Annotated in this window: 70 protein-coding genes, 1 rRNA gene and 1 other annotated feature (1 of these 72 only partly in view); of the genes, 70 read left to right on the forward strand and 1 reads right to left on the reverse strand. The window is 47.0% G+C overall.

Going from position 1 to position 56250, the window contains the following annotated elements; genetic code table 11:
• The first annotated feature begins 31 nt into the window (after positions 1–31).
• The 9 genes from rrf to pssA all read left to right on the forward strand — a co-directional run bounded on the left by rrf (position 32) and on the right by pssA (position 9329).
• Positions 32–148: ribosomal RNA gene (gene rrf, locus AB4Y93_RS27365) — 5S ribosomal RNA — on the forward strand.
• A gap of 616 nt (positions 149–764) precedes the next feature.
• A complete protein-coding gene (locus AB4Y93_RS27370) occupies positions 765–1226 on the forward strand; it encodes a CtsR family transcriptional regulator (RefSeq protein WP_441896826.1) in 462 nt (153 codons plus the stop codon).
• Positions 1227–1264: 38 nt separating this feature from the next.
• Positions 1265–1789 carry a UvrB/UvrC motif-containing protein gene (locus AB4Y93_RS27375; protein WP_167282799.1) on the forward strand — a complete coding sequence of 175 codons (525 nt, stop codon included), beginning with the start codon at positions 1265–1267 and terminating at the stop codon, positions 1787–1789.
• Positions 1790–1811: 22 nt separating this feature from the next.
• On the forward strand, positions 1812–2891 hold the full coding sequence (locus AB4Y93_RS27380; RefSeq protein ID WP_441896828.1) for a protein arginine kinase: 1080 nt from the start codon (positions 1812–1814) through the stop codon (positions 2889–2891).
• 3 nt (positions 2892–2894) lie between these two features.
• On the forward strand, positions 2895–5348 hold the full coding sequence (gene clpC, locus AB4Y93_RS27385; protein ID WP_441896830.1) for an ATP-dependent protease ATP-binding subunit ClpC: 2454 nt from the start codon (positions 2895–2897) through the stop codon (positions 5346–5348).
• Positions 5349–5521: 173 nt separating this feature from the next.
• Entirely contained in the window at positions 5522–5866 is a 345-nt protein-coding gene (locus AB4Y93_RS27390; RefSeq protein ID WP_441896832.1) for an antibiotic biosynthesis monooxygenase, read from the forward strand.
• 177 nt (positions 5867–6043) lie between these two features.
• Complete coding sequence (gene radA / locus AB4Y93_RS27395) at positions 6044–7411, forward strand: DNA repair protein RadA (RefSeq protein ID WP_441896834.1); 1368 nt, start codon at positions 6044–6046, stop codon at positions 7409–7411.
• Between the two features lie 10 nt (positions 7412–7421).
• Positions 7422–8498, forward strand: a complete 1077-nt coding sequence (disA, locus tag AB4Y93_RS27400) for a DNA integrity scanning diadenylate cyclase DisA (protein WP_167282917.1) — start codon at positions 7422–7424, stop codon at positions 8496–8498.
• Positions 8499–8585: 87 nt separating this feature from the next.
• On the forward strand, positions 8586–9329 hold the full coding sequence (gene pssA, locus AB4Y93_RS27405) for a CDP-diacylglycerol--serine O-phosphatidyltransferase (protein WP_167282808.1): 744 nt from the start codon (positions 8586–8588) through the stop codon (positions 9327–9329).
• 94 nt (positions 9330–9423) lie between these two features.
• On the opposite strand, the gene AB4Y93_RS27410 is transcribed toward pssA, so the two are convergent.
• On the reverse strand, positions 9424–9819 hold the full coding sequence (locus AB4Y93_RS27410; RefSeq protein WP_167282919.1) for a DUF1573 domain-containing protein: 396 nt from the start codon (positions 9817–9819) through the stop codon (positions 9424–9426).
• Between the two features lie 149 nt (positions 9820–9968).
• On the opposite strand from AB4Y93_RS27410, the gene AB4Y93_RS27415 reads away from it, so the two are divergent.
• From AB4Y93_RS27415 to rplM, 61 genes are all read left to right on the forward strand, one after another.
• On the forward strand, positions 9969–11060 hold the full coding sequence (locus tag AB4Y93_RS27415) for a PIN/TRAM domain-containing protein (RefSeq protein WP_441896836.1): 1092 nt from the start codon (positions 9969–9971) through the stop codon (positions 11058–11060).
• Between the two features lie 44 nt (positions 11061–11104).
• Positions 11105–11812 (forward strand): 2-C-methyl-D-erythritol 4-phosphate cytidylyltransferase, encoded by a 708-nt coding sequence (gene ispD, locus AB4Y93_RS27420; protein WP_441896838.1) that lies wholly within the window; start codon positions 11105–11107, stop codon positions 11810–11812.
• Positions 11812–12300 carry a 2-C-methyl-D-erythritol 2,4-cyclodiphosphate synthase gene (gene ispF / locus AB4Y93_RS27425; RefSeq protein ID WP_441896840.1) on the forward strand — a complete coding sequence of 163 codons (489 nt, stop codon included), beginning with the start codon at positions 11812–11814 and terminating at the stop codon, positions 12298–12300. The genes ispD and ispF overlap by 1 nt, the downstream gene beginning before the upstream one ends.
• Positions 12301–12333: 33 nt before the next feature.
• Entirely contained in the window at positions 12334–13797 is a 1464-nt protein-coding gene (gene gltX / locus AB4Y93_RS27430) for a glutamate--tRNA ligase (protein WP_441896842.1), read from the forward strand.
• Positions 13798–14218: 421 nt separating this feature from the next.
• Positions 14219–14923 (forward strand): serine O-acetyltransferase, encoded by a 705-nt coding sequence (gene cysE / locus AB4Y93_RS27435; RefSeq protein WP_441896843.1) that lies wholly within the window; start codon positions 14219–14221, stop codon positions 14921–14923.
• The gene (gene cysS / locus AB4Y93_RS27440; RefSeq protein WP_441896845.1) at positions 14920–16338 is read left to right on the forward strand and encodes a cysteine--tRNA ligase; all 1419 of its coding nucleotides are present in this window, start codon (positions 14920–14922) and stop codon (positions 16336–16338) included. Before cysE ends, cysS begins: the two co-directional genes overlap by 4 nt.
• A 70-nt stretch (positions 16339–16408) precedes the next feature.
• Positions 16409–16879 carry a Mini-ribonuclease 3 gene (locus tag AB4Y93_RS27445; RefSeq protein ID WP_441896894.1) on the forward strand — a complete coding sequence of 157 codons (471 nt, stop codon included), beginning with the start codon at positions 16409–16411 and terminating at the stop codon, positions 16877–16879.
• Between the two features lie 23 nt (positions 16880–16902).
• Positions 16903–17631: a 23S rRNA (guanosine(2251)-2'-O)-methyltransferase RlmB gene (gene rlmB / locus AB4Y93_RS27450; RefSeq protein WP_441896895.1), complete on the forward strand. Its 729-nt coding sequence runs from the start codon at positions 16903–16905 to the stop codon at positions 17629–17631.
• Positions 17632–17634: 3 nt separating this feature from the next.
• A complete protein-coding gene (locus tag AB4Y93_RS27455) occupies positions 17635–18165 on the forward strand; it encodes an NYN domain-containing protein (protein ID WP_441896846.1) in 531 nt (176 codons plus the stop codon).
• Between the two features lie 241 nt (positions 18166–18406).
• Complete coding sequence (gene sigH / locus AB4Y93_RS27460; protein ID WP_441896848.1) at positions 18407–19057, forward strand: RNA polymerase sporulation sigma factor SigH; 651 nt, start codon at positions 18407–18409, stop codon at positions 19055–19057.
• A gap of 389 nt (positions 19058–19446) precedes the next feature.
• Positions 19447–19596: a 50S ribosomal protein L33 gene (rpmG, locus tag AB4Y93_RS27465; RefSeq protein ID WP_015847242.1), complete on the forward strand. Its 150-nt coding sequence runs from the start codon at positions 19447–19449 to the stop codon at positions 19594–19596.
• 17 nt (positions 19597–19613) lie between these two features.
• Complete coding sequence (gene secE / locus AB4Y93_RS27470) at positions 19614–19823, forward strand: preprotein translocase subunit SecE (protein WP_091190672.1); 210 nt, start codon at positions 19614–19616, stop codon at positions 19821–19823.
• Positions 19824–19846: 23 nt separating this feature from the next.
• Complete coding sequence (gene nusG, locus AB4Y93_RS27475) at positions 19847–20380, forward strand: transcription termination/antitermination protein NusG (protein ID WP_091190675.1); 534 nt, start codon at positions 19847–19849, stop codon at positions 20378–20380.
• A 49-nt stretch (positions 20381–20429) separates the two neighbouring features.
• Positions 20430–20855 (forward strand): 50S ribosomal protein L11, encoded by a 426-nt coding sequence (gene rplK / locus AB4Y93_RS27480; RefSeq protein ID WP_091190677.1) that lies wholly within the window; start codon positions 20430–20432, stop codon positions 20853–20855.
• 134 nt (positions 20856–20989) lie between these two features.
• Entirely contained in the window at positions 20990–21682 is a 693-nt protein-coding gene (gene rplA / locus AB4Y93_RS27485) for a 50S ribosomal protein L1 (protein ID WP_167282824.1), read from the forward strand.
• A gap of 18 nt (positions 21683–21700) precedes the next feature.
• Positions 21701–21853, forward strand: a sequence feature (ribosomal protein L10 leader region).
• Between the two features lie 57 nt (positions 21854–21910).
• Positions 21911–22411 carry a 50S ribosomal protein L10 gene (rplJ, locus tag AB4Y93_RS27490; protein ID WP_167282826.1) on the forward strand — a complete coding sequence of 167 codons (501 nt, stop codon included), beginning with the start codon at positions 21911–21913 and terminating at the stop codon, positions 22409–22411.
• Between the two features lie 94 nt (positions 22412–22505).
• Positions 22506–22865 (forward strand): 50S ribosomal protein L7/L12, encoded by a 360-nt coding sequence (rplL, locus tag AB4Y93_RS27495; RefSeq protein ID WP_167282828.1) that lies wholly within the window; start codon positions 22506–22508, stop codon positions 22863–22865.
• A 101-nt stretch (positions 22866–22966) separates the two neighbouring features.
• Positions 22967–23569: a class I SAM-dependent methyltransferase gene (locus AB4Y93_RS27500; RefSeq protein WP_441896852.1), complete on the forward strand. Its 603-nt coding sequence runs from the start codon at positions 22967–22969 to the stop codon at positions 23567–23569.
• Between the two features lie 295 nt (positions 23570–23864).
• Positions 23865–27428 carry a DNA-directed RNA polymerase subunit beta gene (gene rpoB / locus AB4Y93_RS27505; protein WP_441896853.1) on the forward strand — a complete coding sequence of 1188 codons (3564 nt, stop codon included), beginning with the start codon at positions 23865–23867 and terminating at the stop codon, positions 27426–27428.
• Positions 27429–27550: 122 nt separating this feature from the next.
• Positions 27551–31150, forward strand: a complete 3600-nt coding sequence (rpoC, locus tag AB4Y93_RS27510; protein ID WP_441896897.1) for a DNA-directed RNA polymerase subunit beta' — start codon at positions 27551–27553, stop codon at positions 31148–31150.
• A 242-nt stretch (positions 31151–31392) separates the two neighbouring features.
• Positions 31393–31623 carry a ribosomal L7Ae/L30e/S12e/Gadd45 family protein gene (locus AB4Y93_RS27515; RefSeq protein WP_441896855.1) on the forward strand — a complete coding sequence of 77 codons (231 nt, stop codon included), beginning with the start codon at positions 31393–31395 and terminating at the stop codon, positions 31621–31623.
• Between the two features lie 155 nt (positions 31624–31778).
• A complete protein-coding gene (gene rpsL / locus AB4Y93_RS27520) occupies positions 31779–32198 on the forward strand; it encodes a 30S ribosomal protein S12 (protein WP_015847231.1) in 420 nt (139 codons plus the stop codon).
• Between the two features lie 63 nt (positions 32199–32261).
• A complete protein-coding gene (gene rpsG / locus AB4Y93_RS27525) occupies positions 32262–32732 on the forward strand; it encodes a 30S ribosomal protein S7 (RefSeq protein WP_091190695.1) in 471 nt (156 codons plus the stop codon).
• 53 nt (positions 32733–32785) lie between these two features.
• Complete coding sequence (fusA, locus tag AB4Y93_RS27530; RefSeq protein WP_441896857.1) at positions 32786–34861, forward strand: elongation factor G; 2076 nt, start codon at positions 32786–32788, stop codon at positions 34859–34861.
• Positions 34862–34976: 115 nt separating this feature from the next.
• Positions 34977–36167, forward strand: a complete 1191-nt coding sequence (tuf, locus tag AB4Y93_RS27535) for an elongation factor Tu (RefSeq protein WP_441896859.1) — start codon at positions 34977–34979, stop codon at positions 36165–36167.
• A gap of 187 nt (positions 36168–36354) precedes the next feature.
• Positions 36355–37401, forward strand: coding sequence for an ABC transporter substrate-binding protein (locus AB4Y93_RS27540; RefSeq protein WP_441896861.1), 1047 nt, complete (start codon positions 36355–36357; stop codon positions 37399–37401).
• A gap of 120 nt (positions 37402–37521) precedes the next feature.
• Complete coding sequence (locus AB4Y93_RS27545; protein ID WP_441896899.1) at positions 37522–38388, forward strand: ABC transporter permease; 867 nt, start codon at positions 37522–37524, stop codon at positions 38386–38388.
• Positions 38388–39182, forward strand: a complete 795-nt coding sequence (locus tag AB4Y93_RS27550; RefSeq protein ID WP_441896863.1) for an ABC transporter ATP-binding protein — start codon at positions 38388–38390, stop codon at positions 39180–39182. Before AB4Y93_RS27545 ends, AB4Y93_RS27550 begins: the two co-directional genes overlap by 1 nt.
• A 386-nt stretch (positions 39183–39568) precedes the next feature.
• Positions 39569–39877: a 30S ribosomal protein S10 gene (gene rpsJ / locus AB4Y93_RS27555; RefSeq protein WP_005544556.1), complete on the forward strand. Its 309-nt coding sequence runs from the start codon at positions 39569–39571 to the stop codon at positions 39875–39877.
• 39 nt (positions 39878–39916) lie between these two features.
• Positions 39917–40540, forward strand: a complete 624-nt coding sequence (gene rplC, locus AB4Y93_RS27560; RefSeq protein WP_441896866.1) for a 50S ribosomal protein L3 — start codon at positions 39917–39919, stop codon at positions 40538–40540.
• Between the two features lie 28 nt (positions 40541–40568).
• Positions 40569–41192, forward strand: a complete 624-nt coding sequence (gene rplD, locus AB4Y93_RS27565; protein ID WP_167282849.1) for a 50S ribosomal protein L4 — start codon at positions 40569–40571, stop codon at positions 41190–41192.
• Positions 41192–41485 carry a 50S ribosomal protein L23 gene (gene rplW / locus AB4Y93_RS27570; RefSeq protein ID WP_015847222.1) on the forward strand — a complete coding sequence of 98 codons (294 nt, stop codon included), beginning with the start codon at positions 41192–41194 and terminating at the stop codon, positions 41483–41485. The genes rplD and rplW overlap by 1 nt, the downstream gene beginning before the upstream one ends.
• Before the next feature lie 17 nt (positions 41486–41502).
• Positions 41503–42333 carry a 50S ribosomal protein L2 gene (rplB, locus tag AB4Y93_RS27575; protein ID WP_167282850.1) on the forward strand — a complete coding sequence of 277 codons (831 nt, stop codon included), beginning with the start codon at positions 41503–41505 and terminating at the stop codon, positions 42331–42333.
• 66 nt (positions 42334–42399) lie between these two features.
• Entirely contained in the window at positions 42400–42678 is a 279-nt protein-coding gene (rpsS, locus tag AB4Y93_RS27580) for a 30S ribosomal protein S19 (RefSeq protein ID WP_167282852.1), read from the forward strand.
• 42 nt (positions 42679–42720) lie between these two features.
• Entirely contained in the window at positions 42721–43056 is a 336-nt protein-coding gene (gene rplV, locus AB4Y93_RS27585; RefSeq protein WP_015847219.1) for a 50S ribosomal protein L22, read from the forward strand.
• 13 nt (positions 43057–43069) lie between these two features.
• Complete coding sequence (gene rpsC / locus AB4Y93_RS27590) at positions 43070–43732, forward strand: 30S ribosomal protein S3 (RefSeq protein WP_167282856.1); 663 nt, start codon at positions 43070–43072, stop codon at positions 43730–43732.
• A gap of 2 nt (positions 43733–43734) precedes the next feature.
• Positions 43735–44169: a 50S ribosomal protein L16 gene (gene rplP, locus AB4Y93_RS27595; RefSeq protein ID WP_091190717.1), complete on the forward strand. Its 435-nt coding sequence runs from the start codon at positions 43735–43737 to the stop codon at positions 44167–44169.
• Complete coding sequence (gene rpmC / locus AB4Y93_RS27600; protein ID WP_167282859.1) at positions 44159–44359, forward strand: 50S ribosomal protein L29; 201 nt, start codon at positions 44159–44161, stop codon at positions 44357–44359. Before rplP ends, rpmC begins: the two co-directional genes overlap by 11 nt.
• Before the next feature lie 50 nt (positions 44360–44409).
• Positions 44410–44673 carry a 30S ribosomal protein S17 gene (gene rpsQ / locus AB4Y93_RS27605; protein WP_167282861.1) on the forward strand — a complete coding sequence of 88 codons (264 nt, stop codon included), beginning with the start codon at positions 44410–44412 and terminating at the stop codon, positions 44671–44673.
• A 46-nt stretch (positions 44674–44719) separates the two neighbouring features.
• The gene (rplN, locus tag AB4Y93_RS27610; protein WP_015847214.1) at positions 44720–45088 is read left to right on the forward strand and encodes a 50S ribosomal protein L14; all 369 of its coding nucleotides are present in this window, start codon (positions 44720–44722) and stop codon (positions 45086–45088) included.
• Between the two features lie 58 nt (positions 45089–45146).
• Positions 45147–45500, forward strand: a complete 354-nt coding sequence (rplX, locus tag AB4Y93_RS27615) for a 50S ribosomal protein L24 (protein WP_208420626.1) — start codon at positions 45147–45149, stop codon at positions 45498–45500.
• 30 nt (positions 45501–45530) lie between these two features.
• A complete protein-coding gene (rplE, locus tag AB4Y93_RS27620; protein ID WP_167282865.1) occupies positions 45531–46073 on the forward strand; it encodes a 50S ribosomal protein L5 in 543 nt (180 codons plus the stop codon).
• A gap of 26 nt (positions 46074–46099) precedes the next feature.
• Positions 46100–46285, forward strand: a complete 186-nt coding sequence (locus AB4Y93_RS27625) for a type Z 30S ribosomal protein S14 (protein WP_015847211.1) — start codon at positions 46100–46102, stop codon at positions 46283–46285.
• Between the two features lie 31 nt (positions 46286–46316).
• Positions 46317–46715, forward strand: coding sequence for a 30S ribosomal protein S8 (gene rpsH / locus AB4Y93_RS27630; protein WP_441896871.1), 399 nt, complete (start codon positions 46317–46319; stop codon positions 46713–46715).
• Between the two features lie 30 nt (positions 46716–46745).
• Positions 46746–47288, forward strand: coding sequence for a 50S ribosomal protein L6 (gene rplF, locus AB4Y93_RS27635; RefSeq protein WP_167282873.1), 543 nt, complete (start codon positions 46746–46748; stop codon positions 47286–47288).
• Positions 47289–47349: 61 nt separating this feature from the next.
• Positions 47350–47718, forward strand: coding sequence for a 50S ribosomal protein L18 (gene rplR, locus AB4Y93_RS27640; protein ID WP_167282877.1), 369 nt, complete (start codon positions 47350–47352; stop codon positions 47716–47718).
• A 30-nt stretch (positions 47719–47748) separates the two neighbouring features.
• A complete protein-coding gene (rpsE, locus tag AB4Y93_RS27645) occupies positions 47749–48246 on the forward strand; it encodes a 30S ribosomal protein S5 (RefSeq protein ID WP_091190731.1) in 498 nt (165 codons plus the stop codon).
• 13 nt (positions 48247–48259) lie between these two features.
• On the forward strand, positions 48260–48439 hold the full coding sequence (rpmD, locus tag AB4Y93_RS27650) for a 50S ribosomal protein L30 (protein ID WP_167282884.1): 180 nt from the start codon (positions 48260–48262) through the stop codon (positions 48437–48439).
• Between the two features lie 44 nt (positions 48440–48483).
• The gene (rplO, locus tag AB4Y93_RS27655; protein WP_441896874.1) at positions 48484–48924 is read left to right on the forward strand and encodes a 50S ribosomal protein L15; all 441 of its coding nucleotides are present in this window, start codon (positions 48484–48486) and stop codon (positions 48922–48924) included.
• Entirely contained in the window at positions 48925–50226 is a 1302-nt protein-coding gene (gene secY, locus AB4Y93_RS27660; RefSeq protein WP_441896876.1) for a preprotein translocase subunit SecY, read from the forward strand.
• Positions 50227–50313: 87 nt separating this feature from the next.
• Positions 50314–50964, forward strand: coding sequence for an adenylate kinase (locus AB4Y93_RS27665; protein WP_441896878.1), 651 nt, complete (start codon positions 50314–50316; stop codon positions 50962–50964).
• On the forward strand, positions 50964–51722 hold the full coding sequence (gene map / locus AB4Y93_RS27670; RefSeq protein WP_167282894.1) for a type I methionyl aminopeptidase: 759 nt from the start codon (positions 50964–50966) through the stop codon (positions 51720–51722). The genes AB4Y93_RS27665 and map overlap by 1 nt, the downstream gene beginning before the upstream one ends.
• Before the next feature lie 6 nt (positions 51723–51728).
• Positions 51729–52010 carry a KOW domain-containing RNA-binding protein gene (locus AB4Y93_RS27675; RefSeq protein ID WP_167282896.1) on the forward strand — a complete coding sequence of 94 codons (282 nt, stop codon included), beginning with the start codon at positions 51729–51731 and terminating at the stop codon, positions 52008–52010.
• A 2-nt stretch (positions 52011–52012) separates the two neighbouring features.
• Positions 52013–52228 carry a translation initiation factor IF-1 gene (infA, locus tag AB4Y93_RS27680; RefSeq protein ID WP_015847200.1) on the forward strand — a complete coding sequence of 72 codons (216 nt, stop codon included), beginning with the start codon at positions 52013–52015 and terminating at the stop codon, positions 52226–52228.
• Between the two features lie 44 nt (positions 52229–52272).
• Positions 52273–52386, forward strand: a complete 114-nt coding sequence (rpmJ, locus tag AB4Y93_RS27685) for a 50S ribosomal protein L36 (protein ID WP_003333770.1) — start codon at positions 52273–52275, stop codon at positions 52384–52386.
• An 18-nt stretch (positions 52387–52404) separates the two neighbouring features.
• Positions 52405–52773, forward strand: coding sequence for a 30S ribosomal protein S13 (gene rpsM, locus AB4Y93_RS27690; RefSeq protein WP_091190746.1), 369 nt, complete (start codon positions 52405–52407; stop codon positions 52771–52773).
• 20 nt (positions 52774–52793) lie between these two features.
• Positions 52794–53189 carry a 30S ribosomal protein S11 gene (gene rpsK / locus AB4Y93_RS27695; RefSeq protein WP_148933645.1) on the forward strand — a complete coding sequence of 132 codons (396 nt, stop codon included), beginning with the start codon at positions 52794–52796 and terminating at the stop codon, positions 53187–53189.
• A gap of 126 nt (positions 53190–53315) precedes the next feature.
• Complete coding sequence (locus AB4Y93_RS27700) at positions 53316–54260, forward strand: DNA-directed RNA polymerase subunit alpha (protein WP_015847197.1); 945 nt, start codon at positions 53316–53318, stop codon at positions 54258–54260.
• A 48-nt stretch (positions 54261–54308) separates the two neighbouring features.
• Positions 54309–54674, forward strand: coding sequence for a 50S ribosomal protein L17 (gene rplQ, locus AB4Y93_RS27705; RefSeq protein WP_091190749.1), 366 nt, complete (start codon positions 54309–54311; stop codon positions 54672–54674).
• A gap of 384 nt (positions 54675–55058) precedes the next feature.
• Entirely contained in the window at positions 55059–55805 is a 747-nt protein-coding gene (truA, locus tag AB4Y93_RS27710) for a tRNA pseudouridine(38-40) synthase TruA (protein WP_441896882.1), read from the forward strand.
• A gap of 190 nt (positions 55806–55995) precedes the next feature.
• Positions 55996–56250 carry the 5' portion of a 50S ribosomal protein L13 gene (rplM, locus tag AB4Y93_RS27715; protein WP_015847194.1) on the forward strand. 183 nt of this gene lie beyond the right edge of the window, so 255 of the gene's 438 nt are visible here — the first part of the coding sequence; the start codon lies at positions 55996–55998; its stop codon lies beyond the right edge, outside the window.

The raw sequence follows: 56250 nt of genomic DNA on the forward strand, positions 1-56250 counted from the left end.
GCACAAAGCCTTGAATAAGCTAACGCTTACGTTTGGTGGCGATGGCGGAGGGGAACCACGCGTTCCCATACCGAACACGACCGTTAAGCCCTCCAGCGCCAATGGTACTTGGACCGCAGGGTCCTGGGAGAGTAGGACGTCGCCAAGCAGCGAGGGGCCTGTCGCATTACGCGGCAGGCTTTTTGTTTTGTCTTATCCACAGCACTTATCAACGATTCATCCACATCCCTAACAGCTGATCCCCACTAGGATTAAGCTGCTTTTTTGTTTTTCTATCCACATGTGAATAGTCACTCAATTTCAACTTATCTGCCGAATTATTTAATGATTGTGCATAAGTGCGAAATCTCTAATGTTAGCAGCACTGGGATAACTGAATAATCGGTGGATAGAAGCAGACTGATTAAATTCTATCCCCTTTTTATCCGCAGCCTGTTTACAAACACCTAAATTTTGTTGAATAACATTTAGAGAAACTTTCTTGGTTACACACCGTTTATACACAAGTGTGAGTAAACGGTGACAAAATGCAGCTGCAGCTGAGTCTGACAAGGTTCTACTGTGTATAAATAAGATGAATCCGCACCATGATAGATAATGGCGATAGTGTGAGTTTTAAATTATCAGAAAATTGAAATTCCATGTATTGACCTTTCCTGATTTTTGCGTATAATAAGGTTAAAGTCAAAGAAAGTCAAAGTCAGTTGGGGCAGCATTTTTCCATAAATGCATCCACAGCTCATGTCGCCAGGAGGTTGGTAAATTTGCGTAACATTTCCGATCTCATCGAGCAGTACTTGAAGCAAATGTTGCAGGAAAGCCCGGAAGGCGCTGTTGAAATTCAACGCAACGAACTGGCAGACAAGTTTTCCTGCGTTCCGTCACAGATCAATTATGTAATCAGTACCCGATTCACATTGGAGAAGGGATACATGGTTGAGAGCAAGCGCGGCGGTGGCGGTTATATCCGTATTCAACGGGTAGATCTGCCGGCACTTAAGACGATCCAATTCCATATCCATCAGACGATTGGCGATTGTGTCGAACAAAGTGTAGCGGAGGGGCTTATTTATCAGCTGGAAGAGGCAAGGCTAATAACGAAACGTGAAGCAAATCTGCTACGAGCGGCGGTTGACCGTGATACAATTGCCGTTAAGCTGCCGCTTCGCGATGAGATTAGAGCCAGATTATTGCGCTCCATGCTGATAACTTTATTAGCCAAATAAGCGCCTGAGAAGGTTACACCGGAAGGAGGGGATTCGGCTTGATTTGCCAAGAATGCGGCAAGAAGCCGGCAACGCTTCATTTTACGAAAATCGTGAACGGTGAAAAAACCGAATTTCACATCTGTGAATCCTGTGCAAGAGAACGGGGGGAAGGAATTCCCGGTGCTCCTAACGGGTTCTCCATTCACAGTCTGCTGTCGGGCCTTCTCGATTTCGATCCGAGTAGTTCCAGTGGCACGAACAGCGCCAAGCAACAGCAAATGATCCGTTGTGAAAATTGCGGATTAACGTATGCGCAATTCAGCAAGCTCGGCAGATTTGGATGCAGCAATTGCTACCGCCAATTCGCCGACAAGTTAGATCCATTGCTGAAACGGGTACATGGTAATGCGGTACATGTAGGGAAGATTCCGAAACGTTCCGGTGGCCAAATTCAGTACAAGCGAGAGATTGAAAAGCTGCGGCGTGATTTGCAAAGTCGCATTGAACGAGAAGAATTTGAAAGCGCGGCTCATATTCGTGATCGAATCCGTGAGCTGGAGCGTAAAATAGTAGATCTGTAAGGCGCACGAAGGAGGGTTACTCTTGGCGAGTCGTCGTTTCTCACAACAAGCGTTAAGCGATTGGATGAAGGGAGATGGTCCAGACTCCGAAATCGTCATTAGCAGCCGAGTACGCATTGCGCGAAACTTAAGGCACTTTCCGTTCCCGATGCTTGCAACCAACCAGCAATCGATTGAAGTCATGAATCAGCTGACAGCTATTGGGCATTCCGATAAGCTGGATCCTATTGGCCGATTCGATACGATTGTTTTATCAGAGCTGAGCGAATTGGAAAGACGGGTATTGGTCGAAAAGCATTTGATTAGTCCCAACCTGGCTAATGAGTCACGCGGAGGGGCGGTTATCTTAAGCGAGAATGAATCGATTAGTATTATGATTAACGAAGAAGATCATCTTCGTATCCAATGTCTTTACCCAGGCTTTCAAGTCAAAGAGGCTTGGACACTGGCTAATCAGATCGATGATATTTTCGAGGAAGAAGCAAACTACGCTTTTGATGAACAAAGAGGTTATTTGACCACATGTCCAACAAATGTAGGAACTGGAATACGCGCTTCAGTAATGATGCATTTGCCGGCACTGGTGCTTACGCAGCAAATTAACCGCATTTTATCAGCGGTAACGCAGGTTGGGCTCGCTGTCCGTGGAATGTATGGGGAAGGCAGCGAAGCGCTTGGCAATATATTTCAAATCTCGAACCAGATTACGCTTGGACAGTCCGAGAGCGAGATCATTGATAACTTGCATGGTGTAGCTAAGCAGATTATCGAGCATGAGAAGTCCGCTCGCCAAAGGCTTCTATCCGAATCACGTATGCGGATCGAAGATCGGGTGAAACGGTCATTCGGCATCTTATCTTATGCAACGATTATGGATTCCAAGGAGTCCGCGCAGCGGCTGTCCGATGTAAGGCTAGGTGTTGATCTGGGGTTACTGGAACACATCACATCACAATCTTTAAATGAGTTAATCGTAATGACACAGCCAGGGTTCCTGCAGCAGACGTTCAACGAGAAGATGAGCGCTGAACAGCGGGATTACCGCAGAGCTGAATTAATCCGCATTCAATTGCGGGGTCAAACCGAGCATGGGGGTGCATGAAACATGATGTTTGGACGATTTACAGAGCGTGCGCAAAAGGTACTTGCCTTGGCGCAGGAGGAAGCGGTTCGTCTTGGTCACAATAATATTGGTACAGAGCATATTTTACTTGGCCTGATTCGCGAAGGCGAAGGTATTGCAGCGAAGGCATTAATCGGGCTTGGTCTTGGTCTTGAGAAAATTCAAGATGAAGTAGAAGCACTGATTGGTCGTGGGCAGGAACAGCCAACGAACATCGCTTATACACCGCGTGCGAAGAAAGTTATAGAGCTGTCGATGGATGAAGCAAGAAAGCTTGGTCATACGTACGTAGGTACAGAACATATCCTGCTTGGTCTGATTCGTGAGGGCGAAGGTGTAGCAGCCAGGGTCCTTAATAACCTCGGCATCAGCCTGAACAAAGCCCGGCAGCAAGTATTGCAGCTGCTTGGCAGCAGCGAAGCGGTATCTAGCAATCATGGTTCACCTTCGAATGTGAGCACACCAACGCTGGACGGATTAGCAAGAGACCTGACGGCCTATGCACGCGAAGGTAATCTTGATCCGGTTATCGGCCGCAGCAAAGAAATTGAACGTGTTATTCAAGTGCTGAGCCGTCGTACGAAGAACAATCCGGTATTGATTGGTGAGCCTGGTGTTGGTAAAACGGCAATCGCTGAAGGACTCGCACAAAAAATTATCGCTAACGAAATCCCTGAAACTTTGCGTGACAAACGTGTCATGACGCTGGATATGGGCTCTGTAGTAGCCGGTACGAAATACCGTGGTGAGTTCGAAGACCGATTGAAAAAAATTATGGATGAGATCCGTCAAGCGGGTAACATCATCCTGTTCATTGATGAGCTGCATACGCTGATTGGTGCAGGCGGCGCAGAAGGCGCGATTGACGCCTCCAATATTCTGAAGCCTGCGCTTGCGCGTGGTGAACTGCAATGTATTGGTGCAACTACGCTGGATGAATATCGCAAGTACATTGAGAAGGATGCCGCTCTTGAGCGCCGCTTCCAGCCAATTACCGTCGACCAACCGTCGCCGGAAGAAGCGATTCAAATTTTGCATGGTCTCCGTGACCGTTATGAAGCTCATCACCGTGTGAAAATTACGGACGAAGCAATCGTTCAGGCGGTCAAACTGTCTGACCGTTATATTACGGATCGGTTCCTGCCGGACAAAGCGATCGACCTGATCGATGAGGCGAGCTCGAAGGTAAGACTGAACTCCTATACGGTACCGCCTAACTTGAAACAGCTGGAGAACCGTCTGGATGATATCCGCAAGGAAAAAGACTCCGCGGTTCAAAGCCAAGAGTTCGAGAAGGCAGCAGCGCTTCGTGATACGGAGCAAAAGATCCGTGAAGAGCTCGATATTACGAAGAACCAATGGAAAGAGAAACAAGGCCGTACCGATTCAGAAGTTACGACAGAGGATATCGCACAGGTTGTAGCGAGCTGGACTGGTATTCCGGTTAGCAAGCTGGCAGAGGAAGAGACCGAGCGTCTGCTCAAAATGGAATCGATCCTTCATGACCGTGTTATCGGTCAAGATGAAGCGGTCAAATCCGTATCGCGGGCGATTCGCAGAGCCCGTGCAGGTCTGAAAGATCCGAAGCGTCCAATCGGCTCGTTTATTTTCCTCGGCCCTACTGGTGTAGGTAAAACCGAACTGGCCCGTGCTCTTGCAGAAGCGATGTTTGGTGATGAGAATGCGGTAATCCGCATCGACATGTCGGAATATATGGAGAAGCATTCGACTTCCCGTCTCGTCGGGGCGCCTCCAGGTTATGTCGGCTATGAAGAAGGCGGTCAATTGACCGAGAAAGTACGCCGCAAACCATATTCCGTTGTCCTGCTTGATGAGATTGAGAAGGCCCATCCGGAAGTATTCAACATTCTGCTGCAAGTACTGGAAGATGGTCGTTTGACCGATTCCAAAGGCAGAGTAGTCGATTTCCGTAATACGCTGATCATCATGACGTCAAACGTAGGTGCGGATCAAATTAAACGTAATTCATCACTTGGCTTTACGGCTGTACACGATGCAGGTCGTGAATTCACTCAAATGAAAGACAAAGTAATGGCAGAGCTTAAGAAAAGCTTCCGTCCGGAGTTCCTGAACCGGATCGACGAATCGATTGTGTTCCACGCGCTGGAGCAAGAGCATATTGCTCAAATCGTAACGCTGATGTCCGACGAGCTCCGCAAACGGCTTCGTGAGCAAGAGGTTGATTTCAACCTCACAGATGCTGCGAAAGCTTTCCTTGCCAAAGAAGGCTTCGATCCACAATATGGTGCGCGTCCACTGCGTCGTGCAATCCAGAAGCATATCGAAGATCGGCTGTCTGAGGACTTGCTGCTCGGAAATATCCGTAAAGGCGATTCCTTCGTCATCGATGAGAAAGATGGCGGGTTGACGGTAACTAAAAATGAAGTTGCCTCCGAGGAGCCAGCTGCTAAATAAACAGTTTGAGACCAAGGCTGTCCAGCAAGGGTAATACCTTTAACGGACAGCCTTGGTTTTATTATCTATTTGACAATGAGAATCATTATCGAATATGCTTGGTATAACATAAATTTTATTAAAGTTATTCAATGATTGATAGAAGATTGATTTGGTTAGATGGAGGAATGATTATGATCGTTGTAACGAATACGATAAAAGTGAAAAAGGGCCATGGCGAGGAGGTTGCTGGACGTTTCCAAAAAACGAAAGGCGTTGATCAATCTCCAGGTTTTGTACGTATGGAGGTTATGTTGACGGAAGGGCTCGTGGAGTATGATGAGCTGAAGGTGTGCACGACTTGGGAGGATAAAGCTTCCTTTGAGGCCTGGGTAAACAGTGATTCTTTCCGCCAGGCACATGCCCATCGGGGCAGTAAATCGTCTAGTCCACAAGAGGGTGAAGGAGAGCGTATTATGCTTGGTTCTCACCTGACAACCCACCACATCCTGGTATCCCGGGAAGCGTCAAAGGTATAATTTCTAGCATTCTTCTTATAATAACTTCAACGAAAGCTTTCTCTATTCCACTCACGGAGCAGGGGAGGCTTTTTGTATTGGTAACTATTCCGTACATTAGTTCGTAAGAAGGGGTTTATACCCCACCGATAAAATGGTAAACTTTTAAATGGAAACGCTTGTTAAAAGGAGCCTTGTATGGCAAAGATAAAGTTGAAGTTTGTATGTACGGAATGTGGGACGGAATCGCCGAAATGGCTTGGCAAATGTCCAGGCTGCCAGTCTTGGAATACGATGGTGGAAGAAAAAGAGACCGTAATTATGACACAAGGTGTTGGTCTTCGTGTGGCTCAGACGAAAGAAAAGCCGCAATCCATCATACATATAGAAAGTGGGCAGGAACCGCGTATTGAAACCACGTTGCAGGAGCTTAACCGCGTGCTGGGCGGAGGCGTTGTGCCGGGCTCACTGATTCTGGTAGGTGGTGATCCCGGTATCGGGAAATCAACGCTGCTCTTGCAAACTTCGCATGCCTTGGCATCAAAAGGGCTGAAGGTGCTGTATATTTCCGGGGAGGAATCCGTTCGCCAGACGCGTCTTCGCGCTGACCGACTTGGTGCTCTGACGGAATCACTATTTGTCCTTTGTGAGACGAATATGGAGCAGGTCAATGACGCGATCGATATGGTCCAGCCGGACTTTCTTGTCATTGACTCGATCCAAACAGTTTACGATCCTAGTGTTCAATCGGCACCAGGCAGTGTCGCACAGGTCAGGGAATGTACAGCGCATTTCATGCGAGTGGCTAAGATCAATGGCATTGCAACCGTACTAGTTGGGCATGTAACGAAGGAAGGCGCGATAGCAGGTCCTCGTTTGTTGGAGCATATGGTTGATTGTGTGCTTTATTTCGAAGGCGAACGCCATCATACATACCGGCTGCTTCGTGCGGTTAAGAACCGGTTCGGGTCCACAAATGAAATCGGCATTTTTGAAATGGGTGAAGATGGCTTACGTGAGGTGCTTAATCCCTCAGAGCTGTTCTTATCGGAGCGTCCGCTTGGTGTATCCGGCTCTACGGTTGTAGCCAGTATGGAAGGAACAAGACCAGTGCTTGTTGAGCTTCAGGCTCTTGTCGCAGCAACAAATTTCCCGTCGCCGCGTCGGATGTCTACAGGGATTGATCATCACAGGATGGCCTTAATAATTGCAGTATTAGAAAAGCGGATCGGTATGTTTCTACAAACGCAGGATGCCTATTTGAATGTAGCGGGCGGCGTGAAGCTGGATGAGCCGGCTGTCGACTTAGCTGCTGCTGTATCGCTGGCATCAAGCTTTCGTGATGCACCGACTCGGCCTTATGATGTTATTTTCGGCGAGATTGGCTTAACAGGCGAAGTGCGCGCAGTATCCCGTGCTGAGCAGCGGGTCAAGGAAGCAGAGAAGCTTGGCTTCAAGCGCGTCATTATGCCGGAGAAGAGCTTGAAAGGCTGGAAGACACCAGAAGGCATTGAGATTATCGGCGTGAGTACGGTAGCAGAAGCGCTGTCCGCAGCACTTGGATAGGGGGCAAATGATGAAGGAACAAAGTCAGCTAGAAATAATGAATCAGCTTTTGCAGTTAGTCGCACCAGGCACCCCGTTCCGTGATGGGCTTGATAATGTGCTTCGAGCCAAAACGGGCGCGTTACTTGTTGTAGGGTACAGTCCCGAAGTGATGGAAGTCGTTGATGGAGGCTTCTCCATTAATTGTGATTTCTCGCCTAACTATTTGTATGAGCTTGCTAAGATGGACGGAGCGATTATCCTCAGTGAGGATATGAAGCGTATTTTGTATGCCAATACACAGCTTATTCCGAATAACTCGATATCTTCAATCGAGACCGGTATCCGCCATCGTACGGCGGAGCGGGTTGCGAAGCAGACAGGTAAGCTTGTCGTGTCGATCTCGCAGCGCCGGAATATCATTACGCTGTATCAAGGCAATTTGCGTTATTCATTGAAAGAGATGGGCGTCATCTTGACGAAGGCTAATCAAGCGATTCAGACGCTGGAGAAATATAAGGTCGTACTCAGCCAGTCCCTGACGAATTTGTCTGCTCTGGAATTCGAAGAGCTGGTCACTCTGCAGGAAGTGGCGCATGTTGTTCAGCGTGTTGAGATGGTGCTTCGAGTCAAAATGGAGATTAAGCGTTACGTAACGGAGCTTGGTACAGAAGGGCGCCTGATCGCCATGCAGATGGATGAGCTTGTAAATGGTGTGGACGAAGATGCCTGGTACTTGCTTAAAGATTATGCGAAAGATAATTCGGATGATAAAATCCGTGAAATCCGGGTTGCACTCAAGAAATTAAGCGCTGAAGATTTACTCGATGCTCCGCCAATTATTCGCCTTCTGGGTTATACCCACACGGCAGCGATGGTAGAGGAAGCGGTGTCTCCACGTGGTTTCAGACTACTGAATAAGATTCCTCGTCTTCCATTAATTATTATGAATAACCTCATTGAACGGTTCGCTCGTCTGCCTCATATTTTGATGGCAACCATTGATGAGCTTGACGAAGTGGACGGAATTGGGGAGGTTCGGGCACGTGCTATTAAGGACGGCTTGAAACGGATCCAAGAGCAGATGTTCATTGACAGACAAATTTAAATCTCATACAATGGATGGAATGTGTACCGTATTACGATCATACATTAGTAAACGGTTTTAGGGCATAGTAGAGAAGAGGTGGAATAGATGATCACTAAGTCGATACCGAGCCTTCTCACGGTCGGGAACTTGTTCCTTGGAATAGCCGCCATTATTCTAGTGTTTAATGAAAAACCGGAAACAGCTGCAATGATGGTTATTATTGCGATGCTGCTTGACGGCGTGGACGGCCGTGTAGCACGTGCACTAAATGTGCAAAGCGAGTTCGGTAAAGAACTCGATTCGTTATCCGATGTGATCTCGTTCGGCGTTGCGCCGGCTTTTATTATGTATGTTGTTGCCTTTCAGGAGCTTAACCCAGCCATTGCTTGGATTATTACCGCGTTGTTCCCAATCTGCGGCGCTCTTAGGCTTGCCCGATTTAATGTTATACCAGGGAAACCAGGTTATTTCATCGGTCTTCCTATACCTGCAGCCGGAGGCGTGGTTTCTACGCTTGCGCTGTTCCATGACGATATTACCGTTTCGGTTTTATTAGCGAGCACACTTGTGCTTTCCCTATTGATGGTTAGTACGATAAAATATCCTAATTTCAAAAAAATCGGTATTTCCAAGGGTGCTATTTGGGCGATTCCATTTGTGGTGGCGCTGGCGATTTTCCTTGGGATTCAATTCCCTGACCAATTATCGAAAATTATCTTTGTACCTATGTTGTTATATGCGCTTTATGGTTTAAAAAAAAACGTTGATAGCCGCCTAAAGAAGCGTGTGCGCAAACGCCGTGCCCAAGAGGCTCAGGATGAAAACGTACAGTCAGAGACGATTGCTTAAAAGAATCCCACAAAAGACCCGGTTAAACAAAAAAGAGCTGTACCCTATTCTCGTCTTGACGAGGTAAAGGGTACAGCTCTTTTTTTGCTGCCATCTAAGTTAAATTAAATAATCCGAGTGTTGAGCATTTGTCGTATTCTTTGGCTAAAACTTCGTCTAATTCAATATCAAGCAGATTGCACATCGCGGTCATGTAGAACAGATTGCGTCCGAGCTCGGATTTGAGCACGTCACGGCATGATTCACATACATGGCCGGAAATGTGATTTTGAAGCGTAGATTTGGCACTCTCGAGATTAGGTTCATCTGAATACTCTTGCTTGCGTGCATTGAGCTCAATACAACCGCAATCCGTGACGGCCTTTGTAACTGCGCGGTTAACGGATGCACCGGACTGACCAAACTTGGACATAACATCAAGCAAACTTCGATGTCTAAGTAATAATTCCGACACTTGCTGCTGGAATTGTTCCAGCGTAGGAGCGCTCATCGATTCCACCTCTTTCATCAGCTTCATCTGCTGTAACTGCTAATTCCATTATAAGCATACCTTGCCATCATTTCAAAATGAAAAATCATTCATGAGCACAGGGTTAGCCCGTCCATTATTGGAACATAATTGTAATGGAGGTGGTATTTATGATGAGACGTATGATTCAGATCGTCGGACTATTATTTGGCGGTTTGGCAGGTTTAGAAGTACAAGGGAAAACAAATGGCATGGAAAGCTGGTCGCAATCGTCGCTTGGTATTTGGCAGGGAACAAGTTTGTATTATTTCGCGATTGGGGCACTCTTTGGTCTTCTAGTGGCAACAATGGTAGCAGGTCGGCTTATTCGCTTTATGCAGCGTGGAGTCGAGCAAACGGCCGAGATGCCAATGAGAGATCTGATGGCAGGGGGCGGAGGTCTTCTTGCAGGACTGCTCTTATCCGTTTTACTGTATCCCGCAGTATCCAAAATCGGCGGTCCAGGCATGCTTATTCCAGCTGCGATGTCGCTCTTCTTCGGCTATTTGGGACTCAGAATTGGCTGGTATAAGAAGGACGAGCTGTTCGATGCAGCTTCTGCCATGCTGGAACAACGTAAGGCTCCGCCAGCGGTGGATGAAACAAGTGGTTTTGAGGAACATAAAATTTTGGACACAAGTGTTATTATTGACGGCAGAATCGCGGACATTTGCAAGACCGGTTTTATTGAAGGCACGCTGGTCATACCAGAATTCGTGCTGGAGGAGCTGCAGCATATTGCTGATTCCTCCGATTTGCTTAAGCGTAACCGGGGTCGCCGCGGGCTTGATATTTTGAACAAAATTCAAAAGGAACTTGATGTACGAGTGCTGATCTACGAAGGAGACTTTGAAGAAATAAGCGAGGTGGACAGTAAATTGGTCAAGCTGGCTAAAGCACTTAAAGGCAAGGTCGTCACGAATGATTTCAATTTGAACAAGGTTTGTGAGCTGCAAGGTGTATCGGTTCTTAATATTAATGACCTGGCAAATGCAGTGAAGCCTGTCGTCCTTCCCGGAGAAGAAATTATCGTACAAGTTATTAAGGACGGCAAAGAACATGGACAAGGTGTCGCCTATTTGGATGACGGCACGATGATCGTTGTGGAAGGCGGCCGTGACTATATCGGCACCACGATGGAAGTGTTGGTAACGAGTGTTCTGCAAACCTCAGCTGGACGAATGATATTTGCAAAGCCGAAGCTGTTGGAAAAAGCGCTGTAACCTTGTATAGTAGGGAGTAGCTATTTTACAAGGAGACTTAAGCGATGAATGCACATTGGGGAGTGGTTATCGTCGCGGCCGGACGCGGTTCGCGAATGGGAACCAAAGAAAGCAAACAATATTTGCCGCTGCATGGAAAGCCGATTCTCGTTCATACTTTGGAGCTGTTCCAGTCGATGGACGAGATTACCGATATAGCGCTTGTTGTAGGCGCTGATGATGTAGAGCGCTGCAGCCTGCTAGTGCAGGAGTACAAGCTTGGGAAAGTTACGGCTGTTGTAGCAGGAGGAAGCGAGCGTCAGCATTCGGTATTTGCCGGAATCAAGGCTTTGTCGCCGGATGCGAAATGGGTTATGGTACATGACGGCGTTCGGCCGCTTGTGACACCTAAGGCGATACGTGCCTGCTGCCAAAAAGCGGAGCAAAGCGGGGCAGCCGTCCTTGCCGTGCCGGTAAAGGATACAATTAAACAGGTAGATGACACAGGTCTGATCATTTCAACCCCAGACCGCCGAAGCTTGTGGGCGATACAAACGCCGCAAGCTTTTCGTCGTGATTTGCTGACGGAAGCGCATCAGCGTGCAGGAGACGAGCAGTTCCTCGGGACGGATGACGCGATGGTGGTTGAACGGATGGGTACACCTGTTATTATTGCTGAAGGCGACTATACAAATATTAAGATTACAACGCCGGATGATCTGCCATGGGCAGAGTTATTGTTAGAGAAACGCAGGAGAGAGGAGCAGGAATAATGATTCGAGTAGGACAAGGCTTTGATGTGCATCAGTTGGTGGAGGGACGCCCATGTATTATTGGAGGCGTTACAATTCCTTATGAGAAAGGGCTGCTAGGTCATTCCGATGCAGATGTACTGCTTCATGCCATTTCGGATGCTATTTTGGGAGCGCTGGGCTTAGGGGATATCGGTAAGCATTTCCCAGATACAGCTGCAGAGTTTAAAGACGCTGACAGCCTGAAACTGCTGGAGCAAGTATGGGCGCTTGCGAAGGAGCGGGGCTACAAGCTTGGCAATTGTGATTCCACGATCATTGCGCAGCGTCCGAAGATGGCACCTTATATTCCTCAAATGGCTGAAATTATCGCGCGTGCGCTGGAAGCAGATGTCGAGCAAGTGAACGTCAAAGCAACAACGACTGAACAGCTCGGATTTACAGGCAGAGGCGAAGGAATTGCATCGCAGTCGGTTGTTTGCTTAATTAAGGATGTTATAATTAAGTAACAGTTTTAAGATATACGAGAGGGGTAATTCATAATGACACAAGAAATTAGAGTCCGTTATGCGCCGTCGCCAACGGGTCATTTACATATTGGTAATGCAAGAACGGCCTTATTTAATTATTTGTATGCACGCAGCTTAGGCGGCAAATTTATTATCCGGATTGAAGATACCGATGTGAAGCGTAACGTGGCAGGCGGGGAAGAAAGCCAGCTGAAATATTTGAAATGGCTTGGCATGGACTGGGATGAGAGCATAGATATCGGCGGAGGCTACGGGCCGTACCGTCAAACGGAACGCCTTGATCTTTACAAGGAGTACTGGCAGGACCTGATTGACCGTGGGCTGGCTTACCGTTGTTATTGCACGGAAGAGGAGCTCGAGCAGGAGCGTGAAGAGCAGACAAGCCGGGGTGAGACGCCTCGTTATTCCGGACGCCACCGTGATCTGACGGAAGAGCAGCGCCAAGCATTTGAAGCAGAAGGGCGTGTGCCAAGCGTTCGTTTCCGTGTGCCTGACAACAAAACCTTTGCATGGGACGATATGGTGAAGGGCTCGATCAGCTTTGATACGACTGAGATGGGCGACTTCGTTATTGTGAAGAAGGACGGTATCCCAACGTACAATTTCGCGGTTGTTGTTGATGATTACCTGATGAAAATCAGCCACGTGTTGCGCGGCGAAGATCATATCTCCAACACTCCTCGCCAGCTTATGATCTATGAAGCACTTAACTGGGAAGCACCGAAGTTTGCTCATATGACTTTGATCGTCAATGAAAGCCGTAAGAAGCTTAGCAAACGCGATGAGTCGATCATCCAGTTTATTGAGCAATATGATGATCTGGGCTATTTGCCAGAAGCGTTATTTAACTTTATCGCGCTGCTTGGCTGGTCGCCAGAAGGCGAGCAGGAGATTTTCTCTCACGATCAACTAGTAGAAGTATTTACAGCTGAACGTCTGAGCAAAAGCCCAGCCGTATTCGATACGCAAAAGCTTAGCTGGATGAACGGGGAGTACTTGAAAAAAATCGACTTGGATCGTCTTGTTGATCTGTGTCTGCCGCATCTGCAAAAGGCTGGCCGCGTTGCGGAGCAATTGGATGAAGCGGGACGTGTTTGGGTTACGGCACTAGCTGCCTTGTATCAGGAAAAACTTCGTGCGGCTTCGGATATCGTTGCCCTGACGGAATTGTTCTTCGCTGAAACGGTTGAGGATGAAGAGGAAGCAGCTATCGTGCTTGCTGAAGAGCAAGTACCGGTAGTGTTGGCAGCATTCCTTACGAAGGTTAAAGAAAATGATGCTGCGGCCTTTACAGTTGACGGCATTAAAGATTGGATCAAGGCGGTTCAAAAAGAAACAGGCTTCAAAGGCAAGCAGCTGTTCATGCCAATCCGCGCAGCACTTACCGGCCAAACGCATGGCTCTGATTTGAACCAATCGATCGCTCTGCTTGGCAGAGATAAGGTCATTAACCGTCTTAACAACCGTCTGGCTTAACTGGTCAGCTGGGCAGGCTTGAACAAGCCAGGGGATTATTCCCTTGTCACCCGTATAGGGATTCGTTATACTGATACTAATTACAATTTGATGAATTTCGAAAAAGCCGTGAACAGGAAAAGTACGTTTAGCCGGATTTACAGAGAGGACAATCAGCATGGGCTTTCCCGTGTGGGCTGGAAGTTGTCTAATTCGGAGACGGAAGAATGCACCTGGGAGCTTTGTTCCGATCCGCATCCTTCCACTTCGTATACCGAAGATGGCGGAGCGGGGTAGGCAGCAACGTTAGCCAACGTTATAGGCGTTAAGACGGACAGCCGGAATATGGCCAGCTGAAGCTCTACGCAGCTACGGTATATGATCTGGTTCGTTCAAGCAGAGTGGAACCGCGACGTTACACGCCCGCCTCTGCAGCATTTATATGCTGCAGAGGCTTTTTTATTGCCGGGAGAGGAGAAAACACATGTTTCGCCATTTTCGATCAGATATTAACGCAGTATTTGAGAACGACCCCGCGGCGCGAAGCCGATTCGAAGTCATTTTTACGTATTCCGGCCTGCATGCTATATGGGCTCATCGGATCGCTCATATGCTGTTCCGCCGAAAATGGTTTACCGTTGCACGTATGATCTCGCAGTTTAGCCGCTTTATGACAGGCATTGAGATTCATCCAGGAGCGACGATCGGACAACGCTTGTTCATCGACCATGGTATGGGAATTGTTATTGGGGAAACATGCGAGATTGGTGACGATGTTGTCATCTATCAAGGTGTTACACTGGGGGGCACCGGCAAGGAAAAAGGGAAGCGGCATCCAACGATCGGCAACAACGTGGTTATCGGTTCAGGCGCAAAAGTATTAGGCTCGTTCAGTATTGGCGATAATTCGAATATCGGATCCAATGCCGTCGTCCTTCGCGAAGTGCCGGATAATTGTACAGTAGTTGGCAATCCAGGACGAGTCGTTAGACGGAACGGTGAGCGGGTTGGAGATCGGCTGGATCATAAGCAGCTGCCGGACCCTGTCATCGAGATGTTCCGTGAAATGCAAAAAGAAATTAATGGCTTGAAATCCGAAGTAGAGAAGCTTCGGCAGCCCGTAGCTGGAGGAGAAACGAGATCATGAATGTTCAAATTTATAATACGCTGACCCGTTCCAAGGAAGCGTTCGTCCCGCAGGAGCCGGGAAAAGTGAAGATGTACGTATGTGGACCAACGGTCTATGACTATATTCATATTGGCAATGCGCGTCCGGTTATTTTCTTCGACGTGGTGCGTCGGTACCTGGAATATGCAGGATATGATGTGAATTATATTGTGAACTTTACGGATGTAGATGATAAGCTGATCCGCAAGGCAGAGCAGCTTGGATTGACAGTTCCTGATGTTGCAGATAAGTTCATTGATGCATTCAACGAAGATATTGTTGCGCTTGGTGTGCATAAGGCGACAATCAATCCACGAGTTACCGAGCATATCCCATCTATCGTTGCGTTTATTCAAGGCCTTGTCGACAAAGGCTATGCATATGCAAGTGAAGGTGACGTTTACTATCGCACATCGAAATTTGAGGATTACGGCAAGCTGTCTCATCAAAATCTGGAAGAGCTTCAGTTCGGCATCCGGATCGAAGTTGGCGATCGTAAGGAAAATCCGCAGGACTTCGTTTTGTGGAAAGGCGCTAAGCCTGGTGAAATTAACTGGGAGAGCCCTTGGGGACTTGGGCGTCCAGGATGGCATATTGAATGCTCGGCAATGGCTCGTGAGTATTTGGGCGATACGCTGGACATTCACGGTGGGGGTCATGACCTGCAGTTCCCGCATCATGAATGTGAGGTAGCTCAATCTGAGGCGTTTACTGGCAAGCCTCTTGCGAACTATTGGATGCATAATGGTTATATTCATATTAACAATGAGAAAATGTCCAAATCGCTTGGCAATGGCATCACGGTGCGTGAGCTCGTGAAGCGAGTGAAGCCAGCCGCGATTCGATATTTCATTCTGTCGACGCATTACCGCAGTCCGCTCAACTTCACGGATGAGACGATTGCTCAAGCGGAAAACAGTGTAGAGCGGATCGCAAACTGTGCGGCAAACTTGAAGCATCGTCTAACTGCATTCGGCGAGCAAGCTGAGGCTGCCGCATCGGTCGATCCTGAGCTTGTTGCAAGACTGGCGCAAATTAAGGCACAGTTCGGAGCGAAGATGAGCGACGATTTCAATACACCGGATGCCATTACGGCTGTATTCGAGCTTGTAACCGAAGCGAATCAATATATGAATCGCACGGATGCAACGGCGGCAGGAGTGGCTGCTATACTTGAGGCACTTGAGCAAATAAATGCCGTGATTGGTCTTCTTCCTGAAGCTGATGTTAACGCCGAACTGCTTGATGAGGAGATTGAAGCACTTATTGTGGAGCGGACAGAAGTACGCAAAGCAAAAAACTGGGCACGGGCGGATGAAATCCGCGACCTGCTCACGGAAAAAGGAATTGCACTAGAGGACACTCCGCAAGGGATTCGTTGGCGGCGCCTATAGGCATCTTCCGCGAATCGGAATTGGAGGAAGTGTTATTTTGAATAGCAATAATGAACGGGAAATTGAGGATATAGAGGAAGCGGGATTAGGAGATGGAACAGGAGCGGGACTTCTGTTCCATCGTCCTTCCAAGAAGACACAGCTTATTAACCCAGTTGTGCTGGCTTATGTAGGTGATAGTGTATTTGAACTTCTTGTGAGGCAATACCTAGTATCACTTACCAATCATAAATCGCATCACCTTCATAAGGAAGCGACTAAGATTGTTTCCGCAAAAGCTCAGCGTAAGCTGCTTGAGAAGTGGCAGCCGATGCTAAGTGAAGAAGAAGCGGATATTGTAAGGCGCGGCCGAAATACAAAATCAGGAGCACCACCGAAAAATGCAGACCCTGCGGATTACCGGCAGGCTACTGCTCTTGAATGTCTGGTCGGTTATTTGTACTACGAGGGCCAGATTGAGCGTCTGCATGAACTGTTTGCGGCCGCAATTGCACCGTCTATAACTGAAGAACAGCATGAAGAGAAGGAGGGTCAAGCGTGACTGAACGTTACAACCAAGAAGAAATGATTGCCGGTAAGCATCCTGTCATGGAGGCACTCCGTTCCGGACGTGATATTAATAAAATCTGGATTGCTGAAGGCGCACAGAAGAGCCTGACTCAACCGATTGTGGCGGAAGCCAAGCAGCATGGCGTTATCGTCCAGTTTGTGGACAAGCGTAAGCTTGATACGATGGTAGAAGGTGTGCAGCATCAGGGCGTGGTTGCTCAGGCAGCTGCTTTTGCCTATGCAGAAGTGGAGGATCTGCTTGCAAGAGCAAGTGAATTGAACGAAACACCATTCCTACTTATCTTGGACGAGATCGAAGATCCCCATAACCTTGGTTCTATTCTGCGTACGGCAGAGTGTACCGGCGTACATGGCGTTATTATTCCAAAGCGCCGTTCCGTCGGCTTAACAGCATCTGTGCTTAAAACTTCGGCTGGAGCGGCGGAACATGTGCCAGTTGCTCGAGTGACGAACCTGGCACAGACCATTGACCGTTTGAAAGAAGAAGGCGTATGGGTAGCGGGTACTGATGTAAGTGCGCCGCAGGATGTTTACAAGACAAAGTTCGATCTGCCTCTAGCGATTGTGATCGGGAATGAAGGCAAAGGCATGGGACGATTAATTAAAGAAAAATGTGATTTCCTTGTGAAGCTGCCGATGCACGGACGGCTTAATTCCTTGAACGCATCTGTAGCAGCAGGCGTACTGATGTACGAAGTGGTCAGGCAGCGTCGGAGCGTATAGCCGATGAACCGGCGTAATGATATTTTGCTGGTGGATGGCTATAATATGATCGGTGCCTGGCCCGTGCTTGAGAAGCTGAAGGAAATTGATCTGGAGGAAGCGCGGGACAAGCTACTGGACATGATGGCTGATTATCAGGGCTTTTCGGGGATGACGGTGTATGTTGTTTTTGATGCCCATCAGGTGCCTGGACTTGGGGCTACCTATCGGCATCATAAGCTGACGATCGTCTATACGAAAGAGAAGGAAACGGCGGATGAATGCATTGAACGTCTGGTAAGTGAGCTGATGGCAAGACGCCGCAATGTATTCGTCGCAACTTCTGATCTTGTCGAGCAGCATGTAGCGTTTGGTAAAGGAGCACTTCGGCTGTCGGCGAGAGAGCTTCTGATCGATATTAATCAGAACCGAAAACAGATTGAACACACTTTGCGCGAACGCGAAAGCTCCCCCGGAAAACGTAATACGCTGGACGGCAATCTTAGTCTTGAGGTGCGTACACAGCTCGAACGACTGAGGCGAGGAGACAAGTAGCCCTTGATTCACCCATAAAATTACATAATTACTAGTATTACGACTCTCTCAAAACGGTAAATCGGTTGACGGTGTAAGATTACATAATGTATACTGACTCTATATTTAGTGATGAGAACGGTGGGTAATATCGCTATTTTGTCTTATTGACAGTTTAGATGTTCGTTATGGCAATTAGCCATACATTTTTGGTTGCATATGAATCTAGCGGCGTACGCCTTGCAGGCCGGAGGGATAGTTCGTGAGCATCGACCTCAAAAAATGGAGTACGCTTGAGTATGACTGCAGTTCTGACGAGGATATCGTAGAAGCGGTTCGTAACGGCGACAGTCTAGCTCTTGAATATTTGATCAACAAATATAAGAACTTTGTCCGTGCCAAGGCGCGTTCATACTTCCTCATCGGTGCCGATCGGGAAGATATCGTGCAGGAAGGCATGATCGGACTCTATAAATCTATCCGCGACTTTAAAGGGGACAAACTTGCCAGCTTTAAAGCTTTTGCGGAGCTATGTATTACACGACAGATTATTACTGCCATTAAGACGGCTACGAGACAGAAGCATATACCGCTCAATTCCTATGTTTCGCTCGACAAGCCTATTTATGATGAAGATTCGGACCGTACCCTGCTTGATGTCATTTGCGGTACTCGGGTGTCCGATCCGGAAGAACTCATAATTAACCAAGAGGAATTCGTAGGCCTGGAAGATAAGATGTCCGAGATTCTAAGCGATCTGGAGCGGAAGGTGCTCATGCTTTATTTGGACGGGAGATCGTACCAGGAGATTGCTGTTGATTTGGACAGGCATGTAAAGTCGATTGATAATGCTTTGCAGCGTGTGAAGCGTAAGTTAGAGCGTTACTTGGAAATTCGTGATCTTAGCAGTTAATCTATTAACCACTATAAGTAATTATAGAGTCTATATGAGCTGTTCATCCGTCCGGCTGCTGGCCAGAGGCGGAGGGCAGCTCATTTGCATATTTCACCCGCGAAATGCAAGCTGACTCTCCTACGGATGGTGCAGTTATTAACACTTGAGTTATAAAAGCAGGAATTGTGACGATAATGGTAGAGACGAGAGTTCCGATATCGACTTTTTTCCATAATATTCGCTACGGTACAGCCTATGTTTCCATTGACATGCAATATACCGTGTGATAAATTGTTTTAGGTAGGCCTTAATGCGAGGCTTTGTTTCGTATTGGGGTTGATGTTGGGACGACATAATATCATTATGACGTCGTAATCCGTATTTAGCAGTTCGGGAGGTGTAATTCAATGCGGGTAATTATCACGTTGGCATGCACAAACTGCAAACAGAGAAACTATGCGAGCAGCAAGAACAAACGCAATCACCCCGACCGCATCGAGTTGAAGAAGTTTTGCAAGTTTTGTAACGAGCAGACTCCTCATCGCGAGACGAGATAGTCATTGGAGGTGTTGACGTGGCATTTTTGGCTAAACTGAAGCAAAGCTTCGGAACAACGTTTAGTTTCTTTGCCGACAGCTGGGCAGAACTTAAAAAAGTTCGCTGGCCAAACCGTAAAGAGTTGACAAGCTATTCGATCGTCGTACTTCTAACGATCGCGTTTGTGACGATTTACTTTTGGCTTCTTGACATCGGGATCTCGTCTCTAGTTGAACTGATTGTTTAAGAAGGGTCCAAAGGTGGATTGGAATGGAAAAAAGATGGTATGTCGTACACACTTACGCCGGTTATGAGAACAAAGTGAAAGCCAATTTGGAGCGTCGCCTCGAATCGATGGGCATGGAAGATAAGATCTTTCGCGTTCTGGTTCCAATGGAAGAAGAAGTGGTAGAGAAGGACGGTAAGAAAAAGACCGTTCAACGTAAAGTCTATCCCGGCTACGTCCTTGTGGAGATGGTTCAAACTGACGATTCATGGTATGTTGTTCGCAATACACCGGGCGTCACAGGATTTGTAGGGTCGACGGGATCTGGCTCCAAGCCAATTGCGCTTATGCCAGATGAAGTTGAACAAATTCTGAAGCATATGGGCATGGAAGAACCGAAGCCGAAGATTGAATTCGACCTGAAGGAAACCGTGCGCGTCAAAGAAGGTCCTTTTGCAGACTTTGTTGGTACGATAGAAGAAATTCTACTCGACAAAGCGAAGCTTAAGGTACATGTCAACATGTTTGGCAGGGAAACCCCTCTTGAGCTTGATTATACTCAAGTGGAGAAGATCTAGTATCTTTGTTTCCAAGTTTGGGATTACCAGTGTAAGGAGGTGTTAAGTCATGGCAAAAAAGGTTATCAAAATGGTCAAACTGCAGGTTCCTGCAGGCAAAGCTAATCCGGCTCCGCCGATTGGTCCAGCACTTGGTCAAGCAGGCGTTAACATTATGGCATTCTGTAAAGAATTCAATGCGCGTACTGCAGATCAAGCGGGATTGATTATCCCGGTTGTTATCACAGTGTTTGAAGACCGTTCCTTCACTTTCGAAACTAAAACTCCGCCGGCAGCAGTATTGCTTCGCGTAGCAGCAGGTATCGAAAAGGGTTCCGGTGAACCAAACAAGAAGAAAGTTGCTACGGTTAATCGTGCGAAAGTACGTGAGATCGCTGAGCAAAAAATGCCTGACCTGAATGCAGCTTCCGTTGAGGCAGCAATGCTTATGATTGAAGGTACTGCACGCAGCATGGGTGTTACTATCGTTGACTAATTGTGCTGCTGACCGCTTGCGGTCACTGCACAAGGGCCGCCTATAAGGCGATGCCCAGCGAAGTTTCGGCTTCGTAGGTGGGAGGAGTCCCGATCGGGAATTTTCCGCTACAACCACAAAGGAGGAAAACTCAAATGGCTAAACATGGCAAAAAATATTTGGAAGCAGCTAAGCTGATCTCCAGCGAAGCAACTTACGAGTCTTTGGAAGCTATCGAGCTTGTAAAGAAGGCTGCTACAGCAAAATTCGACGAATCCGTTGAAGTAGCTGTGCGTCTGGGTGTTGACCCTCGTAAACAAGACCAAGCGGTTCGTGGCGTTGTTGTACTTCCGCATGGTACTGGTAAAACGAAACGTGTTCTCGTATTCGCGAAAGGCGAAAAAGCAAAAGAAGCAGAAGCTGCTGGCGCTGACTTCGTTGGCGATGCAGACATGATCAACAAAATCCAACAAGGCTGGTTCGATTTCGATGTCTGCGTAGCAACGCCGGACATGATGGCTGAAGTTGGTAAACTGGGTCGTATCCTCGGTGGTAAAGGCCTTATGCCTAACCCTAAAGCGGGTACGGTAACATTCGACGTTACTAAAGCTGTTCAAGAAATTAAAGCTGGTAAAATCGAATACCGTCTTGATAAGGCAGGTCAAATCCATGCTCCAATCGGCAAGGTTTCCTTCGATGCTGAGAAACTTAATGAAAACCTTAAGTCTCTGATCGATGCTTTGAACCGTGCTAAACCGGCAGCAGCTAAAGGGGTTTACCTGAGAAACATCTCCGTTTCCTCGACTATGGGCCCTGGCGCTCGTCTTAACGTATCGGTATACCGTTAAGTTAACGAGAACGGAACTAACATTCGAATACGCATACCGTAGACAGTAGGTGCCGTAAGGCTTAATTCCCTACCGAGGTGTTATGATAAATAGACTTGCGCGTGATTAACTTTACGGCAACAATATATCATGGCCTTCGCAGTCTCTGTGGAGGCCTTTCTCATGCACCCTAAGCTGAGGAAGCTTGTCATAAAACGGAATGTACAAATTTTATGGGAGGTGTACGTTTTGGCAAACGCAAAAATCATCCAAGAGAAACAACAGGCGGTTGAAGTGATCACAGCAAAACTTCGTGAGAGCTCCAGCACTGTCGTTGCAGACTATCGCGGATTGAACGTTGGGCAAGTAACTGAACTTCGTAAACAGCTTCGTGAAGCTGGTATCGAGTTCCAAGTACTGAAAAACTCGCTCGTTCGCCGTGCTACTGAAGCTGCGGAATTGACAGAACTGAACAGCATTTTGGTTGGTCCTACAGCCATCGCTTTCAGCGTTGACGATGCCGTAGCACCAGCGAAAATCTTGAACGATTTCGCTAAAAAGAATGACGCGCTGAAATTAAAAGGCGGCGTTGTTGAAGGTAAAGTAGTAGGTGCGGAAGAGATCAAAGCACTGGCGGAACTTCCGTCCCGCGAAGGCTTGCTCTCCATGCTCCTCAGCGTTCTGCAAGCTCCAATGCGCAACTTCGCGCTTGCGGTTAAAGCAGTTGGCGAGCAAAAAGAATCAGCTTAATAATAGCTGTTGCATAAACCATGTTCGAACTGCTGACCTTCTTCAGAAGGCGGCATAAACCAAAAAAAATAAAAACACTCTCGGAGGTATAATCATGTCTAAAGAGCAAATCTTAGAAGCGATTAAAGTTATGACTGTTCTTGAACTGAACGATCTTGTTAAAGCAATCGAAGAAGAATTCGGCGTTACAGCTGCTGCACCAGTTGCAGTTGTTGCAGGCGGCGCAGCAGAAGTTGCTGAGCAAACTGAATTCGACGTTATCCTTAACAACGCTGGTGCATCGAAAATCAACGTAATCAAAGTTGTTCGCGAAATCACAGGTCTTGGCCTGAAAGAAGCGAAAGACCTGGTTGACGGCGCTCCTAAAGCAATCAAAGAAAATGTTGCTAAAGAAGAAGCAGAAGCAGTTAAAGCTAAGCTTGAAGCAGCTGGCGCATCTGTAGAAGTGAAGTAATTTCACTTCAAACTATAATAACGGGCCCCTTGAAACGTCACGTTTCAAGGGGTTCGTTGCATGTCAAAGCCATGAAGAGCGATAGGCAGGAGGTCATAAGGATGTCGGACCACTATTACTCCCAAACTCCGGGAGTGAAGCATGATAGACAAATACATGAGGCGAACCTTCGAGGGTATACGCTGCGATTTATGACGGATGCCGGCGTTTTCTCCAAATCAGGTGTCGATTATGGCAGTCGTGTACTGCTGGATGCGCTCGTTCTTGCGCCGTCTGCTAAAGTGCTGGATGTCGGGTGTGGTTATGGGCCCATCGGATTAACTGCGGCTAAGCTTGCGCCAGAGGGGCATGTAACCATGATCGACATTAATGAACGTGCTGTGGAACTCTCGAAAGAGAATGCCAAGCTAAACGGAATAAACAATGTTACGGTTACACAAAGTGATATCTATGAATCGGTGAAAGAGAACCGGTATGATGTTATCTTGACCAACCCTCCTATTCGGGCAGGCAAACAAGTAGTTCATCGTATTTTCGAAGAGGGTTATCAGCTCCTAAATCCCGGCGGTAAGATGTGGGTTGTCATTCAGAAGAAGCAAGGCGCGCCATCGGCGGAATCCAAGCTGGAGTTGCTGTTTGGCGATGTGGAAGAGGTAACGAAGGACAAAGGATACAGGATTTTTTTGGCAACGAAATCTAGCTAACGATTTTCTTGACTTGACTTTTTAGATATGGTAATATTATAAAATGTCAGCATTAAATTGGGCTCAATCTCTTTAGTCAACTAAAATGTCAAGTGCGATTTTTGGCGCGGAATGCATAATACTTGCACATTTGACGTATAATGTTTACATTTTGGGCAAAATTACTTGATATGGAACCATCGCGCCGCGCTGCGTTTGGTTGGCTGCCGGAACACGCTCTTTTTTCGAACTATTCGATAAGGGCTTTTCTTTATTTAAAGTGTACGCAGTGATATATCGATGCTGTGAGACAGACATGAGGGGTGAGGTTAAGTTGGCAGGACAACTTGTTCAGTATGGTCGGCGCACGCGGAGAAGTTACGCCCGGATCAACGAGGTGCTGGAAGTCCCGAACCTGATTGAAATCCAACAAAAATCGTACGAAAAGTTCTTGGACAATGACTTGCTTGAGTTATTCCAGGACATTTCGCCGATTCAGGACTTTACGGGCAATCTATCGCTTGAGTTTATCGACTATAGCTTAGGCGAACCGAAATATTCGGTCGATGAATCAAAGGAACGCGATGTGACGTATGCTGCTCCACTACGCGTTAAAGTACGGCTCTTCAACAAAGAAACCGGCGAAGTGAAAGAACAAGAAGTGTTCATGGGCGACTTTCCGCTGATGACAGAGACCGGTACGTTCATTATTAACGGGGCGGAACGTGTTATTGTCAGCCAGTTGGTTCGATCCCCAAGTGTGTACTTCAGCACGAAGGTTGATAAGAACGGGAAGAAAACATACACGGCAACGGTAATTCCGAATCGCGGAGCTTGGCTCGAACTTGAGACGGATGCTAAAGACATCATTTACGTTCGTATTGACCGGACCCGGAAAATACCGGTGACGGTGCTTTTGCGCGCTCTTGGCTTCGGGACCGACGCTGAAATCCTAGAATTGCTCGGCCATGACGAGTATATTCGCAACACGCTGGATAAAGACAACACAGATTCGACTGAGAAAGCGTTGATCGAGATCTACGAACGCCTTCGTCCAGGCGAGCCGCCTACATTGGACAATGCAAAGAGTTTGCTAGTTGCTCGTTTCTTTGATCCAAAACGTTATGATTTGGCTAACGTTGGTCGTTACAAAATAAACAAAAAGCTTCACATCAAGAACCGCCTGTTTAACCAACGTCTTGCTGAGACACTGGTTGATCCAGGTACGGGTGAAATCATCGCAGAAGCAGGGCAAATGATTGACCGTCGTCTGCTTGATGAGATCCTCGACAAATTGGAGAAAAACGTCGGCTTCAAAACATATCATGTTGCTAATGGTGTGTTGGATGCAGACAGCATTCCACTTCAAGCGATTAGTGTGTATTCACCGCTTGATGATGCGAAGGTCATTAAAGTTATTGCGAATGGCGTAATTGATAAATCCGTTAAGCATATTACGCCTGCGGATATTATTTCGTCCATTAACTATTTCATTAACCTTCTGCATGGCGTAGGCAACACAGACGATATCGACCATCTCGGTAACCGCCGTTTGCGTTCGGTAGGCGAATTGTTGCAAAACCAGTTCCGTATTGGTCTGTCCCGTATGGAACGTGTTGTTCGCGAAAGAATGTCGATTCAAGACGCTAACGCGATCACGCCGCAAGCTTTGATCAACATTCGACCAGTTATTGCGTCGATTAAAGAATTCTTTGGCTCCTCGCAGCTGTCGCAATTCATGGACCAAACGAACCCGCTGGCAGAATTGACGCACAAACGTCGTCTGTCTGCACTCGGTCCGGGTGGTTTGACACGTGAGCGTGCAGGCTTCGAAGTACGTGACGTCCATCACTCCCACTATGGGCGGATGTGTCCGATCGAAACACCAGAGGGTCCGAACATCGGTTTGATCAACTCCTTGTCGACATTTGCTCGTATTAACGAGTATGGCTTCATTGAGGCGCCTTACCGTTGGGTTGATCCGAAGACTAGTATCGTTACCGAGCAAATCTCGTATTTGACGGCTGACGAGGAAGATAACTACGTTATCGCACAAGCGAACGCGAAGTTGGCAGAAGACGGTAGATTTGTCGACGACAGCGTAATCGTTCGTTATAACAAACAAGCAGATAACATCCTGACTATGCCAAGCGAACGCGTTGACTACATGGACGTATCGCCGAAGCAGGTTGTATCGGTTGCTACAGCGCTCATTCCGTTCTTGGAAAATGACGACTCCAACCGTGCGCTCATGGGATCCAACATGCAACGTCAAGCTGTGCCGCTTCTTATTCCTAAAGCACCACTCGTTGGTACTGGTATGGAACACAAATCGGCAAAAGACTCTGGTGTATGTATTGTATCCAAGTTTGACGGTGTTATTGATCGAGTTTCTGCAAATGAAATTTGGCTGCGCCGTACTGAAGTTTTGGACGGCAAACAAGTTGTTGGCGATCTCGTAAAACATAAACTGCATAAGTTTATGCGTTCTAACCAAGGAACATGTATTAACCAACGTCCGCTTGTCCGCAAAGGTGATGTGATCAAAGTTGGCGATATTCTCGCTGATGGTCCTTCGACAGAGCAAGGCGAATTGGCGCTTGGCCGTAACGTTGTCGTTGCGTTCATGACTTGGGAAGGCTACAACTATGAGGATGCGATTCTTCTTAGCGAGAAGCTTGTGAAAGAGGATGTTTATACATCCATTCACATCGAGGAATATGAATCCGAAGCACGTGATACGAAGCTTGGACCAGAAGAAATTACGCGCGACATTCCGAATGTCGGCGAAGAAGCGCTTAAGAACCTCGACGAACGCGGTATTATCCGTGTCGGCGCAGAGATTGGCGCTGGCGATATCCTCGTTGGTAAAGTAACACCTAAAGGTGTTACGGAACTGACAGCGGAAGAACGCCTCCTTCACGCGATCTTTGGTGAGAAAGCTCGTGAAGTCCGTGATACATCGCTTCGTGTACCGCATGGTACCGACGGTATCGTTGTAGACGTTAAAGTATTTACTCGTGAGAACGGCGATGAACTGCCACCAGGCGTGAATCAGCTGGTCCGTGTATATATTGCTCAAAAACGTAAAATTTCCGAAGGCGACAAAATGGCAGGACGCCACGGTAATAAAGGGGTTATCGCCCGTATTATGCCTGAGGAAGATATGCCGTTCTTGCCAGACGGTACACCAGTAGAAGTCGTGCTTAACCCACTAGGCGTACCATCACGGATGAACATCGGTCAAGTACTCGAAGTCCATCTGGGTATGGCTTGTAAACAGCTCGGCTTGCATGCTGCAACACCGGTATTCGACGGTGCGCGCGAGTATGACGTATTTGACACAATGGAAGAAGCCGGTATGCAACGTAACGGTAAAACGGTTCTGTACGATGGACGTACAGGTGAATCGTTCGAACGTGAAGTTACAGTTGGCGTCATGTACATGATCAAACTGGCGCACATGGTTGACGATAAAATCCATGCCCGCTCGACTGGTCCTTACTCCCTCGTTACGCAACAGCCATTGGGTGGTAAAGCTCAATTCGGTGGTCAGCGTTTCGGCGAGATGGAAGTTTGGGCGCTTGAAGCATACGGCGCTGCCTATACGCTTCAAGAGATTCTTACCGTCAAATCCGACGACGTTGTCGGCCGTGTGAAGACGTACGAATCGATCGTGAAGGGTGAGAACGTACCGGAGCCAGGTGTTCCTGAGTCGTTCAAAGTATTGATCAAAGAGCTTCAGTCTCTAGGTATGGACGTTAAGATCCTTTCCGAGAATGAAGAAGAGATCGAGATGAGAGAAATCGATGACGAAGATGACGGTACGAGCGATAAGCTCAACCTGAATTTGGAAGGTGCCGAAGCAGGCGCTGAATAAGAAGATTTGATTATAGGCTGCTCGTCCTTCGTCAGAAGGGCGTGCAGCCGCCAATTTGTACGACATAGCCATACATGACGAAGGAGGGTTGCTCCTTGTTGGACGTGAACAACTTCGAGTATATGAAAATCGGGCTTGCCTCGCCGGATAAAATTCGTTCTTGGTCCCGCGGAGAAGTCAAAAAACCGGAGACGATCAACTATAGGACGTTAAAACCGGAGAAAGAAGGTCTTTTCTGTGAGAAGATCTTCGGGCCTACTAAAGACTGGGAATGTCATTGCGGTAAATACAAACGCGTTCGTTATAAAGGCGTAGTCTGTGACCGCTGTGGCGTTGAAGTAACTCGCGCTAAAGTACGCCGCGAGCGTATGGGCCATATCGAGCTTGCTGCTCCTGTATCGCATATCTGGTACTTTAAAGGTATTCCAAGCCGTATGGGCCTTGCGCTTGACATGTCGCCTCGTTCGCTTGAGGAGATTATCTATTTTGCATCCTATGTTACTACCGATCCTGGTGATACGCCGCTTGAGAAAAAACAACTGCTGTCGGAGAAAGAATACCGCAGCTACCGTGAAAAATACGGTTATGGCTTCCAAGCGAGCATGGGTGCAGAAGCAGTTAAGAAATTGCTTCAAGACATCGATGTAGAGAAAGAACTGGAACAACTGAAAGAAGAATTACGCACTGCTCAGGGGCAACGCCGTAATCGTGCGATTAAGCGTCTTGAAGTTATCGAAGCATTCCGTAACTCCGGCAATCAGCCGGAATGGATGATTCTCGATGTACTTCCGGTTATCCCGCCAGAGCTTCGTCCGATGGTACAATTGGATGGCGGACGTTTCGCAACGTCTGACTTGAATGACTTGTACCGCCGTGTTATTAACCGTAACAACCGTCTGAAACGTCTACTTGACCTTGGTGCACCAGACATTATCGTTCAGAATGAGAAGCGTATGCTGCAAGAAGCAGTTGATGCCCTCATCGATAACGGTCGTCGTGGTCGTCCAGTAACAGGCCCAGGTAACCGTCCTTTGAAATCGCTCAGCCATATGCTGAAAGGTAAACAAGGTCGTTTCCGTCAGAACTTGCTCGGTAAACGGGTTGACTACTCTGGTCGTTCCGTTATCGTAGTAGGTCCAAACCTGAAAATGTTCCAATGTGGTCTTCCAAAAGAGATGGCGCTGGAGCTGTTCAAGCCGTTCGTTATGAAAGAGCTTGTTAATAAAGGTTTGGCTCATAATATCAAGAGCGCAAAACGTAAAGTTGAACGCGTTAGCCCAGAAGTATGGGACGTTCTTGAAGAAGTAATCAAGGAGCATCCGGTTCTTCTTAACCGTGCCCCTACGCTTCACCGTCTTGGTATCCAAGCGTTCGAACCAATCTTGGTTGAAGGCCGCGCCATCAAGCTTCATCCGCTCGTATGTACCGCTTATAACGCGGACTTTGACGGTGACCAAATGGCCGTTCACGTACCACTGTCGGCAGAAGCACAAGCTGAAGCACGTCTCCTGATGCTTGCATCGGGTAACATTTTGAACCCGAAAGACGGCAAACCAGTTGTTACACCATCGCAGGATATGGTTCTCGGATCGTATTACTTGACGATGGACAACAAGGAAGCCAAAGGTTCCGGTTCTGTGTTCTCGACTGTGAACGAAGCAATCTCCGCTTATCAGCGTGGCATTGTATCGCTTCATGCTCGTGTATTCGTGCCAGCTAAAGTACTGAAGAAAACGATCTTTACGGAACAGCAGCAGAACTCGCTGATTAGTACAACGGTTGGTAAAGTCATTTTCAACGAGATCTTCCCGGAAGACTTCCCTTACATCAACGAAGCTACTAAAGCGAACTTGTTGCACGGAACACCGGATAAGTATTTCGTATATGAAAAAGGCAGCGACCTGAACAAAATTGTTGACGAATTACCAATTGCCGGCGGTGTCGGTAAAGAGTATCTCGGCAACATCATCGGCGAATGCTTCCGTATCTACCATACAACTTTAACGTCGATTATTCTTGACCGCATTAAACAGCTCGGCTTTACGTACTCTACTCGCGCGGGTATTACCGTAGCGGTATCGGACGTTATTGTTCCAGAGGAAAAAGTCGAGATCTTGAAAGAATCCGACGCTAAAGTAGCTGTCGTTATGAATCAGTACCGTCGTGGTCTGATTACAAACGAAGAGCGTTATGACCGTGTTATCGAAATTTGGAGTAAATCCAAAGATCAAATTACGGAAATTCTCATGAGATCGATGGACCGTTACAATTCCATCATGCTCATGGTTGACTCCAAAGCACGGGGTAACAAATCGCAGATCGCTCAGCTCGGCGGTATGCGTGGTCTGATGGCGAACCCATCCGGTCGTATCATCGAGTTGCCAATCAAATCGAACTTCCGTGAAGGCCTTACCGTCCTCGAGTACTTTATCTCGACGCATGGTGCGCGTAAAGGTTTGGCCGATACAGCCCTTCGTACGGCTGACTCGGGTTACTTGACTCGTCGTCTGGTTGACGTTGCGCAGGATGTTATCGTTCGTGAAGATGATTGTGGTACAGATAAAGGCTTTGCTGTTAGCAAAATCCAAGATGGTAAAGAAGTTATTGAGGATCTGTATGACCGTATCGAAGGTCGTTATGCATTCGAAACGATTCGTCATCCTAAAACGGGTGAAGTTATCGTTAAGAAGAGCGAGCTTATCGATTCCGGTAGAGCAGATGCGATTATCGATGCTGGTATCGAGAAACTTCAGATCCGTTCGGTGCTTAGCTGCCGTGCGCGTCATGGCGTATGTAAAATTTGCTATGGCCGTAACTTGGCAACAGGCAAACACGTTGAGATCGGTGAAGCTGTTGGTATTATCGCAGCGCAATCGATCGGTGAACCAGGAACACAGCTTACAATGCGTACGTTCCATACCGGCGGCGTAGCCGGCGACGATATTACGCAAGGTTTGCCGCGTATCCAAGAGCTCTTCGAGGCGCGTAATCCGAAAGGTCAAGCGATTATCACTGAGCTCGACGGTGTCGTGAAAGAAATTCGCGAAGCGAAAGACCGTCGCGAAGTTGAAGTACAAGGCGAAGCGGAAACGAAAGTATACGCAATTACGTATGGTTCGCGTATCCGTGTAACCGAAGGCCAGCAAATCGAAGCCGGCGACGAGCTGACAGATGGTTCGATCGACCCTAAAGATATGCTGCGCATTAAAGGTATCCGAGGCGTTCAAAACTACATTTTGCAAGAAGTACAGCGCGTATACCGTAACCAAGGTGTAGAAATCAACGATAAACACGTTGAGGTTATGGTTAAGCAAATGCTTCGCAAAATCCGTATCGTTGACGCTGGGGACACTACGCTTCTTCCAGGCGCATTTGTTGACATCCATGAATACGAAGCAGCTAACCGCGAAGCAATCTTTGCAGGTCTTGAGCCTGCGGTTGCGAAGCCAGTATTGCTTGGTATTACGAAGGCATCCCTTGAGACAGACTCGTTCTTGTCCGCGGCATCGTTCCAAGAAACGACTCGCGTATTGACCGACGCTGCTATCAAAGGTAAAGTCGACCAATTGCTAGGCCTGAAAGAGAACGTTATTATCGGTAAGCTGATCCCGGCTGGTACAGGTATGAACCGTTACCGCAGTATCAAGCTGGTAGGCCTTGAAGATGAGCCGGAAACAACTGAAGAAGGCGAATTGGAATCCGAAGCTGTAACGATTGAATAGTATAGTGTAATTAATGAGAAGAGCGCGGCATCGGCAGGGATGGTTGGTCTTCCCTGTTGATACTCGCTCTTTTACATGTATAATGATTAGTGGGCCGTACCTTTAACCGTCCGAATGAATTAACCATAACTTTGCAATTTGGACAGGGTGTATTACAGCTTGACACTTGTAGATGTAGGTGTTACTATATCGAAGTGTGCCTAATTGTGTGATCGCTCTACCGATGAAGGAAAGGTGATATCATGCAGTTCAAGGTTGGCGCGAAACAGACGACGAAGATGCTTGAGCAAGATAAAGCTATCGAAGTCTATGTAGCTCGTGATGCAGATCCAAGGATGATAGAGAAGATCGTTCATCTTTGCGAGCGGTTGAGTGTTCCGATTAAGTGGACAGATACGATGCATGAACTTGGGGAGACCTGCGGGATTGATGTCGGAGCTGCTATGGCAGCGCTCATACCTGATGAAGAATAATGAAAACATAATTTTTGTTGGTGCAGAATTGAAAGATGATGGACTGGCGAAAATTTTTATTTGTTCTTTTATGAACCGCCTGGATCTGTGGGCTTAATGATTGGGTTAAATGTCTTGCCATAAATAAGACATAATCATGGGAAGGGGGTGGCAACATGCCAACAATTAATCAGCTGGTCCGTAAAGGCCGCCAAGCTAAAGTCGTAAAATCGAAATCGCCTGCTTTGCAAAGAGGGTTTAACGCTCTGAAACGTGAAGCAACGAATATCAGCGCTCCGCAAAAACGCGGTGTGTGCACTCGTGTAGGTACTATGACTCCGAAAAAACCGAACTCCGCACTTCGTAAATATGCGCGTGTACGTTTGACTAACCGCGTAGAGGTAACGGCGTATATTCCAGGTATCGGTCATAACCTTCAAGAACACAGCGTTGTATTGATCCGCGGTGGACGGGTAAAAGACCTTCCGGGCGTACGTTATCATATCGTTCGTGGTGCATTGGATACTGCGGGTGTAAACAACCGTAACCAATCTCGTTCGAAATATGGTACTAAACGTCCTAAAGTTAAAAAATAATAAGTTGAATACATTCGGATAATATCCGGGTATAACGACTAACTGGGAAAGGGGGACTTTATCATGCCACGCAAAGGTCCTGTAACAAAACGTGATGTATTGCCAGATCCGCTTTATAATAGCAAACTGGTAACTCGTCTTATCAACCGTATTATGATCGACGGCAAACGCGGTGTTGCTCAAACGCTGTTGTATAATGCTTTCACGCTGATCCAAGAACGCACAGGTAAAGATCCAATGGAAACGTTCGAAGCAGCATTGAAAAACATTATGCCAGTACTTGAGGTTAAAGCACGCCGTGTAGGCGGTACTAACTACCAAGTGCCTATCGAAGTAAAACCAGAGCGCCGTACGTCGCTTGGTCTTCGTTGGCTCGTTAACTACTCGCGTAACCGCGGTGAGAAAACGATGGAAGAGCGTCTGGCAGCAGAAATCATGGATGCAGCGAACAACACTGGTGCATCTGTGAAGAAGCGCGAAGACACACACAAAATGGCAGAAGCGAACAAAGCGTTTGCTCACTACCGTTGGTAGGATTTTAAATAATTTGATTGAGTTTAACTCAATACACGAGAGGAGACAAATTCATGTCAAGAGAATTCTCCTTGAAGAATACGCGTAATATCGGGATCATGGCGCATATCGATGCTGGTAAAACGACTACAACTGAGCGTATCTTGTTCTATACAGGCCGTACTCACAAAATCGGTGAAGTGCATGAAGGCGCTGCAACGATGGACTGGATGGAGCAAGAACAAGAACGCGGTATTACGATTACGTCTGCCGCGACAACCGCTCAATGGGATGGTCATCGCATCAATATTATCGACACCCCGGGGCACGTTGACTTCACTGTTGAAGTAGAACGTTCCCTGCGCGTATTGGATGGGGCTGTTGGGGTTTTCAGTGCCAAAGAAGGCGTTGAACCACAGTCAGAAACAGTATGGCGTCAAGCTGACCGTTATGGCGTTCCTCGGATCGCTTACATCAACAAGATGGACATTATCGGTGCAGACTTCTTGAATGTTATTAAAGACATGCGTGAGCGTCTGCAAGCGAATGCTGTTGCGATTCAACTGCCGATTGGTGCTGAGAGTGATTTCCTCGGCGTAATCGATATTATTGATCGCGTAGCTTACAAATACAAAGATGATCTCGGAAAAGATCCTGAGAAAATCGAAATCCCTGCTGAATATGCTGACCAAGTAGAAGAGCTTCGTTTGGAGCTTATCGAGAAGGTAGCTGAGCTGGATGAAGAATTGACAATGAAGTATCTGGAAGGCGAAGAAATTACGATTCCAGAACTGAAAGCTGCACTCCGTAAGGGTGTTTGCGAAGTTAAGATCTTCCCAGTAATCGCAGGTTCTTCTTACCGTAATAAAGGCGTTCAAATGATGTTGGATGCAGTTGTTGACTTCCTCCCTTCCCCACTCGATGTTCCTGCTATTAAAGGTACACTCGAAGATGGCGAAGAGGGAGTGCGTCATTCTTCTGATGAAGAGCCGTTCGCGGCACTTGCATTCAAAATCATGACTGACCCTTATGTTGGTAAGTTGACGTTCTTCCGTGTATATTCGGGTATCTTGAAATCCGGTTCGTATGTTCTTAACGCAACAAAGAACAAACGTGAGCGGATTGGCCGTATCCTGCAAATGCATGCGAATGCACGTCAAGAGATCGCCGAAGTTTACTCCGGTGATATCGCTGCTGCAGTCGGTCTGAAAGACACGATCACGGGCGACACACTTTGCGATGAGAAGAGCCCTATCGTTCTTGAGTCGATGAACTTCCCAGATCCAGTTATCTCGGTAGCTATCGAACCAAAAACGAAAGCTGACCAAGATAAACTTGGTATCGCAATTTCCAAACTGGCTGAAGAAGATCCAACGTTCCGTGCTCATACAGACGAAGAAACGAACCAAACGATCATCTCGGGTATGGGTGAGCTTCACCTTGAAATCCTGGTTGACCGTATGCTTCGCGAATTCAAAGTTGAGACAAACGTTGGTAAACCTCAAGTAGCTTACCGTGAGACATTCCGTACTGCGGCTAAGGTTGAAGGTAAATTCGTTCGTCAGTCCGGTGGTAAAGGTCAATATGGTCATTGTTGGGTGGAATTCACTCCGCAAGAGCCAGGTCAAGGCTTCGTATTCGAAAACAAAGTTGTGGGTGGATCTATTCCTCGTGAATTCATTGGTCCTATCCAAGCGGGTATCGAAGAGTCGATGAAGAACGGCGTAATCGCTGGCTTCCCACTCGTTGACGTTAAAGCAACTGTTGTAGACGGATCGTACCATGACGTTGACTCCTCGGAGATGGCGTTCAAAATTGCAGGTTCGATGGCGCTTAAAGCTGCCAAAGAAAAATGTAACCCAGTTCTTCTTGAGCCAATCATGAAGGTTGAAGTTATGGTTCCGGAAGAGTACATGGGCGACGTTATGGGTATGTTGAACTCCCGTCGTGGTCGTATCGAAGGTATGGATACTCGTGCAGGTGCACAAATCATCCGTGCTAAGGTGCCTCTCGCTGAGATGTTTGGTTACTCCACAACTCTTCGTTCCGGTACTCAAGGTCGTGGCGTATTCTCCATGGAGCTTTCGCACTATGAAGAAGTACCACGTTCGATTTCGGAAGAAATCATTTCCAAACACAAAGGCGCTTAATTATTAAGTGACTTAACGATACCTTAGGGTATGCTAGGCCGGGCACAAAGGCTTCACAGCATTTGTGCTTTGCCCACACATAAAACTTTAGTTATATTGAGGAGGATTAAGTTCAATGGCAAAGGCTAAATTTGAACGTAATAAACCGCACGTAAATATCGGTACTATCGGTCACGTCGATCATGGTAAAACTACTTTGACTGCTGCAATCACTACTGTACTTTCCAAAAAATACGGTGGCGCTGCAATCGCTTTTGACCAAATCGACAAAGCTCCAGAAGAGCGCGAGCGCGGTATCACAATCTCGACAGCTCACGTTGAGTATGAGACTCCTAACCGTCACTATGCTCACGTTGACTGCCCAGGTCACGCCGACTACGTTAAAAACATGATCACTGGTGCTGCTCAAATGGACGGCGCAATCCTGGTTGTATCCGCAGCTGACGGCCCTATGCCGCAAACTCGTGAGCACATCCTTCTGTCCCGCCAAGTAGGCGTACCTTACATCGTAGTATTCCTTAACAAATGCGACATGGTTGAAGACGAAGAGCTTCTTGAACTGGTTGAGATGGAAGTTCGCGACCTTCTTAACGAGTATGAGTTCCCAGGCGACGACACTCCAATCATCCGTGGTGCAGCTCGTGAAGCACTGCAAAACCCTGAAGGTCCTTGGGCTGACAAAATCGTTGAACTGTTCGAGCAAGTGGATACTTACATCCCAACTCCAGAACGCGATACAGCTAAGCCTTTCCTGATGCCTGTCGAGGACGTATTCACAATCACTGGTCGTGGTACAGTTGCAACTGGCCGTATCGACCGTGGTGTGGTTAAAGTTGGCGACGAGATCGAAATCGTTGGTCTGGCTGAAGAAACTCGCAAATCCGTTGTTACGGGCGTAGAAATGTTCCGTAAATTGATGGATTCCGCTCAAGCGGGCGACAACATCGGCGCATTGCTTCGTGGTGTAGACCGTAAAGACATCGAGCGTGGTCAAGTATTGGCTAAACCGGCTTCGGTTAAACCACACACTAACTTCACAGCTCAAATCTACGTTCTGACTAAAGAAGAGGGTGGCCGTCACAAGCCTTTCTTCACTGGTTACCGTCCACAATTCTATTTCCGTACAACTGACGTAACAGGTATCATCAACCTGCCTGAAGGTACTGAAATGGTTATGCCTGGTGACAACATCACAGTTACTGTTGAGCTGATCGCTCCAATCGCGGTTGAAGAAGGAACTCGTTTCTCCATCCGTGAAGGCGGCCGTACTGTAGGCGCTGGCGCTGTAGCAACTATCCAAAAATAATAAAGTGCGGCATTAGCCGCGCTTTATCTTAAAAACCCTCTGCTTAACGCAGAGGGTTTTTTTATTTAAATTTGTAATTGAATCCATTGACGTATAACTTTACATGCTATTAAAATTGATGGACGGGCGTCAATCGACGTTATTCACGGTATTTAGACAATATACATCTGAGAGGGGCAATCTAGAAGTGAAACAGAAATGGTTGGTACCACTTGCTTTAGTACTTTTGCTCATTACAGCAGCATGCGGAAACAGCGGTAAGAACAACGAAAACAGTAGTTCTGGTAATGCGGCAAATACGGAGGCAAAGAAAACGTACAAAATTTCAATCTCCCAAATTGTTGAGCATCCATCGCTTGATGCAACTAAAGAAGGTTTTCTTGCAGCGCTTAAGGATGCAGGATTTGTTGAAGGGGAAAACTTAAAGGTAGATTTCAATACGGCACAAGGTGATCAAACAAATAACACGTCGATCGCTCAAAAAATTGCGGGTGCAAAAGCCGATCTGGCTCTGGGTATCGCAACACCTTCAGCACAAGCACTTGTGCAAGCTTACAACAATGCGGGAAATAAAGCTCCGATTTTGTTCGCAGCTGTAACAGATCCACTTACAGCAAAGCTGATTACGAATATGGATGCTCCGGGTGGTAACGTTACTGGCGCTTCAGATACAAACCCTGCAGCAGCCGGTCAATTGATGGATTTCATAGCAGCTAACTTCCCTACAGTGAAGAAGGTTGGAATGGTCATTAATAAAGGTGAAAGTAATGCCGTTGTTATGGCAGCTACTGCAAAAGAAGCATTGGCGAAGCATAATATCGAATTGATTGAAGCTCCGGTAACAAATAGCTCTGAAGTAAAACAAGCAGGAGAATCGCTGGTTGGCAAAGTAGATGCTATGTACATTGGACTTGATAACGTTGTTGTTTCTGGTGTAGATGCACTTTTGCAGGTAGCAAAAGAAAATAAAATTCCATTCTTCTCAAGCGACCGTGATACGGTCGAGAAGGGCGCATTTGCAACAGTTGGTTTCAAATATTATGATCATGGCTACCAAGTTGGACAAATGGCTGCTGAAATTCTGAATGGCAAAAATCCTGGCGAGATGAAGGTTACTGTACCAGATAAGCTCGACTTGATTCTGAACCTGAAAGCTGCAGCAGATCAAGGTATTACCGTTACCGATGAGATGAAAGCCGGAGTGAAAGATCCGGACAATGACATTATTCAATAACAACACAAGAACGGGGTAAACGCTCCTTGCGTTCATCCCGTTCTCTTATTATGTAGAGGAGGTGCCTCGGTGCCAGTATGGTTAAATGGTGCTTTTGAGTCAGGATTGCTTTACTCCTTGATGGCTCTTGGCGTCTATATTACATTTCGAATTCTTGATTTCCCTGACCTCACGGTTGATGCCAGTTTTACAACCGGTGCAGGTGTAGCAGCAGTTATGATTTCAAACGGCACATCGCCGTGGCTTGCAAGTCTTACGGCATTTGGTGCTGGAGCTGCGGCAGGTGCTATTACAGGCTTGCTGCATACGAAAGGTAAAATCAATGGATTATTATCCGGTATTTTAATGATGATCGCCTTATATTCCATTAACATGAGGATTATGGGGGGCATCCCGAATATCAGTTTATTAGGCCCTGATGTTAGTACCGTGTTCTCAGGGGTTAAGGTAATTGTACTGATGCCGATCATTGTCGTAATTATTAAGCTTCTGCTTGATTTGTTCTTCAAGACCGACCTTGGCTTAAGCTTGCGTGCAACTGGTGATAATGAACGAATGATCCGAAGTTTTGGTACAAATACAGATACAACAAAAATTTTAGGTATTGCCCTGTCGAACGGCCTGGTTGCTTTGTCAGGATCGTTTGTTGCTCAACAGAGTGGCTTTGCAGATATCACAATGGGTGTCGGGATGATCGTTATTGGTCTTGCATCGGTTATCATCGGGGAAGCCATCTTTGGAGCGAAGACTGTATTCCGAGCAACACTTGCTGTCGTTCTAGGCTCGATTGTGTATCGTATTATTATCGGTCTTGCCTATCAAAGTGATTTCTTTGAGGCATCTGACATTAAATTAATCACAGCAATTATCGTAATTATTGCTCTTGTCTTCCCATCTCTGCAAAAAACAATCAAGCAAAAGAGGATGGCGCGTAAACGCACGTCGGATCTTTTGAAAAGTTTTGAACAGAAGGGAGGAGCTAACTGATGCTGGAAATTGCAAAAGTATCAAAGCTGTTCAACCCGGGAACATTAGATGAAAAAACAGCATTAGTAAACGCGAATCTGGCGATGAAGCAGGGAGATTTCATTACGGTGATCGGTAGTAACGGTGCAGGCAAATCAACCTTAATGAACATTATCTCTGGTGTAATGAAGCCGGATACTGGTGAAGTCCGGATTGAAGGCAAGAATATAAGCAGCCTTCCGGAGTACCGCAGAAGCAAATGGATCGGGCGAGTGTTCCAGGATCCTATGGCAGGTACTGCGCCACGTATGTCTATAGAAGAGAATTTATCGATGGCTTATACACGTGGTAAGCAACGTGGATTCTCACTCGCAATCAACAGTGTTCGTCGTAAATTTTTCCGTGAACAGCTTTCTCGTCTTGGCATTGGGCTTGAGAATCGCTTAAGTGCTAAGGTAGGATTATTATCTGGTGGTGAACGTCAAGCACTGAGCCTGTTGATGGCTACTTTCACGAAACCTCAGATTCTACTTCTCGATGAACACACAGCTGCTCTAGATCCAGCACGTGCAGAGTTGATTACAACTTTGACTGAAACGCTTGTACGTGAGATGAACCTGACAACCCTCATGGTTACCCATAACATGGAGCAGGCAATCCGGCTTGGTAACCGATTAATCATGATGGATAAAGGGAAGATTATTCTCGAAGTTAATGAGGAACGGAAGAAAGATCTAACCGTGGAGCGTTTGCTTGGTGAGTTTGAACAGATCAGCGGTAAGAAGATGGCTGACGATCGTGTCGTATTGGGTTAATAGCCTCAAAATAGAAACGCAATGACGTTAATTCGTCATTGCGTTTCTTCTATTATATAGAAGCAATTAAGTAGGACAAAAATGGATTTGGAAGTGTGGTCGAAATCGTGTATGATAGGCGAAGTGGAAAACACGGTTCGTCCTAGAGGGGCGGATACGGGAAAGTCGAACGAGCGCGTTACACCAAGCTGAGTAATGATAGGAAAAGACATAACTTTCCCTTGCATTTGCCCAGCTGTTTCGGTATAATATTGAATGTTGGTCTGTGACGTTGCGATGATGTGAGAGGTTGCCGACACACCCGGCCCCTTTGCCATGGGGCATGTGCCGGGTTTTCTCATGGAGTATGTCCGATAAGAAATTGGGCGATAGAAGGAGGGACTTATATGGCAAAGCAAAAGATTCGTATTCGCTTGAAAGCATACGATCACAGAATTCTTGATCAATCCGCTGAGAAAATCGTGGAAACAGCAAAACGTTCCGGTGCAGGCGTATCCGGGCCGATTCCGCTTCCTACGGAAAAGCAAATCATCACTATTCTCCGTGCGGTGCACAAGTACAAGGATTCCCGGGAGCAATTCGAAATGCGTACACATAAACGCTTGATCGATATTGTTAACCCAACGCCGCAAACGGTTGATGCGTTGATGCGCCTGGATTTACCATCCGGTGTAGATATCGAAATCAAACTGTAATAAGTATATTTGATTATTGAAAGGAAATGAGGTGTCAACATGAAAGGTATCTTAGGCAAAAAACTTGGTATGACGCAAGTGTTCACCGCTGAAGGTAATGTCGTTCCAGTAACGGTTATCGAAGCTGGTCCTTGTGTAGTTCTCCAGAAGAAAGATCAAGAGAACGATGGTTATGAAGCCGTACAATTTGGTTTCTCCGATAAGAAAGAGTCTAGAGCGATTAAGCCGGAAATCGGCCACGCGAAGAAAGCTAATACAGCTCCTAAGCGCTACGTTCGTGAAATTCGCGGTATTAATCTGGGCGAATATGAAGTTGGCCAAGAAGTGAAGGCTGATTTGTTCGCAGCAGGCGAGTTTGTTGACGTAACAGGTATTTCGAAAGGTAAAGGTTTTGCCGGCGTTATCAAACGTTGGGGACAAAGCACGGGTCCTATGGCCCACGGTTCCCGTTACCATCGTGGTCCTGGTTCCATGGGTTCCATTCAAGCGAACCGCGTACCAAAAGGTAAACACCTTCCTGGTCACATGGGTCATGAGACAATTACGATCCAAAAACTCGAAATTATCCGTGTAGACGCTGAGCGTAATGTGCTTCTCGTTAAAGGTTCCATTCCTGGTCCTAAAAACGGTTTCGTTAAAGTAAAACAAACAGTTAAGAACTAATTGCTTATAAAGAAAGGAGGAACATAAAATGCCTAAAGTTACACTTTATAACGTGAGTGGATCTGAAGTTGGTCAAATCGAATTAGCAGATAGCGTATTCGGTATCCAACCTAACTCTCATGTTCTGCATAGCGCTGTGTTGCTTCAGCAAGCTGCTGAGCGCGCAGGCACGCACAAAACTAAAGGACGCTCCGAAGTACGTGGCGGCGGTCGTAAACCTTGGAAACAAAAAGGTACTGGCCGTGCTCGTCAAGGTAGCATTCGTTCGCCACAATGGGTTGGCGGCGGTACAGTATTTGGACCGACACCACGCTCGTATGGCTTCAAACTTCCTAAGAAGGTTCGCCGTCTGGCGATTAAATCCGCTTTGTCTTCGAAAGTGATCGCTAACGAAATCGTCGTTCTTGATCAACTGGCATTCGCGGCTCCTAAAACGAAGGAATTCGTAGCAATGTTGAACAACCTAAAAGTTGATCGCAAAGCACTTGTTGTTTTGCCAACTTATGATGACAATGTAGCATTGTCGGCTCGTAATATCCCAGGTGTTAAATTCGTCGCTGCTGACGGCATTAATGTTCTGGATGTATTGGTGCATGACAAGCTCATCATCACGAAAGAAGCCGTAGAGAAAGTACAGGAGGTGTTTGCATAATGAAAGATCCTCGCGATATTATCAAACGCCCTGTTATTACGGAACGCACAAGTGACTTCATGGCCGTTAAACGCTATGTATTCGAAGTTGACCTTCGTGCTAACAAAACCGAAATTAAAGATGCTATCGAGCAAATCTTTAAAGTAAAAGTAACGAGCGTTAATACAATGCGTGTTGCCGGTAAGCCGAAACGCTACGGTAAATACAACGGTTATAGACCTGATTGGAAAAAAGCAATCGTTCAGCTTAGCGCTGAGAGCAAAGAACTTGAATTCTTTGAAACGTCTGTTTAGAAAAGGAGGGAAACTAAGTGCCAATTAAAAAGTACAAACCGACATCCCCGGCTCGTCGTAACATGTCCGTTTCGACTTTTGAAGAGATCACAACAAGCACACCGGAGAAATCCTTGCTTGCACCACTTTTCAAAAGAGCTGGTCGTAATAACCAAGGTAAAATTACAGTTCGTCACCATGGCGGCGGACACAAACGTAAATACCGTATTATCGACTTCAAACGTACTAAAGATGGTGTTGTAGGTAAAGTAGCTTCGGTTGAATACGATCCGAACCGTACTTCCAACATCGCTTTGATTCATTACCTTGATGGTGAGAAAGCTTACATTATCGCACCTAAAGGTCTGAAAGTTGGAGATCAAGTCGTTTCTGGACCTGATGCTGACATCAAAATCGGTAACGCGTTGCCACTTATCAACATTCCAGTAGGTACGGTTATCCACAATATCGAATTGAAACCAGGCAAAGGCGGCCAATTGGTTCGCGCAGCTGGTACAGATGCTCAACTTCTTGGTAAAGAAGGCGACTATGTATCCGTTCGTCTGACATCTGGTGAAGTTCGTCGTATTCTGAGCACTTGCCGTGCAACAATCGGTTCTGTTGGTAACGAAGATCACGAACTCGTGAAAATCGGTAAAGCTGGCCGTTCCCGTTGGATGGGCAAACGTCCTGAAGTCCGCGGCGTAGTAATGAACCCTAACGATCACCCACACGGTGGTGGTGAAGGCCGTGCTCCAATCGGTCGTAAATCCCCTATGTCTCCTTGGGGCAAACCGACTCTTGGTTACAAAACACGCAAGAAGAAAAAAGCATCGAGCCAATATATTATTCGTCGTCGTACGAAGTAATAAACGCTTGTTTGCAAGCTGCGTGACCGATGGTCGCGCTACGTTTCCGCGAAGGGAGGACTCCAAATGGGTCGCAGTTTGAAAAAAGGTCCGTTTATTGACGGCCACCTGCTTAAAAAAGTCGAGGTTTTGAACGAAACGAATAAAAAAGTCGTTATCAAAACATGGTCCCGTCGCTCGACAATTTTCCCACAATTCATTGGTCACACGATTGCAGTCTATGACGGCCGCAAGCATGTACCAGTTTATGTAACGGAAGATATGGTTGGACACAAGTTCGGTGAGTTTGCACCAACTCGTACCTATAAAGGCCATGACGATGATAGAAAGACAGGCAAAAGATAGTTTGCCTAGAACATTTTTTAATGTATGAGAGGAGGTTCATCCATGCCAGAAGCTAAAGCGCACGCTAATTTCGTACGCATTGCTCCTCGTAAAGCACAGTTGGTTGCGGACTTGATCCGTGGCAAACAAGTAGGTGAAGCGATCGCGATTTTGCGTCATACACCGAAATCTGCTTCCCCAATCCTGGAGAAGTTGCTGAACTCTGCTATTGCTAACGCTGAGCATAACTACCAATTGGACGTGAACAAACTGGTTATCACGCAAGCATTCGTGAACCAAGGTCCGACAATGAAACGTTTCCGCCCTCGTGCAATGGGACGTGCAAGCCGGATCAACAAAAGAACCAGCCACATCACATTGGTTGTATCTGAAAAATAAGGAGGGATAACGTGTGGGTCAAAAGGTAAATCCGGTCGGCCTGCGTATCGGGATCATCCGTGATTGGGAATCCAAATGGTACGCTGGTAAAGACTTCGGCGATCTTCTTATGGAAGACGTTAAAATTCGTGAGTACCTCAAGAACAAACTTAAAGATGCGGCAGTATCCCACATCGAGATCGAGCGTGCGGCTAACCGCGTTAACGTAACGATCCAAACTGCTAAACCAGGCATGGTTATCGGTAAAGGCGGTTCCGAAGTGGAAGGCCTTCGCACAGAGCTTGGTAAGATCACTAAAGGCAAAAAAGTTCACATTAACATTTCCGAAATCAAACAAGCAGATCTGGACGCTATTCTTGTAGCTGAAAGCATCGCGCAACAACTGGAACGTCGTGTTTCTTTCCGTCGTGCTTTGAAACAAGCGATCCAACGTTCGATGCGCGCAGGCGCTAAAGGGATTAAGACTGCTGTCAGCGGTCGTCTCGGCGGTGCTGAAATTGCTCGTTCGGAAGGCTACAGCGAAGGTACAGTACCGCTTCATACGCTCCGTGCAGATATCGATTATGGCACAGCTGAAGCTCATACAACTTACGGCCGTATCGGCGTAAAAGTATGGATCTACCGCGGTGAAGTCCTTCCAGCTAAGAAGAAAGCTCCCCAGGAAGGAGGCAACTAATCATGTTGGTACCTAAACGTGTCAAACATCGTAAGCAACAACGTGGAAGCATGAGAGGTCGCGCTAAAGGCGGCACTGAAGTAGCTTTCGGCGAATACGGCTTACAAGCTCTTGAACCAACTTGGATTACGAACCGTCAAATTGAAGCGGCTCGTATTGCAATGACTCGTTACATCAAACGTGGCGGTAAAGTGTGGATTAAAATCTTCCCACATAAACCGATCACTCAAAAGCCTCTCGAAGTTCGGATGGGTAGCGGTAAAGGTAACGTTGAGAAGTGGGTTGCAGTTGTGAAACCAGGCAAGATCATGTTCGAACTGGCTGGTGTTTCCGAAGAAGTCGCTCGTGAAGCGATGCGCCTCGCGTCCCACAAACTGCCGATCAAAACGAAGTTCGTGAAACGCGAAGAAGTAGGTGGTGAAGCAAATGAAAGCTAGTGATTTTCGCAACCTAACCTCTGCTGAGATTGAACAAAAAATTGCTGGTTTTAAAGAAGAGCTTTTCAACCTTCGTTTCCAATTGGCAACTGGCCAACTGGAAAGCCCGACACGTATTCGTGACGTGCGTAAGAATATCGCTCGCGCTAAAACCATTTTGCATGAAAGACAACTCGGTATCAGCAGCTAAATAGCTGTCCTTGACTAAGGATTACCAAGGTTTAAGGAAGGAGGCAGAACATGAGCGAACGCAATGCCCGCAAAGTTCAAATCGGTAAAGTCGTTAGCGATAAAATGGACAAAACAATCGTTGTTGCTGTTGAAACATACAAAAAACATGATTTGTACCATAAACGCATCAAGTACACGAAAAAGTTCAAAGCGCATGATGAGAACAATCAAGCGAAAATTGGCGACATCGTGAAAATCATGGAGACTCGTCCGCTGTCGAAAGATAAACGCTTCAGACTTGTTGAAGTTGTAGAAGTGGCGATTGTCCTTTAATATGTAGTATAGTGAATGAGCATTTTTCCGGAAGGAGGACGATGAAATGATTCAACCATTTACTCGTTTGCGTGTTGCGGACAACTCCGGCGCTAAAGAATTGATGTGTATTCGTGTTCTTGGCGGTACTGGACGTCGTGTAGGTGCTATCGGCGACCTGATCGTATGTTCCGTGAAACAAGCAACACCAGGCGGCGTTGTCAAAAAAGGCGACGTTGTTAAAGCAGTTATCGTTCGTACGAAGCGTGCGGTTCGTCGTAAAGACGGTTCCTACATCGCATTCGATGAGAACGCAGCAGTAATCGTTAAAGAAGATAAAAGCCCGCGGGGTACTCGTATTTTTGGACCTGTTGCCCGTGAGCTGCGCGATAAAGATTTCATGAAAATCGTATCGCTTGCACCAGAGGTTATCTAATACAGTCCCTGAAAGGGTCGCAATAGCTTGATTATCAAGCATGCAGGAGGTGTAACTCATGCCAAGGCTGAAAAAAATTCTTGAATCGCATAACAACAAGCTGCACGTCAAAAAAGACGACACAATCATTGTCATCTCCGGTAAGGACAAAGGCAAAAAAGGTCGTGTAATCGCTGCGTATCCGCGTGAAAACCGCGTTCTCGTAGAAGGCGTCAACTTCGTTAAAAAGCATACTCGTCCATCCCAAGTGAATCCACAAGGTGGAATCATCGAGCAAGAAGCGCCGATTCACGTTTCGAACGTGATGCACATTGATCCGAAGAGTGGCAAAGTAACTCGTATCGGATACAAAGTGTTGGACAACGGCAAAAAAGTTCGGTTCGCAAAACGTTCCGGCGAAGTAATCGACTAATCGTTACTGTAGGAAGGAGGTCCATAAAAAATGGCAGCAAGATTGAAAGATAAATTTCTTAACGAAATTACGCCTGCATTGATGCAGAAGTTTAGCTATACGACTGTAATGCAAGTGCCGAAGATCGAGAAAGTTGTCATCAACATGGGTGTTGGCGAAGCGGTTGCTAACTCCAAAGTGCTTGATGTCGCTGTCGACGAGCTTCGTCAAATCTCCGGTCAAAAGCCGGTTGTAACTCGTGCGAAGAAGTCCATCGCTGGCTTCAAACTTCGTGAGAACATGCCAATCGGGGTTAAAGTTACACTGCGCGGCGAGCGTATGTACTACTTCCTTGACAAGCTGTTCAACATCTCGCTTCCACGCGTACGTGACTTCCGCGGTGTATCGACGAAAGCATTCGACGGTCGCGGTAACTATACGCTTGGCTTGAAAGAGCAATTGATCTTCCCGGAGATCGAGTATGATAAAGTTGATAAAGTTCGTGGTATGGACATCGTCATCGTCACGACGGCAAAAACGGACGAAGAATCTCGTGAACTGCTTACCCAAATGGGCATGCCGTTTGCGAAGTAATCCACTTTTAGGAGGTGTAATACCCAGTGGCAAAAACTTCGATGAAAGTGAAGCAACAACGTACACCGAAATTCCAAGTGCGTGCCTACACGCGCTGTGAACGTTGTGGCCGTCCGCACTCTGTTTTGCAAAAGTTTAAAATTTGTCGGATTTGTTTCCGCGAGTTAGCATACAAAGGCCAGATTCCTGGCGTTAAAAAAGCAAGCTGGTAATCAGCCTAGTTCGGGAAGGAGGTTAACACAAATGGTTATGTCTGATCCGATTGCAGATATGCTGACGCGCATTCGCAACGCGAATGTCGTTCGTCACGAAACCGTGGAATTGCCCGCTTCGAAAGTTAAGAAGCAAATCGCTGAGATTCTGAAACGCGAGGGCTTCATCCGCGATGCTGAGTATATCGAAGACAACAAACAAGGGATGATCCGTATTTTCTTGAAATACGGCCCTAACCAAGAGCGCGTTATCACTGGTCTGAAACGTATTTCTAAACCAGGTCTGCGCGTTTATACAAAATCGACTGAAATCCCACGCGTTTTGGGTGGTCTGGGAATTGCTATTATTTCCACATCCAAAGGGATTATGACCGATAAAGAAGCACGCCAAGGTAAAGCAGGCGGCGAAGTCGTTTGCTACGTTTGGTAATTAACTAGTCACAAGATTGGAGGTGTAACAATGTCCCGTATTGGTCGCAAACCGATCCAAGTGCCAGCTGGCGTAAGCATTAACTTGGATAACACGGTTATTACTGTAAAAGGACCGAAAGGATCGCTTTCCCGCGAAATTCACAAAGATATGAAAGTGAATGTTGCTGAGAACGAGATCGTTATCGAACGTCCTTCTGACAATAAATTGCATCGTTCTTTGCACGGCACAACGCGCAGCGTCATCGCTAACATGGTGAGCGGTGTTACTGAAGGCTTCTCGAAAAACTTGGAGCTGGTAGGCGTTGGTTACCGTGCGAATAAAACTGGCGATAAGATCGTTCTTAACGTTGGTTATTCCCACCCAGTGGAGATTGCACCTGAAGCAGGTATTGAGTTCGAAGTTCCAGCGAACACGAAGATCACTGTTCGCGGTATCGACAAAGAGCGCGTTGGCGCTGTTGCTGCTCAAATCCGCTCCGTACGTGAACCAGAACCTTACAAAGGTAAAGGTATCAAGTATGAAGGCGAACGCATCATCCGCAAAGAAGGTAAAGCTGGTAAGAAGAAATAAGCAGTCTGATTGGGCTGCTTAAAATAGCGGTATAAGGCATAAGGAAAGGAGTGAACCTTGAATGATTACGAAAGGCGATAAAAACAAGGCTCGTCTGAAAAGACACCTGCGTGTTCGTAAAAAAATCAACGGTACTGTTGCTCGTCCACGTCTCTCTGTATTCCGTTCAGCTAAACATATCTATGTTCAACTGATTGACGATGTACAAGGCGTAACGATTGCTTCCGCGTCCACACAAGACAAAGAACTGGCAGCATCGATCGGCAACGGCGGTAGCGTTGAAGCTGCTCGTCAAGTAGGACAATTGATTGCACAACGCGCTCAAGCGAAAGGGTTGACCCAAATCGTATTTGACCGTGGTGGTTACTTGTATCATGGCAGAATTCAGGCGCTTGCTGACGCAGCACGCGAAGCTGGTCTGGAATTCTAGTCGAATTTACTTATAAGGAGGTTAATCGACTTGCGTGTAGATCCAAATACGTTAGAACTGACTGAAAAAGTTGTCCATATCAACCGTGTAGCTAAAGTTGTTAAGGGCGGACGTCGTTTCAGCTTTAGTGCGCTCGTAGTTGTCGGCGACGGCAATGGCTATGTAGGCGCAGGGATCGGTAAAGCGGGCGAAGTACCTGATGCGATTCGCAAAGGTATCGAAGACGCTAAGAAAAACCTGATCCACGTTCCACTCGTAGGAACAACAATTCCACATCTTGTAGTTGGACACTTCGGTGCAGGGGAAGTTCTCCTGAAACCGGCATCCAAAGGTACAGGTGTTATCGCCGGCGGTCCTGTTCGTGCAGTACTCGAACTGGCTGGTGTAGGCGATATCCTGACGAAATCGCTTGGTTCTTCGAACTCCATGAACATGGTAAATGCAACGCTTGAAGGCCTTTCCCGCCTGAAGCGCGCGGAAGATGTTGCTAAGCTTCGTGGTAAAACTGTCGAAGAGCTGTTAGGTTAAGGAGGGGAATAGGATGGCAAAATTGCAAATCACCCTCGTTCGCAGTTTGATCGGCCGCAACGAGAAACAACGTGCTACTGTTGAATCCTTCGGTTTGAAGAAAATTCGTCAATCCGTTGTTTTGAACGACAGCGAGGCTGTTCGCGGCATGGTTAATGCTGTAAGCCACTTGGTTAAAGTAGAAGAAGTGTAAGCATAACGCTTGCAATAAGAAATAAATAAGGAGGTGCAAGAACGATGAAATTGCATGAACTCGCACCAGCACCAGGCTCCACGCAAGTAGGTAAGCGTAAAGGTCGCGGTATTGGCTCCGGCAACGGTAAAACTGCAGGTCGTGGTCATAAAGGTCAAAACGCTCGTTCCGGCGGCGGTGTACGCCCTGGTTTCGAGGGTGGCCAAAACCCATTGTACCGTCGTTTGCCGAAACGTGGTTTCAATAACCGTTTCCGCACGGAATACGCTATCGTGAACATTGAAGATCTTAACAACTTTGCAGCAGGTACCGAAGTTACTCCAGAAGTTCTTCTTGAGCAAGGGATCATCAAAAATCCTTTGGCGGGCATTAAGATTTTGGGTAATGGCGACATTACGGTTCAATTGACTGTTAAAGCAAACAAGTTCTCTCAATCTGCGGTAGAGAAAATCCAGGCTGCCGGCGGTAAAACCGAGGTGATCTAATTGTTTAACACCGTGTCCAACATTTGGAAAGTGGCGGATTTGCGCAGGCGGATCCTCTTCACCCTTTTCATTCTGCTTGTTTATCGCATCGGAGCATTTATTCCGGCGCCAGGCGTTAACAAAGATGTATTCAAACAGGTTGACCAATCCGGTGTAAATCTGTTCGGTCTGCTTAACACGTTCTCCGGCGGTGCGTTGTACCACTTCTCCATTTTCGCGATCGGTATCGCTCCTTACATTACAGCTTCGATCATTGTACAGCTGTTGTCGATGGACGTTATTCCTAAATTCGCAGAATGGGCGAAGGAAGGCGAGAACGGAAAGAAGAAGCTCGCGCAGATTACACGTTACGGCACGGTAATCCTTGGTTTATTGCAAGGTTTTGCAACAGCAATCGGCTTCAATCGTCAATACAACTATGAGATGGTACCTGGTGCGAATTTTGTTGATTACTTGCTTATCGCTATCGTATTGACAGCGGGCGTATCATTCTTGATGTGGCTTGGTGAGCAAATTACGGAACGTGGTATCGGTAACGGTATCTCGATTCTGATCTTTGCCGCTATCGCAGCAAGTATTCCTCAACATATTCGTACGATTTACACAACAGAATTCGCTGGCTCTGATGCTAACTTGTTCTGGGCTATCGGCAAGGTTGTACTTATCGCTGTAGCGATTGTACTGATCATTGTTGGTGTAATCTTTGTACAACAAGGTATCCGTAAAATTCCGGTTCAATATGCTAAACGTGTTGTTGGACGGAAGATGTATGGTGGTCAATCGACTCACATACCAATGAAAGTGAACGGTGCAGGTGTTATTCCGGTCATTTTCGCAATCTCGTTATTGATGTTCCCGGCAACAATCGCACAATTCTGGTCTGGTGCCGCTTGGGCTGATTGGATCATGCAGAACTTAACATATACCAAACCGCTTGGTATGGTACTTTATGTTCTGTTGATTATCGGGTTCACGTTCTTCTATACATTCGTACAGATCAATCCGGTTCAAATGGCGGATCAAATGAAGAAGAACGGTGGTTACATTCCAGGCATTCGCCCTGGCAAACCAACGTCTTCCTACTTGACCCGCGTATTGTCGCGGATCACACTGACGGGTGCGATTTTCCTGGCCGTTATCTCCTTGTTGCCGGTGCTGTTCGGTGAAATCGCCGATCTACCAGCTTCGGTAAGACTGGGCGGTACCTCGCTTCTTATCGTCATCGGTGTTGCACTTGATACGATGAAGCAAATCGAGAGCCAGTTGATAAAACGCCATTACAAAGGGTTTATCAATAAATAACAATAGGTTCCGACCGGGCTTCCGTAACGTCGCATGCGATGGACGGAACCCGCACGAGCCTATTGTGCTTAAAGCGAGGAAGACGGAATGAACATTTTATTCATGGGTCCTCCGGGGGCCGGTAAAGGGACGCAAGCAGAACGTATCGTTGAAGAGTTTGGCATTCCGCACATCTCGACAGGTGATGCATTCCGTCTTGCGATGAAACAGGGGACTCCGCTCGGTCTTAAAGCGAAAGAGTTTGTCGATCAAGGACTGCTCGTTCCCGATGAGATTACGAACGGTATTGTCAAAGAGCGTCTTGCTCAAGACGATTGTAATAAAGGTTTCTTGCTCGATGGTTTTCCACGTACGCTGCAGCAAGCCGAGGCGCTTGATGTTATGCTGACAGAATTGAACCGCGGCATTGACCATGTTGTTAATTTGAAGGTTGACCGCGGCTTGCTGCTTGCTCGTCTGACTGGACGTCGCATTTGTAAAGCATGCGGATCAACGTACCATGTATTGTTCAACGCACCGAAACAAGAAGGCGTCTGCGACAAATGCGGCGGCGAATTGTACCAACGGTCGGATGACACGGAAGAGAAAGTCGGAACGCGTCTTGACGAGTATATCTCGAAAACCGCACCACTTCTCGACTACTACAATGGTAAAGGTCTACTTTGCGAAGTCGACGGCGAGAAGGAAATCGATACGGTTACGGCTGAGATTGTTTCCTGCTTGCGAGGTTCATTGTAATGATCATTTGCAAATCCGAATCGGAGCTGCGATATATGAGGGAAGCCGGCCGCATTGTTGCGGAGACACATCGGATTATGGCTGAGGCGGTTAAACCTGGAGTTACTACCCAGGAACTCGATCAGTTGGCCGAAGCGTACATTCGCAGTCAAGGCGCTGAGCCATCCTTCAAAGGTTACAATGGTTTTCCTGCCAGCATTTGCGCTTCTGTAAATGACGAGCTGGTACACGGTTTTCCCGGACCTCGTAAGTTGAACGAAGGCGATATTATAAGCATCGACATTGGAGCGCAGTATAAAGGCTATCATGGTGATTCGGCTTGGACTTATCCGGTCGGCAACGTTTCGGATGAAGTCAAGCGATTACTTGAGGTGACAGAGCAGTCTCTGTACGCAGGACTGAATCTGATCCGCCCAGATGTTCGTTTATTTACAATATCGCATGCGGTTCAACAGGTTGCCGAAGCGGCGGGCTTTTCGATTGTAAGGGAATTTGTCGGACACGGTATTGGCAAGGACCTCCACGAGGAACCGCAAATTCCGAACTACGGCATTCCGGATCGCGGGCCACGTCTTAAGCCAGGAATGGTGCTTTGCATCGAACCTATGGTCAACATCGGCGAACGTTACGTTCGTACGCTTGAAGACAATTGGACGGTCGTAACGGAAGACGGCTCCTGGTGCGCTCACTTTGAGCACACGGTTGCCGTAACGGAGGACGGATTCGAAATTTTGACGAAACTACCGCATTCGGTGTAATCTGTTATGGATAAACAACCGCAAATCGGTCAAATCGTCAAGGTGCTTCGGGGCAAGGATGAGAACAGCTATGCTGTTATTATTGACATTGTTGACGAACGCTTCGTACTTATCGTCGATGGCGATAAACGCAGGTTTGATCAACCGAAGAAAAAGAACGTTCTGCATCTCGAGTTACAACCCGCTATAAGCAGCGAAGTTACAAGCAGCTTGCTTGAAACGGGCAGGGTGACCAATGCCAAGTTACGTTATGTGATTCAGAAGTACGCACATGCGAAAGGAGAATGACGGTGGCTAAGGAAGACGTCATTGAGGTCGAAGGTACGGTAATTGAACCGCTGCCGAATGCCATGTTCAAGGTGGAGCTGGAGAACGGTCATCAAATTCTCGCACATGTTTCCGGTAAGCTCAGAATGCATTTCATCCGTATTTTGACTGGGGACAAAGTGGTTATACAGTTATCGCCTTATGATTTATCAAGAGGGCGCATCACCTATCGGAAGTAGACCGCCTGCGGTTTACTTGCGAAGGATTCGGGAGGTAATTCACAATGAAGGTTAGACCTTCGGTAAAGCCGATTTGCGAAAAATGCAAAGTCATTCGTCGTAAAGGCAACGTTATGGTAATTTGTGAAAATCCGAAACACAAACAAAAACAAGGATAAAAGGAGGGACAACGGCCTATGGCACGTATAGCTGGTGTAGACTTGCCGCGTGATAAACGCGTCGAAATCGCCCTGACATACATTTTCGGTATTGGCAAAACAACTTCGCAAAAAATCTTGAGCTCTGCTGGCGTTAACGCTGACACTCGTGTTCGCGATCTGACAGAAGACGAGCTTGCGAAATTGCGTGAAGCAATTGACAAATCCGTTAAAGTGGAAGGCGACCTGCGTCGTGAAATTTCGCTTAACATTAAACGCCTGATCGAGATCGGTTGCTACCGTGGTGTTCGTCACCGTCGTGGTTTGCCTGTTCGTGGTCAACGCACGAAAACAAATGCGCGTACGCGTAAAGGTCCTCGTCGGACTGTAGCTAACAAAAAGAAATAATAAAGGGGTGAAATAGGGCAATGGCTAAACCTAAAAAAGTCGTTCGTACAAAACGTCGTGACCGGAAAAATATTGAGTCGGGCGTAGCACACATCCGTTCGACATTCAATAACACGATCGTAACGATCACTGACCCACATGGCAACGCAATCTCTTGGGCAAGCTCCGGTAACCTGGGCTTCAAAGGTTCGCGTAAATCCACGCCTTTCGCAGCTCAAATGGCAGCTGAATCTGCAGCTAAAGCAGCGATGGAACATGGCATGAAAGCTGTTGAGGTTATGGTTAAAGGTCCTGGCGCAGGCCGCGAAGCAGCGATTCGTTCGCTTCAAGCAGCTGGTCTGGAAGTTAACCTAATTAAAGACGTAACGCCAGTTCCTCACAACGGATGCCGTCCGCCAAAACGTCGTCGCGTATAGTTGGGTCCGCTGTGGTATCAAATAACAACAACTTGTGAATAATGGTTGTGAAGGTTTGGCATACTACGAGATTTGACTACACAAAACGAATGGTAACGGAGCGACGTTTGAAGGAGGGTACTATTAGTGATTGAGATCGAAAAGCCGAAAATCGAGACCGTAGATTTGAATGAGGATGGAACTTACGGGCGTTTCGTAGTAGAACCGCTCGAGCGTGGATATGGCACGACGCTTGGAAATTCGCTTCGCCGAATTTTATTGTCCTCGCTGCCGGGCGCGGCAGTAACATCTGTTCAAATCGACGGAGTGCTTCACGAGTTCTCTACGGTTCCAGGAGTGATCGAGGACGTAACTGAGATCATTCTGAACTTGAAAGGCCTCTCGTTGAAAATCCACTCCGATGAAGAAAAGGTGCTGGAAATCGACGCTGAAGGCGAAGGAATCGTTACGGCAGGGGATATTCGAGCTGACAGCGATGTCGAGATTTTGAACCCTGATCTTCACATCGCAACCTTGGCCTCCGGCGCGCGGCTCCATTTGCGAATTTTTGCCAATCGCGGACGTGGTTACGTCCAGGCGGACCGTAACAAACGGGACGATCAACCGATTGGGGTTATTCCCGTTGATTCGATTTACACGCCAATTACCCGTGTCAATTACAGCGTTGAAAATACCCGCGTTGGTCAAGTAACCAACTACGACAAGCTCACGCTTGAAGTATGGACTGACGGTAGTATTAGACCGGAAGAGGCTGTAAGCCTTGGCGCTAAAATTTTGACCGAGCATTTGGACCTGTTCGTCGGATTGACCGATGAAGCCAAAGACGCGGAAATCATGGTCGAGAAGGAAGAGGACAAGAAAGAGAAAGTTCTGGAGATGACTATCGAAGAACTGGATCTTTCCGTGCGTTCCTACAACTGCTTGAAACGTGCAGGCATTAACACTGTTCAAGAGCTGATTACGAAATCAGAAGAGGATATGATGAAGGTTCGTAACTTGGGCCGTAAATCCCTTGAGGAAGTTCAAGAAAAGCTCGAAGAGCTTGGTCTTGGCCTTCGCATGGAAGAGTAGAATCTTGAGCATCTAGAACAGACTATAGGCAAGGGAGGGGAAATCAAGATGGCATATCAAAAATTGGGCCGTGACGCTAGCGCGCGGAAAGCACTTTTCCGTGACCTCGTTACTGACCTATTCCTGTATGAGCGCATTCAAACAACAGAAGCTAAAGCGAAAGAGGTTCGTTCGATCGCTGAAAAACTGATCACGAAAGCGAAAAAAGGTGACTTGCACGCTCGTCGTCAAGTAGCTGCTTACGTTCGTCGTGAAACTGTTGACGGAGAGCAAGATGCAATCCAAAAACTGTTCTCCGAGCTGGCCACCCGTTACTCGGAACGTGCGGGCGGATACACACGGATTTTGAAACTAGGACCTCGCCGTGGCGACGCTGCGCCTATGGTGTACCTGGAACTGGTTGACCGTGCGTAACACAAGCGTAATCAGCTCGCCGCTTTGAGCGGAGAGCTACGTTTCGCGGTGAGAAAGGGTGGACCCTTGAGGCCACCTTTTTTTATTGCCCTGCTCTAAAAGAGTGTTTTGGCTGTCGTCCGTGCGGCATGAAAGGTTTGTCCTCCGATCGCTGTTGTTCATAGATTTCTCCATCACAACACGCTTAAGCGGTTGAAATCTATGAACAAAGGCGAACGCTAACGCTTCTCCGGACAAAACCTTTCATTCCGCACAGGACATGCCTAATAACATACCTTTTAGACAAGCAATAAAAATGTGGCCGAAAAGGGTTCACCCTCTTGAATTTAAGGCTATTGAATGTTAATTGCATGTCTTATTAACATATGGGGGAGGTGGTGAAGGATGAGGAATATTGCAGTAACGGTAAGCTATGACGGAACGGACTTTAACGGGTTTCAGTCTCAGCCGTACGGACGGACCATCCAGCAAGAGATCGAGCTGGCTATCAAGAAGCTGACCGGTGAGGAACTTATCATTATCGGATCTGGGCGGACGGATGCCGGCGTGCATGCGACGGGACAAGTATTCAACTTCCATACGGAATCGGCGATTCCAGCGGAACGTTGGGCGATTGCTTTGAATACCCGGCTGCCGAGGGATATTGTTATTACAGATGCCTATGAGGTGCCTGAGCAATTCCACTCGAGACGCTCAGCTAAACGGAAGACATATCGCTATACGATTGATATGGGGAAGTTTCCGGATGTGTTCTACCGCCGTTATGCATTCCATCATCCTACACCACTTAATGTTGAAGCGATGCAGCAAGGGCTTAGCTGCCTTGTGGGGGAGCATGACTTCACTTCATTTACATCTATTCACTCGACCAAGCCGCATCATGTACGGACCATCTACGAGGCTTATTTCGAGCGTGAGGGACAAATGCTCCATATGTATATGACCGGTAACGGATTTCTTTATAACATGATTAGAATAGTGATGGGTACGCTGCTTCATGTGGGCCACGGGAAGCTAAAGCCCGAAGATATGGCGCGCATATTGGACGGCCGTAAACGGTCTCTCGCAGGGCCAACAGCGATGCCTCATGGTCTAATGTTAATGAAAGTCGATTATCCGGACAAAATGTAATTTACATTTAATAACTTCTTGATTTAGGCCATTATCTATAGTAGAATATAACTTGTGCTTTCTTAGTGGCTATCCCACAGCCCCGACTGAGACTGTCACAAACTTGGCATGCAACATTTGAATCAACTAAAGCAAACGTGAAACGTTGTTTAATAAAATTTTAACTGTAACGGATATAAGGAGGATCTCCATGCGTACTACGTATATGGCTAAGCCAAATGAAGTTGAGCGCAAATGGCACATCATTGATGCTGCTGGTAAAACGCTCGGCCGTCTGGCTACTGAAGCTGCTAGCCTGATCCGCGGCAAGCACAAACCGCAATTTACTCCTCACGTTGATACTGGCGATTTCGTTATCGTAATCAACGCTGATAAAATTGTACTGACTGGTAAGAAAATGCAAAACAAAATGTACTACCGTCACTCGGGTTACTCTGGTGGTTTG

The sequence above is a fragment of the Paenibacillus sp. YAF4_2 genome, from assembly GCF_052113225.1.
GTDB lineage: Bacteria > Bacillota > Bacilli > Paenibacillales > Paenibacillaceae > Pristimantibacillus.

Bases quoted from the DNA above. Each gene is read 5' to 3' on its own strand.
- rplC (WP_441896866.1), top strand. From the start codon at position 39,917: ATGAAAGGTATCTTAGGCAAAAAACTTGGTATGACGCAAGTGTTCACC.
- AB4Y93_RS27515 (WP_441896855.1), top strand. From the start codon at position 31,393: ATGCAGTTCAAGGTTGGCGCGAAACAGACGACGAAGATGCTTGAGCAA.
- AB4Y93_RS27455 (WP_441896846.1), top strand. From the start codon at position 17,635: ATGAACCGGCGTAATGATATTTTGCTGGTGGATGGCTATAATATGATC.
- AB4Y93_RS27675 (WP_167282896.1), top strand. From the start codon at position 51,729: ATGGATAAACAACCGCAAATCGGTCAAATCGTCAAGGTGCTTCGGGGC.
- rpmJ (WP_003333770.1), top strand. From the start codon at position 52,273: ATGAAGGTTAGACCTTCGGTAAAGCCGATTTGCGAAAAATGCAAAGTC.
- rplP (WP_091190717.1), top strand. From the start codon at position 43,735: ATGTTGGTACCTAAACGTGTCAAACATCGTAAGCAACAACGTGGAAGC.
- rplK (WP_091190677.1), top strand. From the start codon at position 20,430: ATGGCAAAAAAGGTTATCAAAATGGTCAAACTGCAGGTTCCTGCAGGC.
- disA (WP_167282917.1), top strand. From the start codon at position 7,422: ATGAAGGAACAAAGTCAGCTAGAAATAATGAATCAGCTTTTGCAGTTA.
- AB4Y93_RS27545 (WP_441896899.1), top strand. From the start codon at position 37,522: ATGGCTCTTGGCGTCTATATTACATTTCGAATTCTTGATTTCCCTGAC.
- rplF (WP_167282873.1), top strand. From the start codon at position 46,746: ATGTCCCGTATTGGTCGCAAACCGATCCAAGTGCCAGCTGGCGTAAGC.
- AB4Y93_RS27415 (WP_441896836.1), top strand. From the start codon at position 9,969: ATGATGAGACGTATGATTCAGATCGTCGGACTATTATTTGGCGGTTTG.
- clpC (WP_441896830.1), top strand. From the start codon at position 2,895: ATGATGTTTGGACGATTTACAGAGCGTGCGCAAAAGGTACTTGCCTTG.
- truA (WP_441896882.1), top strand. From the start codon at position 55,059: ATGAGGAATATTGCAGTAACGGTAAGCTATGACGGAACGGACTTTAAC.
- rplO (WP_441896874.1), top strand. From the start codon at position 48,484: ATGAAATTGCATGAACTCGCACCAGCACCAGGCTCCACGCAAGTAGGT.
- gltX (WP_441896842.1), top strand. From the start codon at position 12,334: ATGACACAAGAAATTAGAGTCCGTTATGCGCCGTCGCCAACGGGTCAT.
- rpsJ (WP_005544556.1), top strand. From the start codon at position 39,569: ATGGCAAAGCAAAAGATTCGTATTCGCTTGAAAGCATACGATCACAGA.
- rpmG (WP_015847242.1), top strand. From the start codon at position 19,447: ATGCGGGTAATTATCACGTTGGCATGCACAAACTGCAAACAGAGAAAC.
- cysE (WP_441896843.1), top strand. From the start codon at position 14,219: ATGCTGCAGAGGCTTTTTTATTGCCGGGAGAGGAGAAAACACATGTTT.
- rpmC (WP_167282859.1), top strand. From the start codon at position 44,159: ATGAAAGCTAGTGATTTTCGCAACCTAACCTCTGCTGAGATTGAACAA.
- ispD (WP_441896838.1), top strand. From the start codon at position 11,105: ATGAATGCACATTGGGGAGTGGTTATCGTCGCGGCCGGACGCGGTTCG.
- nusG (WP_091190675.1), top strand. From the start codon at position 19,847: ATGGAAAAAAGATGGTATGTCGTACACACTTACGCCGGTTATGAGAAC.
- rpsH (WP_441896871.1), top strand. From the start codon at position 46,317: ATGGTTATGTCTGATCCGATTGCAGATATGCTGACGCGCATTCGCAAC.
- pssA (WP_167282808.1), top strand. From the start codon at position 8,586: ATGATCACTAAGTCGATACCGAGCCTTCTCACGGTCGGGAACTTGTTC.
- fusA (WP_441896857.1), top strand. From the start codon at position 32,786: ATGTCAAGAGAATTCTCCTTGAAGAATACGCGTAATATCGGGATCATG.
- map (WP_167282894.1), top strand. From the start codon at position 50,964: ATGATCATTTGCAAATCCGAATCGGAGCTGCGATATATGAGGGAAGCC.
- radA (WP_441896834.1), top strand. From the start codon at position 6,044: ATGGCAAAGATAAAGTTGAAGTTTGTATGTACGGAATGTGGGACGGAA.
- rpoB (WP_441896853.1), top strand. From the start codon at position 23,865: ATGAGGGGTGAGGTTAAGTTGGCAGGACAACTTGTTCAGTATGGTCGG.
- rpoC (WP_441896897.1), top strand. From the start codon at position 27,551: ATGAAAATCGGGCTTGCCTCGCCGGATAAAATTCGTTCTTGGTCCCGC.
- rpsM (WP_091190746.1), top strand. From the start codon at position 52,405: ATGGCACGTATAGCTGGTGTAGACTTGCCGCGTGATAAACGCGTCGAA.
- AB4Y93_RS27550 (WP_441896863.1), top strand. From the start codon at position 38,388: ATGCTGGAAATTGCAAAAGTATCAAAGCTGTTCAACCCGGGAACATTA.
- rpsL (WP_015847231.1), top strand. From the start codon at position 31,779: ATGCCAACAATTAATCAGCTGGTCCGTAAAGGCCGCCAAGCTAAAGTC.
- rplD (WP_167282849.1), top strand. From the start codon at position 40,569: ATGCCTAAAGTTACACTTTATAACGTGAGTGGATCTGAAGTTGGTCAA.
- rplA (WP_167282824.1), top strand. From the start codon at position 20,990: ATGGCTAAACATGGCAAAAAATATTTGGAAGCAGCTAAGCTGATCTCC.
- rpsQ (WP_167282861.1), top strand. From the start codon at position 44,410: ATGAGCGAACGCAATGCCCGCAAAGTTCAAATCGGTAAAGTCGTTAGC.
- ispF (WP_441896840.1), top strand. From the start codon at position 11,812: ATGATTCGAGTAGGACAAGGCTTTGATGTGCATCAGTTGGTGGAGGGA.
- tuf (WP_441896859.1), top strand. From the start codon at position 34,977: ATGGCAAAGGCTAAATTTGAACGTAATAAACCGCACGTAAATATCGGT.
- rplW (WP_015847222.1), top strand. From the start codon at position 41,192: ATGAAAGATCCTCGCGATATTATCAAACGCCCTGTTATTACGGAACGC.
- rplR (WP_167282877.1), top strand. From the start codon at position 47,350: ATGATTACGAAAGGCGATAAAAACAAGGCTCGTCTGAAAAGACACCTG.
- rplX (WP_208420626.1), top strand. From the start codon at position 45,147: ATGCCAAGGCTGAAAAAAATTCTTGAATCGCATAACAACAAGCTGCAC.
- rpsS (WP_167282852.1), top strand. From the start codon at position 42,400: ATGGGTCGCAGTTTGAAAAAAGGTCCGTTTATTGACGGCCACCTGCTT.
- AB4Y93_RS27500 (WP_441896852.1), top strand. From the start codon at position 22,967: ATGTCGGACCACTATTACTCCCAAACTCCGGGAGTGAAGCATGATAGA.
- rplL (WP_167282828.1), top strand. From the start codon at position 22,506: ATGTCTAAAGAGCAAATCTTAGAAGCGATTAAAGTTATGACTGTTCTT.
- rpsK (WP_148933645.1), top strand. From the start codon at position 52,794: ATGGCTAAACCTAAAAAAGTCGTTCGTACAAAACGTCGTGACCGGAAA.
- rplQ (WP_091190749.1), top strand. From the start codon at position 54,309: ATGGCATATCAAAAATTGGGCCGTGACGCTAGCGCGCGGAAAGCACTT.
- rplV (WP_015847219.1), top strand. From the start codon at position 42,721: ATGCCAGAAGCTAAAGCGCACGCTAATTTCGTACGCATTGCTCCTCGT.
- rpsG (WP_091190695.1), top strand. From the start codon at position 32,262: ATGCCACGCAAAGGTCCTGTAACAAAACGTGATGTATTGCCAGATCCG.
- rlmB (WP_441896895.1), top strand. From the start codon at position 16,903: ATGATTGCCGGTAAGCATCCTGTCATGGAGGCACTCCGTTCCGGACGT.
- cysS (WP_441896845.1), top strand. From the start codon at position 14,920: ATGAATGTTCAAATTTATAATACGCTGACCCGTTCCAAGGAAGCGTTC.
- AB4Y93_RS27665 (WP_441896878.1), top strand. From the start codon at position 50,314: ATGAACATTTTATTCATGGGTCCTCCGGGGGCCGGTAAAGGGACGCAA.
- rpmD (WP_167282884.1), top strand. From the start codon at position 48,260: ATGGCAAAATTGCAAATCACCCTCGTTCGCAGTTTGATCGGCCGCAAC.
- rplN (WP_015847214.1), top strand. From the start codon at position 44,720: ATGATTCAACCATTTACTCGTTTGCGTGTTGCGGACAACTCCGGCGCT.
- AB4Y93_RS27390 (WP_441896832.1), top strand. From the start codon at position 5,522: ATGATCGTTGTAACGAATACGATAAAAGTGAAAAAGGGCCATGGCGAG.
- AB4Y93_RS27410 (WP_167282919.1), bottom strand. From the start codon at position 9,819: ATGAGCGCTCCTACGCTGGAACAATTCCAGCAGCAAGTGTCGGAATTA.
- rplE (WP_167282865.1), top strand. From the start codon at position 45,531: ATGGCAGCAAGATTGAAAGATAAATTTCTTAACGAAATTACGCCTGCA.